Origin of the sequence: Yoonia sp., from assembly GCF_965660735.1 — a bacterium.
In the GTDB taxonomy this organism is placed as follows: domain Bacteria; phylum Pseudomonadota; class Alphaproteobacteria; order Rhodobacterales; family Rhodobacteraceae; genus Yoonia.
On record NZ_CBFIBD010000014.1, the window covers coordinates 12,685 to 58,183 of the forward strand.

Genomic DNA, 45,499 nt, shown 5'->3' on the forward strand with positions numbered 1-45,499 from the left:
CTTTACGACCATCCGTTCGAATGTGCGTTCCGTCACTTCGCCCCATGCCTTTAGCCAGTCCATCGCCGGGTTTGCCCCTATCGACATCATGGGATAAGAAGCAAAGGCGCGCGCGGTTGCGCCCAACCACTGATTGGTATTACGCATGCTTTCCATCAGGTCATAGGTCATCATATACTTCATCGAACAACTCCGGGCGCGTGGGCAAAAGGTCCATGCTGCACGCGCAGCATAGGCACAGGAAGGTTAAAATGACAACAAACGATTTGGCGAACGACGTCACTTCCAAACAAAACGTTGCAAAACTGGAGGCCAACCTGGCAAGGGTCGAGGCGCTGACCCAGCGGTTGATCACCGCCCTTGGCCAGGCGCGCCCGGTGCCACCTGCATTGCAAGGGCCAAGCCAGGATCTGTATCTGAAGGCGGCCACCGGCTATCTGGCCGAAATGATCAACAATCCGGCAAAGTTGCTGGAACATCAGCTGGAATTCTGGGGTAAATCGGTCAAACACTATGTTGCCGCCCAGCACCTGCTGACCCAAGGTAAACTGGAACCGCCCGAAGACGACAGCCCCAAGGATCGCCGGTTCACCCATGAATTGTGGGAAACCCACCCCTATTTCAATTTTATCAAGCAGCAATACCTGATCAACGTCGCGGCAGTGCAGCAAGCGGTCGAGGATATCGACACGCTGGATTCCGAAGAAAAGAAGCGGCTGCGCTATTTCAGCCAGCAACTGATCGATATGCTCAGCCCCACGAATTTCCTGCCCACCAACCCCGAGGCATTGGCACTGGCCGCCGAAACCGATGGCGAAAGCCTTGTGTCAGGGCTGGAAAATCTGGTCGCCGATCTAGAGGCGAACAACGGCGATCTGGTTGTCACGCTGGCCGACAAGACGGCATTCAAGCTGGGCGAGAATCTGGCGACTACGCCGGGGTCCGTGGTCTATCGCAATCATCTGTTCGAGCTGATCCAGTATGCGCCGACGACCGATCAGGTCCACGAAACGCCGCTGATCATCTTTCCGCCCTGGATCAACAAATTCTATATCCTGGATCTGAAGCCCCAGAACAGCCTGATCAAATGGGCGGTCGATCAGGGCTATACGGTGTTCATCGTGTCATGGGTCAACCCGGATCCGGGCTATCGTGATACATCCATGTCGCATTACATCGAAGACGGCTATCTGACTGCGATCGACGAAGTGAAAAAGATTTGCGGCGTGAAGAAAGTCAACGCCGTGGGCTATTGCATCGCGGGCACCACGCTGTCGCTGACGCTGGCGCTGATGAAACAGCGCAAGGACACCTCGGTCAATGCCGCGACCTTTTTCACCACGCTGACCGATTTTTCCGACCGGGGCGAGGTCGGCGTTTTCCTGGAAGACGATTTCGTCAACGGGATCGACGCGGAAGTGGCGGAAAACGGAATTCTTGATTCCTTTTTCATGTCACGCACGTTTTCCTATCTGCGTGCCAACGACCTGATCTATGGTCCCGCGATCAAAAGCTACATGATGGGCAAGGCACCACCGGCCTTTGATCTGCTATATTGGAACGGTGACGGCACAAACCTGCCCGCCACTATGACAATGGAATATCTGCGCGGGCTGTGCCAGCAGGACAAATTCGCCACCACGGGTTTCGATGTTTGCGGCACAACCGTGCATATCAAAGATGTCACCGTACCCCTGATCGCGATCGCCTGCGAAACCGATCATATCGCGGCCTGGAAAAGCAGCTATAGCGGTATTCAGAAGATGGGATCGAAAGACAAGACTTTCATCCTGTCCGAATCCGGCCATATCGCAGGTATCGTCAACCCGCCGTCCAAGAACAAATACGGCCACTACACCAACCCAGAACTGGGGTTGAGCGCGGATGACTGGCACGCTGCGGCTGATAAGCGTGAAGGGTCATGGTGGCCGCTGTGGGATGCGTGGTTATCCGGAAAATCAGGCAAAATGATACCTGCGCGTCAACCAGGAGGCGAGGACCACCCAATGCTGGCCCCTGCTCCGGGCACCTATGTTGTCGCTAAGTAGCCGATTTTCAGACTAAAAATACAGCCCGGGAAAAATTATGCTGCAATGCAGAAAAAAAACTTGAAATGCTGCACTGCAGCATGCATATTGGTGTCAGAGATAACAGCGGGTGTTCCCCGCACTGAAAACCGAAAGGGCTGACACTATGACTGCCAAGACTCAAGACTTTTCCGCTGTGTTCAAAGACATGATGGGCGCATTCCCTGTCGATACAAAGGCAATGGAAGAAACCTTCAAGACGCAAACAACTCTGGCCGAAAAAATGTCCGCCGTCGCAATCGACGCTGCCGGAAAATCGTCCGAACTGTCTGCGAAATGGACCCAAGACACGTTGTCCAAGATCGAAGCCATGTCCAAGGCGAAGGCAGAACCTGCCGATTACGCCAAGGCAATGACCGATTTCGCATCTGCGTCTGCTGAAGCTGCCGCAGAGCACATGTCCGCTTTCGCTGAAATCGCGAAAAAAGTGCAGACACAGACGATGGAACTGGTTCTGTCCGCTGGCAAGGATATGTCCGAGGACATGACCGCTGCTGCCAAGAAAGCAACCGGCGAGATGACTGCTGCTGCCAAGAAAGCAAGCGCAGCTGCCAAGTAATCTGTTTTGATCAACCCTTGCCTCCCTGAGGGTTTGATTTGAAAGGCGGTCCACTTTGGGCCGCCTTTTGTTTTGCGCGCTTGCCTCTTTCTTTTTGCGCAGCCGCGGCATAGGCTTCTCTGCAGTGCAAAATGTTTTGGAAGGGACGGCCGTGGCAGAGACCAACAAACCGCTACTGATCAAGCGCTACGCGAGCCGGCGTCTTTATAACACCGAGACCAGCGACTATGTCACCTTGGAAGATATCGCGTTTTTCATTCGCGAAGGGCGGGAAGTGCAGATCGTGGATCTGAAATCGGGTGATGATCTGACACGGCAATATCTATTGCAGATTATAGCAGAACACGAAAGTCGCGGTGAGAACGTCCTGCCCGTTGATGTGCTGACCGATCTGGTCCGCAGCTATACAACGCAGGCCGCCTCGGTGGTGCCGCAATTCCTGCAAGCCAGTTTCGAGATGCTGCGCGAAGGGCAATCGAAAGCCATGGAGAACATGGGCAAGGCCAATCCGATGGCCGCGATGCCGGGTTTCGAGGCGATGCGCGCCCAGCAGGAGGCGTTTTTCAAGGCCATGACTGGCGGCATCATCCCCGGCAGCAGCACCCCTGCCAAGGAAGAAGATGATCTGGGCGAAATCAAAAGCCAGCTGGCTGCATTGCAGGAAAAGCTGTCTAAGATGAACAAGTAAGCGGGCAGGTGGCATGACCCAGGGTCAGGCCACCTCTGCGAACACGCCATTGAGCGCCTTTTCCAGCTTGCCGAACATCTCATCCATATGCGCGGGTGTGAAAATGAACGGCGGGCATAACACGACTGCCTGACCCAGCGGGCGACAGATCAATCCCTGATCGGTGCAGGCATTGGCGATTCGTTCGCTGACCGACAGCGACCCGTCAAAGGGGCGCTTTGTCTCTTTGTCGGCGACAGCCTCGAGCGCGCCCATAAGGCCCTTGCCACGCCACTCGCCGATGTTGGGGTTTTCGGCCAGCCGCGCCATGCCTTCTTCGAACAGTGGCGTCAGGGTGCGCACGTTTTCAGCCAATCCTTCGTTCATCACCACATCAATTGCTTTCAACGCAATCGCGCAACCTACCGGGTGGCCGGACGCGGTGAAGCCATGCGGGAATTCCTCGATCTCTTCGGCGGCAGATTGGAGCCTGTCGGCCAGGTCAGGGCCCAGGATAACCGCCCCCATCGGGAAAAAACCCGCCGTCAGATTTTTTGAGGAAATGATCGCATCGGGCATGAAATCATAGGTTTCACAGCCCCATGTATTGCCAGTGCGGCCAAAGCCGGTGATGACCTCATCCGCGATCAGGGGGATGCCGTATTTGCGCAAGACCGGCTGGATTGCCTGAAAATACCCTGCAGAGGGTGGGATAACGCCACCGGCCCCCATGACCGGTTCTGCAAAGAAACCGGCGATGGTATCGGGGCCTTCACGATGAATGGTGTCTTCAAGCTCTTGCGCCATGCGGGCGGTGAATTGCGCCTCGCTTTCACCCTCTTTGCCGAAACGCCAGTAATGCGGGCAAGACAGATGGATAAACCCGTCCAGCGGCAGGCCGAACACGCTGTTATAGGGCTTGCCTGTCATCGAGGCGCTGACGACAGTCACGCCGTGATAGCCGTTTTCGCGGGTCAGGATCTTGCGGCGCTCTGGCTTGCCTTCGGCGCGGGACAGAAACCACAGCATCTTGACCATCGTGTCATTCGCCTCGGATCCCGAGTTGGTGTAAAACACCTTGGCCCTGTCAAACGGTGACACCTCGACCAGTTTTTCCGAAAGCATGACGGTTTGGTCGGACATGCGGCCGAAAAACGCGTGATATCCGGGGAACCTCGCGTATTGGTCCTGTGCCGCGCGGATCAGTCCGGGGTGATCAAATCCGGCAACCATATTCCACAGGCCGGAATTTGCATCAAGATATTCGCGCCCGGCGATGTCATAGACATATGGACCCTTGCCATGGGTCAGCACGATCGTGCCGCGGTCATGGACCGTAGGCAGATCGGTGAACCCATAAAAGGAACTGGCGTCGGCGCGCGCCTCCCAACTGTTGGGGGAATCGTCAGGCATGGGTGACCTCTTTACTATCGTTCAGTGCACGATAGGGGCGGAACGTGCTGCTTACAATGGGGGCAATGCTGCCCAAGCCGTAGCTATATCGCTTGTGGTGGCCCGCTCCGAAGGAGTTGATTAAAGAGCACATCTGCCAGCCCAACGGCGATCACAGCGACAGCAACGCCGCCGATCAGGTCGGCCACGTGGTGGCTGCCATGGATCAGGACGGCAGGGACCACAATCAGATTGATCACCACGATCGGCCAGAACAAGATGGTCGCTCTGCTGAACCAGACGGCAAGCACGCATATGACGATTTGATAGGAAGGGAACGAAACTTGCCCAAGCATCCGGTCCAATTGCCCCAAAGGAAGACTGTTTGCCGCCATATCAAGCAAAGATCGGGCATATATGTTGCCGGACAGCAGATGAGTTCCTTGCGCTATTTCTGCCGGGACGGTTTGATAGGTGGATTGGCTCAGGTTGGGAAAGACCTGCCACATGAGAAAGACCAGGAGCAGTCCGATTGCGTTGGCAAACACCATCCTGTCCACATCACGAAACCGCCCAAGATATGACAGCAGTCCCAGGACAGCGACCACCTGTAGAAATGCCGACCAATAGAAAACCTGCAGTAATTCGCCTAGATGGGGAACGCCCGCGACCCACGCCGACAACATCGACCAGTCGTATCCCAACCAGCGATCCATCGCTAAAAGGCTGTCGGACAGGGCGGGGGCAGGCCGGGGCATGTGCAGCGAAAAGAAGACAAGCATGGATAGCCCGAAAACCGTACTGAGGCCAATGACCACCGCGCTTTTTGCAGTGCGTTCGGTCCCTTTGAACACGCGCATGTAAACGCCCCCGAAGACGAGGCAGAGTGCGGCTGTCAGACTTGCCGCCATACGATGCCAGGCAACCACTTGATCGCCAGTCAGGGACATTAGGATAACGGTGCAAAACACAGCACCAATCAGCCCGATAAAAGCCAACTCTGCCCTGTCAAAAACATCCGCAAGGCCAATGTTACGATCGATTGAATAAGAGGTCATTACGATCCACCGCACGTCATTCCGCATCATTGTCGGTAAATAGACAATGTGGCTTTACTGCGTCAGATTAGCGCCCAGAATTGGTCAAACACCAAGCCGATCACGCAGGGCATACCATGTCATCGCAAGTGTCAGCAGCGGCGCACGCAACGCAGTGCCGCCGGGAAAGTTGGGCACTTTCAGTCCTGCCAGCGTATCAAAACGCCCTGCCTGACCGGCAATCGCTTCGGCCATGACCTTGCCTGCAAGCCCGGAGAGGGCCACGCCATGGCCGGAAAAACCAGCACCTGAAAGCACGTTCGGCGCAACGCGTTGGATCGCGGGCAGGCGGGTCATGGTGATGCCCAGCGTACCGCCCCAAACGTAATCGACCGACACACCCGCAAGCTGCGGGAACAGCATGGTCATCCGCGCGATCAGCGCGGTGCTGATGTCGCCGGGAAAGCCGATGGAATAACTTTCGCGTCCGCCGAACAGTAGCCTTTTGTCTTCGGACAGGCGGTAATAATTCACCACGAATTTGCTGTCGGCGACGGCGATATCGCGCGCCAGCACATCGGCGGCACGGTCGCCCAAGGGTGCGGTTGCGCAGATGAAACTGTTGATAGGCATGACTTTGGCGGCCACCTTGCGTTCGATATTCGGCAGATAGCCGTTACCTGCAAGGATCACATGCCGTGCCTTTACACAGCCCTTGTCCGTGCGCACCTCGGCTGGGTCACCATGGGCGATGTGATGCACCTCTGACCGGTCAAAAAGCCGTGCGCCTGCTTCTTCGGCCAGTCTTGCCAGCCCCAGTGCATAGCGCAGCGGGTGGAGATGGCCCGCCCCCATGTCCAATTCGCCGCCCTGATAGGCGGGCGATTTGACAAGTGCGCGCATGGCGTCGGCGTCAAACTGTGTGATCTGGTCATAGCCATAGGTATCGGCCAGATGTTGCGCCTCGGTCGCGGCGTCGCGGGCCTCTTTCGTGCTGTAAAATCCATGGGCGACGCCGGGGGTGTAGCGCGCCTCGGGGATGTCATGTGCACAGGTGTCGCGGATGTCCTGCTTGGCCTCTTCGGCCAGCGCCCATAGCGCGCGGGCGGCATCAAGCCCCAGCTTTTTCTCCAACGTACTTTGGCTGGCGTTATAGCCGCTGCCGACCTGCCCACCGTTGCGCCCCGATGCGCCGAAACCAGCACGGTGCGCATCCAGCACGACCACATCCAGCCCCTTGCGTGCCAGATGCAGCGCCGCCGACAGGCCGGTAAAACCTGCGCCGATCACGCAGACATCCGTCACCGTCTGCCCATAAAGCGGCGGGCGTTCGGGCGGCAGTTCGGCCGTCGCGGCGTACCAGCTCTTGGGAAATTGGCCGGGGCGGTCGTTGCGGTAGAGCGGATTCATCGGGTCAGACGTTCAGCAACAGATGTTCACGTTCCCACGGGCTGATGACTTGCAGGAATTCATTGTATTCTGCCCGTTTCACGATGGAATAGACCCGCGCAAAATCGGGTCCGATCACGTCGTGAATGGCTTTGGCGTCATCGAACAGTTCAAGTGCTGCATAAAGCCCCTGGGGGATTTCATCCTCGGCCTCATACGCGTCACCGCGCCAGCGTTTGTCGGGGCGGATCTCGTCGCGCAGGCCAAGATAACCGCAGGCCAGCGATGCGGCGATGGCCAGATAGGGGTTGCAATCCATCCCCGCCAGCCGGTTTTCCACGCGTCGTGCGGCGGGGTCTGAAATCGGAATACGGATGCCCGTTGTGCGGTTGTCGCGGCCCCATTCGAGGTTGATCGGGGCGGCGTGGTCGCGCACGTAGCGGCGGAAACTGTTCACATAGGGCGCGATCATGGCGATCACGCTGGGCATATGTTCCTGCAATCCGCCGATAAAATGGAAAAACGCATCCGTTTCGCCACCCTGCGGGCCGGTAAAGATGTTGCGGCCTTTTTCATCCAGCACCGAATGGTGGATATGCATGGCAGATCCCGGCTCGCCCTCGATCGGCTTGGCCATGAAGGTGGCGAAACAATCGTGTTTCAACGCGGCTTCGCGGATCAGGCGCTTGAAATAGAACACCTGATCCGCCAGCAGGATCGGATCGCCGTGGCGCAGGTTGATTTCCAACTGCCCCGCGCCGCCTTCCTGCGCGATGCCGTCGATCTCTATCCCCTGGATTTCGGCGTATTCATAAATATCGTCGATCACCGGGCCATAATCATCGACCGCCGACATCGAATAGGCCTGCCGCCCCGCCGCAGGGCGCCCGGTGCGGCCCATCATCGGCTCGATCGGCTTGGCGGGATCGATGTTGCGGCCCACAAGATAGAACTCCATTTCCGGCGCAATGACCGGCGTCCAGCCTTCTGCCTTGTAAAGATCAAGCACCCGGCGCAGCACATTGCGCGGCGAGAAGGGCACCGGCTTGCCCTTTTGGTCAAAGGCATCGTGGATCACCTGCAATGTGCCATCCTCGGCCCAGGGGGCGGCGGTGGCGGTGGTCAGATCGGGCTTCAGGATCATGTCGGGTTCAAGGAACCCGTCGGGGCCCGCGGCCTCGCCCCAGTCGCCGGTGATGGTCTGGAAAAAAATCGAATTGGGCAGGTGGAAATGGGTTTGCTTGTCCCATTTGACGGCCGGTACTGCCTTGCCGCGGGCGATGCCGGGCAGGTCGGCGATGACGCATTCAACCTCGTCCAGGCGGTTGTTTTCAAGGTAACGTTTCGCGGCTTCGGGGATATGGTTTGTCCATGTCATTGGATCGTTCTTTCTTTGAAGAAACCCGCAATCTGTGCGGCGATCTGTGCGTTATCGACAGCGATATCAGCCCGGGCGCGCAGATCGGCCAGTTGATCGTCCGGCACAACGCCGGGTCCGCGGTGGGTGGCGAGGCCGGAAATGAAATTGGCATCGTATTCAGGATGCGGTTGGACCGTAAAGGCGCGGCGGCCGTAAACCAGGGCTGCGTTTTCGCAAAAGTCACTGGAGGCGTAGACGGTCGCGTCCCGGGGGCGGACGACAACCTGATCCTGATGCCATGCGTTCAATGAAACGGCAGTGCCATTCCAATCATATGTCGTCGGGCCGACGGACCATCCGCCTGCGAATTTCTCAACCCGTCCGCCAAGCGCCTGCGCAATGATCTGGTGGCCAAAACAGATACCGACCAAAGGCACATCTGCATTGTAGATGTCCTGTATCAGGGCCATCAGCGGCGCAATGAATGGCAAATCCTCATAGGCCCCGTGTTTGGACCCGGTAATGATCCAGCCATCACAGTCTGTTGCTGACAGCGGAAAGGCCATATCGACGACGCTGTAGGTGACAAAGTCAAAACCCTGTCCCGACAGCATTTTTTCGAAATGATCAGAAATATCACCCGATGAACGCAATTCATCAGGTGCATGGCCAGTTTGCAGGATGCCGATTTTCATGGATGATCCGTGGGTTTATTTAGGCTCAGGCTACCTTGGCTGAATGGCCGCTGCAAGCGGGTCCATCGGACAGAAATTTCGCGAAATTTCTGTCCGGCCCCTCACACGGTGTCAAGATAGAGTTCCAGCTGCTCTTCGGGGCTGAGTTCCTGAAAATAATGCATTTCCTGCCGTTTTGTCCGGATCAGGTTCACCACAAGTTCATCGTTGAATATCCGCCGTGCCAGCACGCTGGCTTCGAATGCGTCAATCGCGGCGCCCCAGCTATGCGGCACCTGAGGTAGTTTTTGTGTATATGCGTTTCCGATGATGGGATCAGGTGGCGTCAGGTTATCCTCGATCCCGACGAGGGCCGACCCCAGCACTGCCGCGATGAACAGATAGGGGTTCACATCGCCGCCCGCGACGCGGTGTTCGATCCGCCGGGCCTTGAAACTGCCGCCCGGCACACGCACCGATGCGGTGCGGTTGTCATAAGCCCAGCATATGCCCGTGGGCGCGTGGCTGCCGGGGACCAGCCGTTCGAAACTGTTGCCATGCGGCGCAAAGATCAGCGCTAGGTCGGGAATGCCGGCAATGCACCCGGCAATCGCGTTGTGCAGCAGTGTGCTGCCGTCATGCGTGTCATTGGCAAAGACATTGTTGCCTTGGTTGTCGATCACGGAAAAATGCATATGCAGCCCGTTTCCGGCATAATCGGGATAGGGTTTGGCCATGAAACTGGCCGCCATACCGTGATTGCGCGCCGTGCCGCGCACCAGCATCTTGAACAGCCATGCATCATCTGCAGCCTTCAGCGCGTCGGGCACATGTTCAAGGTTGTCCTCGAACTGGCCGATCCCCCCTTCCGAAATAGCGGCCTCGGCGGGGATGTCCATGATGTCGCAGGCGTCGTAAAGCTCGTTGAAAAACTGATCGAATGAATCCAGTGCGCGCAGCGACAGCACCTCGGCCCCGGCGCGGCGTTTGCCGGACCGCGGGGATTTGGGTTGGCGGATGTCGCGGCCACTGTCATCGACCAGATAGAATTCCATTTCGGTGGCGACAACCGGGGTCAGCCCGCGTTCCGCATAGCGTGCGACGACACTGGCCAGCGCATGGCGCGGATCGCCGCCAAAGGGTGTGCCGTCTTCGTGAAACGACCACAGCGGCAGGATGGCAGAGGGCGATGACAGCCAAGGCATCGGCACATAGCCACGTTCGGTCGGCAGTAGCACGCCATCGGCATCGCCGCTTTCGAACACCAGCGGGCTGTCGTCGATGTCTTCGCCCCAGATATCAAGGTTCAGTACCGACAGGGGAAACCGCGTGCCTTCCTTTTCCAGCTTGTCGGCGAAACGGCGCGGCACGCGTTTGCCGCGCGCCTGTCCGTTCAGGTCAGCCGCACCGCAGCGCACGTTGCGCACCTCCGGGTGATCGTCGAGCCAGCTCATCTGATCACCTGTGGGCGGAACCGCAATTTGGGCCGGTATTCTTGCGGAAGATGCCGGTTCAACCGTTTGTTCACCAGACTGAAGACACCGATGATCGCCAGCGTCAGCAGAATGAAATACCCTGCAAGGATCGGGTAGGGCACAAAGGGGTTGAACGTCTTGTCCGCGAAATAACTGGCGTAATACAGCGCGTCACCCCGCTGCTGCACGGCGGGAAACCCCGAAAAATAGACCAGCGTAGTGGCGTGGAACAGAAAGATCGCCTCGTTGGTATACGCGGGCCAGGCCAGCCGCAGCATGGTGGGCCAGATCACCCGTCGGAACCGTGTCCAACCGGACAACCCGTAAGCGTCGGCGGCTTCGGTGTCGCCCTTGGGGATGGATTGTAGCGCGCCATAGAAAATTTCACCGGTGTAGGCGGCGGTATTCAGGAACAATACCAGCAACGCCCCGGCCCAGGCCGATGTCAGCGGGCTAAAGAATGGATACGAGCCCTTGAGGCTTAGAAACAGAAAATACGCAAAGAAGAACTGAATGAACAGGGGCGAGCCGCGGAAGACAAAGATGAACCATTCGGCGGGTTTGCGTAATAGAGGGTTTTGCGCGGCCTTGCCCATTGCGACAGCCGTGGCAAGGAAAAAGCCGGTGCAGAGGGCGAAGATGCCGAAATAGATATTCCAGATCAAGCCCGATCCGATCAGCGTGAACTGCTGGCACAGCGTGAAATCGCTGCGTGGCAATAGCCGTTCACCGTAGCCGATACTGCGCAGCCCGTAATCCAGAACCGTTTCCCAGCAACTCATACTGCGGCCTTTCGTTGCCGTTCACCTGCGGCGGTCGCCTGGCCTTTGGTCAGGCGGGCCATCACCCGCCCAAGCACGACCTCTGACACTTTGGTAAAGCATAGATAAAAGACCAGCAGCGCCAGAAAATACCACATCCGCCAGTCAGGGTGGGGGTAGTCGGTGAATTGCGGGGTTTTGGTGCCGCCCAGCTCGCGCGCCCAATAGACGATATCCTCGACCCCCAGCAGGAACAGCAGCGGCGTCGCCTTGATCAGGACCATCCAAAGGTTCGACAGGCCCGGTAATGCATAGACCCACATTTGCGGCACAAGGATGCGCCAAAAGGTCTGGCGGCGCGACATGCCATAGGCTTCGGCCGTTTCCAACTGGCCGCGGGGCACGGCGGTCATTGCACCATACAGGACATTGGCGGCAAAGGCCCCGAAAACCAGCGCAAAAGTAAAGACCGCAATGAAAAACCCATAGGTCTCGTGTACCCATTGCGGCGCATTGCCCAGCGGCATCTTGGCGGCCTCACATACCACGAAATCGTTGCCTTGCCGGATGGCATCGGGCCAGTCGGGGCATTTGACCTTGTGACGTAAATATTCGATCGCCTGGTCCAGCGCGATCACGAAGAACAGGAAAAACGCAATGTCGGGCACACCACGCACGATGGCGATATAGGTTTTGCCGAGCCAGCGCAGTGGCGGCACATGGCTGCGGGCCGCAGCCGCCCCGCCAAACCCGAATGACAACGCCAGGGGGGCCGTAATCGCCAGCAGGATCAACACTGTGCCCACGGCCCAATACAGTCCCATATGCTTGCCTGTGGTCAGGTAGCACGACAGCCACGTCAGGCCGTCAAGGGTCGCGGGATCGGTGCAGTAGCTGAAAATGGCGGGGCCTCTGGGTGGGCGCGGGAATGCTGCATGTTCTTGGAAAGAGGGTGGATGCAATTGCGCCCCGGCGGTACGGGCCGGGGCGCGAAATGCTTAGTATGTGGCCGTGTCTTCGCCGAACCACTTGATCAACATCGCATTCAGCGTGCCGTCTTCCTTCATCGTTGTGATGGCGGCATCCATTTTGGTGCGCAGTTCGGTATCACTTTCGCGGATACCCATGCCGATGCCCCCACCAAGGGGCACGTCATCGCCCACGAACATCAATTCGCCACCCGACGCATCCACGATCGGCACAAGGAAATCCTTGTCGGCAAATACGGCATCAGCCTCGCCCGCGCGGACGGCAGCAATGGTTTCTTCGGGGGTCGCGAATTCCAGCAGGGTGGCGCCGGTGTCAACCACGTGACCGGCCTGAATGGTCGTGGCCTGGGCGGCAACGACGCCGCCGGTCAGATCGACACCGTCAGAGGCCGCGACATAGGCCGAAGCAGTGGGTGGATAGTAGTCTTGTGTGAAATCAATGACTTCATCACGTTCATCGGTAATCGACATACCGGCGATGATGGTGTCATAGTTCCCGGACACAAGGTTGGGAATAATGCCGTCCCAATCCGTCGTGACCCACTCGCAGGTCAGTTCTGCGCGCGCGCACATTTCGTCGCCGACCTCACGCTCGAAGCCATCAACCTCGCCATCGTCATTGAGATAGTTGTACGGAGGGTAAGCGCCTTCGGTGCCCATACGCACGACAGAGTGCCCGGCGGCAAAGGCCATGCCGCCCACAAAGGCCAGCGCGGTGGTGGAAAGGATCAGTTTTTTCATCTTTTTCTCCCGTTAGATGTTCATGAAACCGTGGCGGACAGAAAGCCGCGCAGCCGGTCGGTTTTGGGGTGGCCAAACAGTGTCTCTGGCGGCCCTTCTTCCTCGATTTTGCCTTGGTGCAGGAACACGACGTGATCGCTGACATCGGCGGCAAGGCGCATGTCGTGGGTAACGATGATCATGGTGCGGCCTTCGGCGGCCAGATCCTTGATGACCTTGACCACCTCTTGCTCCAGTTCGGGGTCCAGCGCGCTTGTCGGTTCGTCAAACAGCAGCGCCTTTGGCTCCATGCACAACGCGCGGGCGATGGCGGCGCGCTGTTGCTGCCCGCCGGACAGTTGCGCCGGATAGACATCACATTTGTCGCCGATCCCCACCTTGTCCAGATATTTGCGCGCGGCGGCCTCGACCTCTGCCTTTTCGCGCTTCAGCACCGTGACCGGCGCCTCCATCACGTTTTGCAGGATCGTCATGTGGGCCCAAAGATTGAACTGCTGAAACACCATCGACAGGTTGGTGCGGATGCGGATCATCTGCGCATGATCGCCGGGCCGGCGGTTCATGCCGGTCCCTTTCCAGATCACCAGCTCGCCGCAAAAGATCACATCCCCTTGCTGGCTGTCCTCCAGCAGGTTGGCGCAGCGCAGCAGCGTGGATTTTCCGGACCCCGATGATCCGATCAATGACACGACGTGCCCTGCAGGTGCAGTGATATCGACACCCTTCAGCACCTCAAGTGCGCCATAGGATTTGTGCAGATTACGAATTTCGATGACGGGGGCAGGATTAGTCAATTTTGGCAGCTTTTATTACTCTACCGGTGATTAGGGCGCATTTTTTAAACATTTGCAACGGTATCATGCACTTTAACCCTGCGTCAGGTTGCGATTGCCCGTTTCGCAGGCGTAAAAGGCAGATCATGTGCGTGTGAGGGAAGGGTCGTGATCCCGCACAGGTTGTTCGCCTGATGATCTGTGGGCGCAAGGGTAGGTATCGCTGCCATGCAACGGCGCCTTGTCGCGCCCTTGAACAGGACCACAGAGACAGACAGGCTTTCAATCATCCCTTGTCGGGGCTGACGCGCAGGCGCGCCTTGTGGCTGTCCTGATCGGATACGCCCAGCAGCGATGCGGTCATGCGCATGATACTGTCCTCTTCTTCTTCGCGGCTGCCATCGGCCATGACGACGGACCATAGCGCCTCGATCACACCGACCCGGTTGTCGTAGTCAACCGCGTCCTTGATCGCACGGGTGAAACGAACCGTGTCGGGCGCCTCTGATTCCAGCGCTTCGCATTGCGCGCGCAGGGCCGTTGCCTCGAATGGGGATAACCCGTATCGGCTGGCCAGCGATTTATCGATCTGGGCGATCTCGATTGCGGCATAGTGACCGTCGGATCGCGCGATGCGCACCAAAAGCGCACCCAGCGCAAGTCGCGCATCGGGATCAGATAGTCTTTCGGGGGCGGGGGCGGTCAAACGCCGGAGAAGATCAGCAAACATGCGCCTTACATAGCCCCCTTCAGCTGTTCTTGAAAGAGGGCGGCAAGCCGTGCTCCCTCATGTGTGAAGCCATAGGGCGGGTTCACGACGAACAGGCCTGATCCGACCATGCGGTGACCGGGGCGCGCAGGGGGAAAACGCACCTCGTGCACCACGCCGTCGGGAATCGCGGCGCGCAGGGCCTTGACCATGGGCAGATGGGGCGCGTCCGTCAGAATCGGATACCACAGCATGATGACGCCAACCCCCCATTTGCGGTGGATCTTGGCAATGGTATCGGGGATGGTCTGGTAATCAGTTTTCACCTCATACGACGGATCGATCAGCAACAGCCCCCGGCGCGGGTCGGGCGGGCACAGCGACAGCGCCATGTCCCAGCCATCGCGCTGACGGAAAATCCCGCCATAAGGGGCCATGTTGGCCTGAAGGGCCGCAAATTCCTGCGGATGCAGTTCCGACAGATGGATGCTGTCCACCGCGCGCAGGATTTCGGCCGCGACCAGCGGTGATCCGGGGTAGGCATCAGGCCCGTGGGTGGCACGGATGCGCGCCAAAACCTGTGCATAAGGGTGATCGGGCGCGAACCAGTCTGCCGCAATGGCGATTCCCTTGGCGGCTTCGCCGGTCTTGGTCGCCGCTGCATCGGTCAGGTCATACAAACCGCGCCCGGCGTGCGTTTCCAGATAGGACAGGGGTTTGTCCTTTTGGATCATGTAATCCAGCGCCCATGCCAGCAGGCCGTGTTTATGCACATCCGCGAGATTGCCTGCGTGATAGCCGTGTTGATAGGAAAGCATGTGACCCCTTTGGTTTTCCTCGCATTAGCCGTAAACGGCACCGGGGCCAAGTGTTGCCGCAGCACGGGCGCGCGCTAACCTAGTAAAAGACAGGAAAAGGATTTCGTTTCGATGCTTATACGCATGTTCACGATCATTACTGCGATCAGCGCGGGGCAAACTCTGTCGGCGCAGGATGGCGGCAACGGGATTTCCGCCCATATCGGGGTCGGCGCGCAGGTAAAGCCGGGGTATTTCGGATCGGACGAAATGGTCGTTGGCCCGACTGGCAGTTTTCAGCTGGAACGGCTGCAACTGGGCGGGGTGACTATCGGTGGGGCCGAAACCAAGGGGTTTGGTTTTGGCGGGTCTGTCCGGTTCATCAGCGAACGCACTGCCGATGAATTTGATGAACTTGCCGGATTGGACACCATTGACGCCTCGGTCGAGTTGGGCGGCGGTGTCCGGTATTATGGTAGCGGCTATGATCTGTTTGCTGATCTGCGCTCCGGCGTGATCGGGCATGATTCCCTGGTTGGTGAAATCGGCGGCGACCTGATCTATCAGCCCAGCGCACAGGTGACGCTGCGCGCGGGGCCGCGGGTGTTCTGGGGCAGCGACGATTATGCACAGACCTATTTCGGGATCACTGCGGACGAGGCGGCAAACAGCAGCTTTGTCGCCTATGACGCACAAGGCGGCATCCTGAGCGCGGGGGTCAAGGCCGAGGCGCATTACCAGTTCAACGAAGACTGGGGCCTGACCGGCACGATCCGCTATGACCAGTTGCAAGGCGACGCCACCAACAGCCCGATCGTGCAGACCACCGATCAAGTTGGCGCCAGCGTTGTCCTGACGCGTAAGGTGACCTTTGGGTTTTAAGGGAAATATCTTGGTGTGCTGCGAAGTTTTGCTTGGAGCCCGGATTACCGTTTAGATTTGCTCAGATGCCCTGCATTGTAGAGGCCTGCTCCAAGAGCCAGCACAGCGAATAAGAACCATGCGGCCCCTGATTGCTCTAAATATACGATACCCGCGTCATCGTCGAAGCACCGGCCTAGTTCATTGAAACAATTGCGCCATTTGAAATACCTGGCGTAGTACAAATACCCAAAAGCGAAGGCGAGCCCGAGAGAAATCAAGGAAGAAATTTTTCTAATCATCCACTAGCCCCTTGTTTCACTGAGGGTTTTAGTGCTTCAGCATTCAACTTCAACGACCGATTTGTCCGGCAAAATGGACATTGAAGTACGCCTAGACTAACCGCGACGTCTCCACCGCTGCCCTGACAAAATCCGCGAACAGCGGGTGCGGGGCGAAGGGCTTTGATTTCAGTTCCGGGTGAAATTGCACGCCGATGAACCAGGTGTGGTCCTGCCATTCCACGATTTCGGGCAATTTGCCGTCGGGGGACATACCCGAGAATTTCAACCCGACCTTTTCCAGTGCCTCCCGATACTTGATATCCACCTCGTAGCGGTGGCGGTGGCGTTCGTCGATGGCGGTCGTGCCATAGATTTCCGCTACCTTTGATCCTTCGGCCAGTGTCGCGTGATAGGACCCGAGGCGCATTGTGCCGCCCTTGTCGTCATCTGCTTTGCGCGTCACGCTCTGGTTGCCCTGCACCCATTCCTTGAGGTGATAGACCACAGGCTCGAACCGCTTCTTGCCCGCCTCATGGTCAAATTCTTCGGACCCGGCGGTTTTCATGCCGGCAACGTTGCGCGCCGCCTCGATCACGGCCATCTGCATGCCCAAACAGATCCCCAGATAGGGGATTTTCTTTTCGCGGGCGAATTGCGCCGCCTTGATCTTGCCCTCAGTCCCGCGTTCGCCAAAGCCGCCGGGCACGATGATCGCGTGATACCCTTCCAGATAGGGGGCAGCATCGTCGCGGTCGAACAATTCTGCATCGACCCATTCAACCTTTACCTTGACCCGGTTGGCCATGCCGCCATGGGTGAGTGCCTCTGCGATGGACTTGTAGGCGTCTTCCAGCTGGGTGTATTTGCCGACGATGGCGACCTTGACGTGGCCTTCGGGGTTGTGAATTCGGTCATAGACATCGTGCCAGACGTCCAGCTTGGGTGCAGGAGCGGGCGAGATATCAAAGGCATCCAGAACCGCCTGATCCAGGCCCTGTTCGTGATAGGCCAGCGGGGCTTCGTAGATGGATTTCAGATCATAGGCGGCAACCACGCATTGTTTGCGCACATTGCAGAAAAGGGCGATTTTTTCGCGCTCTTTTTCCGGAATCGGATGTTCAGATCGGCAAACAAGGATATCGGGCGCGATGCCGATGGATTGGAGTTCTTTGACGCTGTGCTGGGTCGGTTTGGTTTTCAATTCACCGGATGCAGCCAGATAGGGCAGCAGGGTCAGGTGCATGAATATGCACTGGCCGCGCGGTTTGTCATGGGCGAACTGGCGGATCGCTTCAAAGAAGGGCAGGCCTTCGATATCGCCGACGGTGCCGCCGATTTCACACAGCATGAAATCGACCTCGTCTTCGCCGATCTTCAGGAAATCCTTGATTTCGTTGGTGACGTGAGGAACCACCTGAATGGTCTTGCCCAGGTAATCGCCGCGGCGTTCCTTTTCCAACACGTTGGAATAGATGCGGCCCGATGACACCGAATCCGTCATGCGCGCGGGCACGCCGGTAAAGCGTTCGTAGTGGCCAAGGTCCAAGTCTGTTTCTGCGCCGTCGTCCGTGACGAAAACCTCGCCATGTTCAAACGGTGACATGGTGCCGGGATCGACGTTCAGATAGGGATCAAGCTTGCGCAGCCGCACCGAAAAACCGCGTGCCTGAAGCAATGCGCCCAGGGCGGCGGATGCGAGCCCCTTGCCCAAAGAGGACACAACGCCACCGGTAATGAAAATGTAACGCGCCATAGCCTGAGGCCCCCGTGAGAAGTTCCAAATTTTGTGGGAAAGCGAACCGTCAAATTCGCATCATCACGGGATTTGACTATTACCGGATTCGCACCCGAAGCGCAACCGGCGGCGCAATATCATGTTGCCAATCGTGTTGGCCCTGCAACTGCTTGTGGTCAGTCACCCGACGGCAGCAAGGGCGCATCATCTGCGACCGGGGGCAACAGGCTGCCACCCAGGTCAGGCGCATCCGTGTCCTGCTCGGTCGCTGTATCGCCGCCCAGGCGGTCCACAACCGATGATCCAGCCGTGTTATTGGCCGCAATCAATGTCAGCGCAATGGATGTGCAGATGAACGCAACTGCGAGTGCCCAGGTGAATTTACTCATCGCGGTTGGGGCCGGCCGTCCGCCGGTGGCACCGCCGCCGCCGCCGCCCATTCCCAGGCCACCACCTTCGGACCGCTGCAACAGAACGGTTCCAATCAGGCTCAGCGCCAAGATCAGGTGGATGATAAGGACGACGTTTTCCATGAAATTGCCTTTCAGGGCGCGGGTGCGGACAGGCGGTATCTAAAAGCTGACGCGCAGGCCCGCAACCCCTGATCTTGCCTGCGGGCGCGTGCGAGCTTTATGTCTGGCTCTGTCCAGTGCAGGCCTGCGGCAAATTTCCTGTTTCGCATGGCAGGGTGCAACGATATAGGGGGCAGGTCAGCGTAAAAGGAACAGATATCTTATGGCAAATGTTGTGGTCGTTGGGGCCCAGTGGGGCGACGAAGGCAAAGGCAAGATTGTGGACTGGCTGTCCGAACGTGCCGATGTGATCGCCCGTTTTCAGGGTGGACATAACGCGGGGCATACGCTGGTCATTGATAGTCAGGTCTACAAACTGCACGCACTGCCATCCGGCGTGGTGCGCGGGGGCAAGTTGTCTGTCATCGGCAATGGTGTCGTGCTTGATCCCTGGCACCTGCTGGCCGAGATCGAGACATTGCGCGCACAAGGTGTGTCCATCACGCCGGACACATTGATGATCGCGGAAAACACGCCGTTGATCCTGCCGTTTCATGGCGAATTGGACCGCGCCCGCGAAAGCCAGAATTCCGTTGCCAAGATCGGCACGACCGGGCGCGGCATTGGCCCCTGCTACGAAGACAAGGTCGGTCGCCGCGTGATCCGTGTGGCCGATCTGGCCGACGATGCGACACTGGAACTGCGGCTTGACCGTGCGCTGATTCACCATGACGCGCTGCGCCGTGGTCTGGGGCTTGACCCGATTGATCGGGACGCGGTGCTGGCAAAGCTGCGCGAGGTCGCACCCGCCATCCTGCAATATGCTGCCCCCGTCTGGAAGGTGCTGAACGAAAAGCGCAAGGCGGGCAAGCGCATCCTTTTCGAGGGCGCGCAGGGCGCATTGCTGGATATTGATTTCGGAACCTACCCCTATGTGACTTCGTCCAACGTGATCGCGGGCCAGGCGGCAACGGGTGTCGGGATGGGACCGGGGGCGATTGATTTCGTACTGGGTATCGTCAAGGCCTATACGACCCGCGTAGGCGAGGGCCCGTTTCCAACCGAATTGCACGATGACGACGGCCAGCGGTTGGGCGAAAGGGGCCATGAATTCGGCACGACCACCGGGCGCAAGCGGCGCTGCGGCTGGTTTGATGCCTGCCTTTTGCGCCAGACCTGTGCGACATCGGGTATCAACGGTATCGCCCTGACCAAGCTGGATGTGCTGGACGGGTTCGAAACCCTGCGCATCTGCGTCGGTTACGAATTGGATGGCAAGCAACTTGATTATCTGCCCACGGCCGCAGATCAGCAGGCCCGTTGCACGCCGATCTACGAAGAAATCGAAGGCTGGTCGCAATCCACCGAAGGCGCACGGTCTTGGGCCGACCTGCCGGCGCAGGCCATCAAATACGTCCGCCGGATCGAGGAATTGATCGACTGCCCGGTCGCACTTGTGTCCACCTCGCCAGAACGCGAGGATACGATCCTTGTTACCGATCCCTTTGCCGACTGATGGCGCTGGGATACAAAGCTCGCAAGCGTCTGGCGCTTGCCGTTCTGGTGATCGGGCTGCCCGCCTATATCGTGGTCGCCGTCACCGTGATGAGCGAGGCATCGCGTTTTCCCAAGGCGATCGAGTTCTTTATCTATGTCGCGCTTGGGATCGGGTGGGCGTTTCCCTTGAAATGGGTGTTTCAGGGGATCGGGCAGCCGGACCCCGACGACAAGGCGGATTTCCACTGACGGAAATGCCGCGCACTGGTGTTCATTGGTCGTTATATTCAATAATCCATATATGACCTGCATTGAATATCAGAAAAGAAGTCCTCATGAAAAGCATAAGACTTGCCGGTGCCGTCGTCGCAGTTGCTTTGTGCACGCCTGCGATTGCGGCGCACAATAACCCTTGGGCGACGGAAACCGACGCCGTTTTGGCCAAGAACCATGATGAAAACCAGGCCCAGAGCATCGACACACCCGGCACAGATGAAATGCGCGGCAACGTCGTGCAGAACGTCAACGACAAGGCGGGCAGCGGCACTGGTGGTGGTGCGGGTTCAGGCGCACCAAGTCGGGGTCAGGGCGAAGGCTGACAGCCGGTGTAGTGGGCCTGCGCGACAAGCAGCCGCGATATTCGGCCGCTTGTCTTTGATCGTTTCGTGCTGATCAGCCTTGAGCGATCTTGTCGTCAGGCCGGAACCGGGTGTCTTTGGACACCTGAAAACGCCCGTTGTTCAGTTTGATGATCTTGCTCTGGCGTAACAAGCGTCCAAAGGACCGTAGCCCATCTTCGCGGCTGATTTCGTCGCTGGACGCCAATTGCACCTTTTTCATTACTTGTGGCCGTGAAAAATCATCATCGCCTTCGACAAATTCGATATAGGCGGCGGCAGCTTCGAGAAGTTCTGCCAGTTCGCTCGCCCCTTGCTTGGCTGCGAATTCAGCGAAACCGCCACTCTGAGCCTCTGGGGTGTCCTTTTGTGAAGCGATCTTGCGCAAGCGGTCGCTTGTCCGGTCGGATTGTTCCGTCGTTTCATCCACGCGCTGGGCGGGCACAAGGCGCAAGGGTGCGCGATCGGCCGGTGCGTCGGTTGCGGCTTCGGTATCTTCCGCTTCATGAGCGTCAAGATCTTCGCGGAACGCCTCTCCGGGGTCGCGGGCATCGGCACCGGGGTCACCCAACTGCCGCGCAGCCTCGGTTGCGGCGACGGCGGCCTTCAACTGGGCGAACGCATCACGCTGGCGGCGCCCCTCGGGTTCGTTCAGGCGTTGGTCGGCCTGCGACAGGATGCGGCTGATGGCCGCGTCAACATTGCCCGGCAGCCCCTGCCGTTTGGAATGGTTTTCGCGACGCATTGCAATCGTGCGTTCGATTTCGGCCACTTCCCCGGCAAGGTCAAAGTCGTCTTCACCCTTCTTGCCGCTTGGCTGATCATCGTCAGAAACGCTTTCCACGGGAACTTCCTGTGGTTCTGCGGCCTGCTCTGATTCGGCAAGCGCGGGCAGGATGTCATCTTCGGCCGGCGTTTCCGCGGGCTCCTTTGCCACGGGCTCCGCGTCCGAAAACGGCGCATCGCCAAGGTTTTCTTCGGCCTCGGTCGTGACTTCATCAACGGGCGCTGTAACCGTGTCAGTTTCTTCGGCGGCCGCTGCTGCATTCCGCTTGGCCAGTTCGGCAAGCCGCTGGGTCAGGGGATTGGCGCCTGCTGGCGCATCCTGCGGCGCGGTCTGCTCAGTCAGATCCTCGGCATAAGTATCGCTTGTTTCAGTGGCGGCGGAACGCCCCACAACAGCGCGGATCCGCTGAAGCTTTGCTGCAACGCTTTCGGTCGTGTCAACTGCCGCAGGAGTGACCGGCGCGGGGGCCGCCTCGACAATGGGGGCAGGGGTGTCGTCCTGCGCAACCTCGGCATAGTCGGTTTCGGCCTGTGGCTCTGCGTCATTCCGGAGTGCGGGGGCGTCTACTGCGATGTCTTCTTCTTCCCAGGCAAGGGTATCGCCGGCATTGGTCTCTGTGGCGGCCTCTTCTGGCGCGGTATCCCGTGCAACCCGCAGACTGGGGCGCTCTTCATCTTGCGCGACAACTTCGGTGTCGGGCTGCTGGGCCCGCAAATGCAGGGGGTGCGTTTCGGTTTCGGCTTTCACATCGACCGGGGTGCCGGTCTGTCGGGCTGTCAGTTCGGCCAGTGTTGCAAGGTCGGGGGCTTGCGGGGCCATATCCATGAAACGGTCATGACCTGCCAGTTCGTGAAAGAACGTGACCACTGTTTTCATCGTCTCGACAGAGTCGTCGAACCCTTCTAGCCGGCAGGAAAAGGTGCCATAGCTCACATCCAGAATTTTGTTGCTGTCGCTCATGATATCTGTGCTTTCCACTGTTGTCGGCTGCTACTGGGTAAGATTAGATTGGTATGAAATCGAACACAGCAAGACGTTCCATTCGGGATCATTTTGTGACCGTTTTAAGGAATGTTTGTGAAACGGGGGCAATTTCGTGTCAAATGATCACATTGTTTCCAGTGTTGGCGCCATTGGCCTGATTGGCGGTGCGAAAATTGAACCGGCTGAGATTACAGCGCTTTTGCCTCTCGTTACCGATATCGTGGCAGCCGATGGTGGTGCGGATCATCTTTTGGCTGCGGGGCTGACGCCTGCGGCGGTCATCGGTGATCTGGATAGCATTACTGATCGGGCGCGCGCGGCTTTTCATGATCGAACATATCATATTGCCGAACAGGAAACCACGGACTTTGAAAAGGCACTGACGCGCATTGGCGCATCATGCGTTCTCGCGCTGGGGTTTACCGGCGGGCGGATGGATCATGCGCTGGCCGTGCTGAATGTTCTGGCCCGGCACAGGACCCGCCCTGTCGTTCTGTTGGATGGCAGCGATGCCAGTTTCGTCGTCCCCCAGGTGCCGGTTTCGCTGATATTGCCCCATCGCACACGGATTTCGCTGATGCCATTGGCCGATACGGTCGTCACCGCGACCGGGTTGCGCTGGCCCTTGGACCGGGCACAGATGCATCCTGCGGGAATGACCAGTGCGTCAAACGCTGTGTCCGAAGAACAGGTGACGATTTCAGCCGATGGCCCTTTGTTGGTCACACTGCCGCGGGCACATTTGGCGCAGGCTTTGAAAGCCGTCGTTCCCGGATGATCACGTAAAGCCCCGCCGCGACGGTGATGCAGATACCGACAGCGGCCAGTCCGTTGGGCAGATCGGAAAAGATCAGCCAGCCGATCGCCGTGCCAAATGGGATTTCAAGGTATTGCATCGGTGCGACGGTGGATGCGGGCGCCAGACGCAGGCTCCATGTCATGCATAAATGCCCCAATGTGCCGACGATCCCCAGCGCAGCCAGCAGCCACAAGACGCTGACATCCGACAAAAACCCAAGGCTGCCGCGCGCCTCTGGCCAGATCAGCAAAAGCGGGCCAAGCAGCAATGTCGCCTGCACCCCGCTGACCGCCTGCAACTTGATCGGGTCCATCAGCCGCGCCACCCGCCGCGTGACCATCATGAAAAATGCAAACATGACCGCCACACCCAGCGGTAACAGCGCTGGCGCGCCGACTTGGGCAAAATTCGGCTGGATCACCAGCAGCGTGCCGATAAACCCGACGGCACAGGCAACGGTGCGATGCAGGCCAACCTCTTCGCCCATGAAAAAATGCCCAAGGATCAGCATGATGAAGGGCAGCACAAAGATGATCGCGAGCGCATCCGCAAGGGGCAGAAAACGCAGTGCACTGAACATCATGGCAATGCCGATCCCGTGCAGCGCGGTGCGCAACACTGTCCAGCCCAGCAGGCCGGGCGGCAGGCGCAGATCGCCGCCACCGAGGAAAACCATCGGCACAAGGATCAGCGCCTGCGCGCCGAAACGCACCAGCATCAGCACGCCGAGAGAAGCGGTGCCAATCAGGAATTTCGCCATGCCGTCGCCGAGTGGCGCCAGCACGCAAAAGGCCAGCATCAGCAGGATACCGACAAAGGGGCGATCAACTGTCATGGCGTCACTTTGGCCGCCGATTCCACAATTGGCAAAGGGTGTTTTCGCGCCTCTTTCAACCTGCCCGGAAATCGCCGGGCTAAGGCATGAAGGTTATTCGCACTCATCCGCGCACGCCGTTCAGCAATTCGGCACATTTACGGCCAACCCGCCAAGCGCGGTTTCCTTGTACTTTTCCGACATATCCGCGCCGGTCTGCCGCATGGTTTCCACTGCCACGTCAAGTGACACAAGATGCTTACCGTCTCCGCGCAATGCCAGCGATGCCGCTGACACCGCCTTGATCGCGCCCAGCCCGTTGCGTTCGATACACGGCACCTGCACCAGTCCCTTGACCGGATCGCAAGTCATGCCAAGGTGATGCTCCAGCGCGATTTCAGCGGCGTTTTCAACCTGCTCGGGCGTGCCGCCCAATACGGCGGCAAACCCTGCGGCGGCCATCGCCGCAGCACTGCCGACCTCGGCCTGACAACCGCATTCAGCGCCGGAAATCGATGCGTTGAACTTGATCAGGCCGCCAACCGCCGCTGCCGTCAGCAAGAATTCGGGCACCCGCGATGCAGTGGCCCCCGGCACATGGTCAAGCCAATAGCGGATTGTCGCGGGCACGACGCCCGCCGCCCCGTTTGTCGGCGCAGTGACGACCTGCCCACCTGCGGCGTTTTCCTCGTTTACGGCCATGGCATAGGTCGACATCCAGTCGTTGATCGTATGCGGCGCGGTCAGGTTCATGCCGCGTTCGGCCAACAGCGCGTCATATATCCCCTTGGCGCGCCTGCGCACCTGCAAGCCGCCGGGCAGGATCCCATCGGTGACCAGCCCACGGTCGATGCAGGCATTCATCACCTCCCAGATGCGGGACAGCCCGCGGTCCAGGTCGGCATGGGGCATGCGCGACAGTTCATTGGCGCGCTTCATGTCGGCAATGCTCTTGCCCGATGTCGCGGCCATTTCCATCATCTGGTCGGCGGATTTGAACGGAAAAGGCACCGGTGGGCCTGTATCGGTATCCTTTCCTGCGGCCAGCTCGGCCTCGGTCAGGACAAAACCGCCACCGATGGAATAATAGGTCACTTGCGTGATCACGTCGCCCTGGCTGTCAACGCCCCGCAGGATCAGGCCGTTGGCATGGCCGGGCAGGGCCGGGCCATAATCGAATTGCACGTCTTCGCTGGGGTGAAACCGCAGGGTGCCAAGGCCGTGGGGCGTGATCGTATGTTCGGCATTGATCCGGGCCAGTTCCGTCTCTGCTCGGGCCGCATCATAATCATCGGCGCGCATTCCGGCCAACCCCAGGATCACGGCCCGGTCGGTCGCGTGGCCGACGCCGGTAAAGGCAAGGCTGCCGTGCAGCGACGCGCGTACGCCTGCCACGCCAAAGGGTTGCGCGCGCAGATGGTCCAGAAACCGTGCGGCGGCGACCATCGGTCCGATTGTGTGCGACGATGACGGGCCGACCCCGATCTTGAACATATCGAAAACGGACAGGAACATCAGATGGCACTTCCTTCAGAAGGATTGCAGGGGGTGGGTGCGGAAAACGGCGTACGGCCGAGCCCTTCGGCAAGGGCGGCGCGCCGGGCTGCGGGGCGTGCCTCGAATCGGCGGGCAAAGTGGGACAAACGCGGCCAGCGTGCCAGATCGAACCAGTCTGTTGGCCCGCCGTAAAGTGCAGGCCAGCGTAGCAGCGGTGCCAGATAGCAGGCCTGTGCCGTCGGCGTAACCGCATCCAGCCAATTGGCGTAGCGTGCGTTTTCCAGCAAATCAAACTGCGTGATCAGGCGTTGGCGCGTGGTGGCGCGCAGCGCCCCGGTATCGCCGCTTGTATATTGGTCGGGATAAAACAGCATCCGCTGCGCCGGATGCAGCGTATTTGACAGCCAGATCAGCCATTGCAGCGCATGGGCGCGCGCAGGATCATGTGGTGCAGGCATCAGCGCGCCTTGGGTATCGGCCAGCCACAGCAAAATCGCACCGGTTTCAAACAGCGGTCCCTGCGGCGTTTCCAACACCGGGATCAGCCCGTTTGGGTTCAGCGCCAGATACGCGGGCAAGCGCTGCGCGCCTTTGGCCCGGTCCACCAGCACCGCGCGATACGGCAGGCGCATTTCCTCCAGTGCCAGCCGCACACAAAGCGAGGCATTGTCGGGGGCGTAATGCAGGATCAGGGGCGCAGTCATGCGCGCAAGTTAGCGTAACGGCAGCAGACAATACGCCCAAATACGACCATTGTTTTGAAAAACGCGCTTGTGTGGCTTGCGGGGCCGCATTTGAGGTCTCGCACCTGCGGCGGATATTGTTATAAGGTCGATATTCTATGTTGGAGTATGCCCATGACCAGTGAATTGTCCCCTATCGACAAGGCGAAATTCATCGCCGCAAAGCAAGCGACGGAATACGTCAAATCCGGTATGAAGGTCGGTCTTGGCACCGGGTCGACGGCGGCCTGGCTGGTGCAATGCCTAGGCGAGATGGTCCGCGAGGAAGGCTTGCAGATAAAGGGGGTGCCAACCTCCAGTCGGACGGCGAAACTGGCCCGCGATGTCGGCATTGAAGTGATCACTCTGGACGAGGCAAAATGGCTGGATGTGACGATTGACGGCACCGACGAATATGACGCCGATCTGTGCCTGATCAAAGGCGGCGGCGGTGCCCATTTGCAGGAAAAGATCGTCGCGACCGCCAGCGACAGGATGATCGTGATCGCGGACGCCAGTAAAAAGGTGGCCACACTGGGGGCGTTCCCGCTGCCGGTGGAGGTAATACCTTTTGGCGCGAAAACCACCGAAGGGTTGATCGCGGAAACGCTGATCGGCATGGATGTGCTGGGCCGTGATATCACGCAGCGGATGGCAGGCGACAAGCCGTTCATCAGCGACGAGGGAAACTTTATTTTCGATCTGCATCTGAAACGCATCGGCAATCCGCGCCAGCTTAGCCTGATCCTGAACCAGATCCCCGGTGTCGTTGAAAACGGATTGTTCATCGACATTTGCGACGTGGTGATCGTGGGTTATGGGGACGGTCGCGTGGAGGTGACGGACATCACCAACGACACCACGGACGAAGTGCGCTTTGACGTGCGCGACGACGACAATATTTTCTTTGATCTGGCAGATTGAACACTGATCGGATACCCGACTGAACGGAGCCGCGACATGGCATTTGATTACGACCTTTTCGTTATTGGCGGCGGCTCGGGCGGGGTGCGTGCGGCGCGTGTCGCTGCAGCCACAGGGGCCAAGGTGGCGCTGGCCGAAGAATACCGCATGGGCGGCACCTGTGTGATCCGGGGCTGCGTGCCAAAAAAGCTGATGGTTTTTGCGTCGGGTTATTCGGAAATGTTCGACGATGCCCGCGCTTATGGCTGGGATGTGACCGAGGGGTCGTTCGACTGGCCGAAATTCCGCGGTCACCTGCACAAGGAACTTGACCGGCTGGAAGGGATTTACCGCAAGTTGCTGGACGGGTCCGGTGTTGCGATTTTCGATGCCCGCGCCGCGTTGAAGGACCCACATACGGTAGTGCTGAACGATGGGCGCGAGGTGAGCGCGAAACACATTCTGGTCGCGACCGGTGGCCGGCCTGTCATGCCGGACATTTCGGGCGCAGAACTGGGGATCACCTCTAACGATATTTTCAACCTTGATGACATGCCCAGATCTATCCTGATTATCGGGGGCGGTTATATCGCGTCGGAATTTGCAGGCATCCTGAACGGGCTGGGCGTGAAGGTCACGCAATTCTATCGCGGTGCACAGATCCTGCGCGGCTTTGACGGCGAGGCCCGCGGCCTGATTGCCGAAGGGATGCGCGAAAAAGGGGTCGATTTGCACCTTGGCACGAATATCGTTGAAATGCGCGCCGCCACCGATGCGGATATGTCCGATGCGATGGGCACCCCGATGGAAGGTGGCAAGCCTGCGACGGTCGCCAGTGGCGGATCTGGCAGTGGAATATGGGTCAAGGCCAGCAATGGCATAGAACGGGTGTTCGATCAGGTGATGTTCGCCACCGGACGTGCGGCAAATACCGACGGGATGGGGCTGGAACAGGCCGGTGTAGAGGTCGGCCGCCGGGGTGAGATCGTGGTCGATGAATACAGCCAGACCAAGGTGCCGTCGGTCTATGCCATCGGTGATGTGACCAACCGCGTGCAGTTGACGCCCGTCGCAATCCGCGAAGGCATGGCCTTTGTTGAGACTGTGTTCAAGGGCAACCCGACGCCTGTGGATCACGACCTGATCCCGTCGGCAGTCTTTACGCAGCCTGAGTTCGGCACAATCGGGCTGAGCGAGGAAGACGCCCGCGAGGTCGAACCGGTCGAGATCTACTGCAGTTCCTTCAAGCCGATGAACCACGCCTTTGCCGGACGCAGCGACCGTGTCATGATGAAACTTGTCGTGTCCAAGGCGACCCGCAAGGTGCTGGGTTGTCATATCGTCGCAGATCACGCGGGCGAAATGATCCAGCTGGCTGGGATTGCCGTCAAGATGGGTGCAACAAAAGAGGATTTCGACCGCACCGTCGCAGTGCATCCGACCGTGGCCGAAGAACTCGTTACAATGAAGGAACCGGTGCGCACCGCTTGATATTGCGGGCAAAGGCCACACATGTCACCAAGGAACGACCCGATACGGAATGGGTCAGCGACAAGGGAAGTAAAACAGCACGATGGCAGGAAATACTGGAGGCCCCTGGGGGGGCGGCGGCAATAACGGATCTGGTGGCGACGACGACCGCAACCGCGGTGGGCGCAAGCCCGGCAACGAAGGCCCCGGCATCCCTGAAATCGACGAGCTTGTGAACAAGGGGCGCGAACAGCTCCGCGTCTTGATGGGCGGCGGTGGCCGTGGCGGGTCAAACGGCCCCGGTGGCGAAGGTGGCGGCGGAGGTCCGCAACTGACTCGGGGGACTGTCGGCGTTGGTATTCTTGGCCTGATTGCGCTCTGGCTTTTTGCGTCATTTTATACGGTCCGTCCCGAAGAACGCTCTGTCGAGCTTTTCCTGGGCAGCTATAGCCAAACGGGCGAACCGGGCCTTAACTTTGCCCCATGGCCGCTTGTCACCCGTGAAATTCTTGCAGTTTCGACGGAACGCACGATCGAGGTCGGCACCAACCGGTCGCGATCAGAGGGCGGTCTGATGCTGACGGGTGATGAAAACATCGTGGATATCGAATTTCAGGTTGTCTGGAATATCATTGATCCGCAACTTTACTTGTTCAGCCTGTCCGATCCACCACAGACAATCGGGGCCGTTTCCGAATCTGCCATGCGTGAAATTATCTCTCAGTCTGAACTTGCGCCAATTCTGAACCGTGACCGGGGTGCGATTGCGGACCGCTTGCGCGAGGATATTCAACTGTCTCTGGACAGCTACGATTCTGGTGTGAACATTATCCGTATCAACTTTGACAAAGCCGACCCGCCAGAGCCGGTCATCGCATCGTTCCGTCGGGTGCAGGATGCGCGTCAGGAACGTGACCGTGTCCAGAACGTGGCTGACGCCTATGCAAACCGCGTCGTTGCGGAAGCACGCGGTAGTTCTGCCCAAATCCTGGAAGAGGCCGAAGGTTACCGCGCCCGCGTGGTCAACGAAGCCCGCGGTGAGGCAAGCCGGTTCAGTGCTGTCTTGACCGAATATCAGAAAGCGCCGGATGTGACGCGCAAGCGTCTCTATCTGGAAACAATGGAAGGTGTGCTGGGCGGTATCGATATCATCCTGATGGATGAAAACGCTGCTGGCAGCCAAGGCGTGGTGCCCTATCTGCCGCTGAATGAAATGCGGCGCACGCCCACCGAAACCGGAGGCACAAACTAATGCGGAAAACTGCTTTTCTTATCCCCGCCGTCGTTGTGGCACTTGTGGTGGCCGCGTCGTCTGTCTTTATCGTGGACGAGCGCGAAAAAGTGCTGGTGCTGCAGTTCGGACAGATCGTAAAGGTCAAGGAAGAGCCTGGTTTGGGCTTCAAGATACCGCTGATCCAGGAGGTCGTTCGCTATGACGACCGTATCCTGAGCCGTGATCTGGACCCGATCGAGGTGACGCCAGCGGATGATCGGCGTCTTGTCGTCGATGCCTTTGCGCGTTACCGGATTGCCGATGTCGAACAGTTCCGCCGTGCCGTTGGTGCCGGCGGGCTGGCGGCCGCAGCGCAACGGTTGGACAGCATCCTGCGGGCCGGCACCCGCGAAGTTCTGGGTTCGGTCAGTTCCAATGATATCTTGTCAACGGACCGTGCTGCACTGATGCTGCGGATTCGTAATGGCGCGATCACGCAGGCGCAGGCGCTTGGGTTGCAAGTGCTTGATGTGCGCCTGAAGCGGACCGACCTGCCGGAATCCAACCTCAACGCCACCTACGAGCGGATGAAGGCGGAACGTGAACGCGAAGCTGCCGACGAAATCGCCCGCGGTCGCGAGGCTGCACAACGGATCGAGGCCGGCGCAGACCGGACGGTAATCGAACTAGTGTCTGACGCGGAACGTGAAGCCCAGATCATTCGCGGTGAGGCCGATGCGCTCCGCAACGAAATCTTTGCCAGCGCCTTTGGGGCAGACCCGGAATTCTTTGAGTTCTATCGTTCGATGGCGGCTTATGAGAGGTCGCTGCAATCGGGCAACACGATGATGGTGATGTCGCCGGAAAGCGAGTTCTTCAATTATCTCAAGTCCGATCAGGGCGCACGTGCGGCGCAATAGATTGACCTGAAAAACAGATCAAAGGGCCAGCCGTCGTGCTGGCCCTTTCTTGTTTCAGGGGGCGCCCCGTTCTTCACAGGCTGGTGACTGGGTTTGTGTTGTATTTTCTCTGCACTATATAAAAGATCAATAATACAATTTACCCATGTGCGTCATGGGCCAACCAACCCACAAGGAGACTGCTCGTGAAATCAACGGCAATCGCAATCAAAAAAGATCAGCGACAGGCCCGTCGTTTGCTGACGACGCTATTCGCCGCGCTTGCACTGGCGTTGGCCCTGGTGTTGGCGCAGGCCACCGCGTCGAGCGCGCAAAGCCGCCCGAATACATTCGCGGACCTGGCGGAGCTGGTCAGCCCCTCGGTCGTGAACATCACAACCAGCACCACAATCGCAGGTCGGACCGGCCCGCAGGGGTTGGTGCCCGAGGGATCCCCGGTTGAAGATTTTTTCAACGATCTTGATCGTGGCGGTCCCAATGGTGGGGCACGCAGGTCCTCTGCGCTGGGTTCGGGTTTCGTGATTTCGGCTGATGGGTTCATCGTCACCAATAATCACGTCATCGAAGGCGCCGACGAAATCCTGATCGAATTCTTTTCGGGAGAGGAACTGCCGGCCGAGTTGATTGGCACCGATCCCAATACCGATATTGCTGTGCTAAAGGTTGACGCCGAAAACCTGCCTTTCGTGGAATTCGGGGACAGCAATGCATCCGGCGCCCGCGTCGGCGATTGGGTCATGGCGATGGGCAATCCGCTGGGGCAGGGGTTTTCTGTGTCCGCCGGGATTGTTTCGGCCCGCAACCGTGCGCTTTCGGGGACATATGACGACTACATCCAGACAGATGCGGCGATCAACCGCGGCAACTCTGGTGGGCCATTGTTCAATATGGACGGGCAGGTCATTGGCGTGAACACGGCAATTCTGTCGCCCAATGGCGGTTCTATCGGCATCGGCTTTGCCATGTCGTCTGCTGTTGTGACCAATGTGGTCGATCAGTTGAAAGAGTTTGGCGAAACCCGCCGTGGCTGGCTGGGTGTGCGTATTCAGGATGTGACGCCCGACATGGTGGATGCCATCGAGGGGCTTGATATGGCGCGTGGCGCATTGGTTACCGATGTGCCCGAAGGTCCGGCAGAAGATGCAGGAATGGTGTCGGGCGACGTGATCGTGAACTTTGACGGTGTCGCGATCGAGGACACCCGCGAACTGGTCCGGATCGTCGGCAACTCGCCTGTTGGAAAATCTGTTCCGGTCGAGGTTTTGCGCGAAGGTCGTATTGCGGAACTGACCGTGGTGCTGGGCCGCCGCGAAACGTCCGAGGCGGTTGCTTTCCCAGCCTCCAGCGAACAGCCCGAAGATCCCGCAGAGGCCGAAGTGCTGGGTCTGACCCTGTCAGAGATCACGCCGGAACTGGCCGAGCAGTTTTCGCTGACAATCGAAGAGGGATTGGTCATCACGGCAATCAACCCCGACAGCGAAGCGGCCTCTAAGGGGTTGCTACAAGGAGATGTCATCACCGAGGCAGGCCAGCAGGCTGTCACGTCCGTCTCTGATCTGGAAAATCAGATCACCGCAGCAAGCGAGGCGGGCCGCAAATCCATCCTTCTGCTGGTGCGGCGCGGCGGTGATCCACGGTTTGTGGCACTTGTGCTGCAAGACTGAAGCACCCGGACAAGACAAAAAAGGCGGCCTGCGAGCCGCCTTTTTTTATGTGATCAAGTGACGTCGGCCTGCCTGACCGGGGATTGTTGTAGGTTCCACACCAACAACGCGACAACGACAACAGCGCCCCCAATATGCAACAGAAATGCGCCGGGCCAAAGGCAGGCCAACCCCGCTATCCCAAGAGCAATCCGCACGATCGGCCCCACCGGCCGTTCCATGCAGCCCTGCATGGCCGAGGCCAGCGCGTAAATACCCACGACCCCAAAACCGAAGATCAACAGCATGACCCCCCAATCCCCCGACAGAAACGGGGTATAGGCAATCATCAGCGGCACGATATACAGCCCCTTGGCCAGTTTCCAGCTGGCAAACCCTGTCGCCATGGCTGGCGCCTTGGCAATCGCGGCAGCGGTGAAGGCAGCAAGTGCAACGGGTGGTGTGACGTTGCTGTCCTGGGACAGCCAAAAGATGATCATATGCGCCGACAGGACCGCGCCCATCATCACCTCGGCCGGGACGACCATGTCCCGCAGGGGGGCCGCGACCTCGAGCGGCAGACCCTTGATGATGGACCCCGCCTCGGTCGTGGTCAGGGGGCCAGCCAATACCGATGGGTCAGGCAGGCCGAACATCAAGATCGCATTGGCCGCATCGGGCAGGGTGCCGCTGGCCAGCGCGTCGATCACGAAACGGTCTGCGATCATGCCGGCCAGCGCAGGGGCAGACAGCGTTGCCAGCACGATATAGGCCGCAGTGACCGGCAGGCCCATGCCAAGCACAAGACTGGCCAAAGCGACCAGAATGATAGCGACAAAAAGGTTTCCACCCGCCCATTGGGCAATCATCAGGCTGAACGTATTCCCGATCCCGGCCGTGGCGATGACGTTCACCACCAACCCGACCGCGCACAACAGCACGGCTGTCATGATCATGCCTTTGGTGCCCATCACCAGCGCCTCGACCACGGCCTTGGGCCCCATGGGATTTGTCGTCAGCCAGCTTGACCCGACAACAGCCAGAATACCGAACACGGCGGCATAGGCGGGGGTGAACCCCGCCACCAGCATTCCGATCAGCCCTGCGATGGGAAACACAAAACTTGCCCCCCCTTTGACAAAGGCCGACCGCAGGGTTTCGCCGTCACTTTCCATTGGTGGCAGGCCTAGACGGCGCGCCTCGATCCGGACGAAAAACGTGACCGACAGGAAATACAGCAGCGCCGGCAGTGCGGCGACCGCGACGATGGTTTCATAAGGGATCTGGGTAAAGCTGGCCATCACGAAGGCACCCGCGCCCATGATCGGGGGCATCAACTGGCCACCGGTGGATGAGGCGGCCTCGACCCCGCCGGCGAATTTCGCGGGGAAACCTGCTTTTTTCATCAGCGGAATGGTGATCACCCCTGTCGATGCGGTATTGGCCACGGCAGAGCCCGATATTGTGCCAGTCAGCCCCGACGCGATCACCGCGACAATCCCCGGCCCCCCCACCATGCGGCCCGCGACGGCGCGGGCGAGGTTGATCACGAAATCACCCGCACCAGAGCGCAGCAGGAATGCGCCGAAGATGATGAACAAGAACACATAGGTCGAAGAAATCCGCGCAATTGTGCCAAACATCGCGTCATCGCCATAGATCGACCGAAACGCGATGGTTTCCCAACTGAGCCCCGGAAAACTGAACACCCCGCCAATAAATTGCCCCCAAAAACCAATGTATGACAGCGCGATGATGATCAGCCCCGGTATGACCCAGCCGGTCAGGCGGCGGGTCAATTCAATCGCACCGATCACACAGGCGATGGTTGCGGCCCAATCAAGCGGGGCCAGTTTGACGCCGCGGTCGTAAATCGCGTTTTCGGCGGCAGGCATGTATATGGCGGCGGCAGCGACGATGACACCCAAGGTCAGATCAAAGGCCAGCATCGCGCGGCTGCGGGTGCGCCCCCGGATCAGCGGATGCAGCAGGGCAGCCAGAAAGGCAAAGCCCGCGAAATGGTAAGCATTCCGCTGGAATTCTGAAATGATCGGGTCGAACGCCACATAAATGTGACCCACGGCGATAAGCAGACACAGGATCGTCAGGGCGACATCGGGCAAACCGGTGAATGCGCGCTGGACAAGCCCCTCGGACGGGCGTTCTTCGGACATGGGGGAAATCCTCTGAAAGATGTGCGGCCCGCGCGGGATGGGCGGGCCGCAGAAGTGCTTAGTTGGCGATCAGGCGGGCAGGGATATCAACCCCGACTTCCTGATAATAGCGTGCTGCACCCGGGTGCAGTGGCACGGGCAGCCCGGCGATGGCCTGCTCGATTGCCATTACCTTGGTGGCAGGGTGAATAGCCTGCAAGAAGGGCAGGTTTTCATAAATCGCCTTGGTGATCAGATAGACGTTTTCCTCGGTCAAGTCTGCGTGGGTCGCCAGAAAGTTCGGCTGCGCCACGGTGTTCACATCCTCGGCCTGGTTGGGATAGGTGCCCGCCGGGATCAGGTAGGGTGTCCACAATTCGCGACCATTGTCAGCGGCGACACGCTCTTCCTCGGTAAAGGACAGCATGGTGACGCTGTCACCGGCAGAGGCCATCAACTGGCTGATCGCACCGGTTGGCACACCGGCAGGGGTGCTGATGCCCTTGACCTGGCCGTTTTGCAGCGCGTCGGCAGCCGGACCATAACCGCCAAAGACCAGTTCATAGTCTTCATAGATATCAACACCCAGACCGGCCAGCAGCGCCGCGTTGGACCCGATCGTGCCAGAGTTCTGCGCACCGAACGCCATCGCCTCGCCCTTTAGGGCAACCAGATCAGACATCGTGCCGGTGTTGACAGCGTCAGAGGCGATCACGAACTGTTCCACGTTCTGCCACAGCATGCTGACCGAGCGCAGATGTTCCTGCGGACCGGACTGTTCCAGCGGGCCGGTACCGGTGGCGGCGTAATAGCCGTAAAGGCCCTGCAAAATGGCGAATTGCGCCTCGCCTTCGCGGATCAGGCGGACGTTTTCACCCGACCCGGCAGAACTGATTGCCGACATTCCGATGCTCTCGGACGGTTCCAGCTTGACCTTGACCAGCGTCGACAGTGCGACACCGACCGGATAATAGGTCCCTCCTGTTGATGCGGTCGCCAGAATATAGCTTGCCTCTTCGGCTTGCGCAGCCGGGGCTGCCAGCACAAAACTCGCCGCGACGGCGGCCTTCAGGACATTCATGATGTCTCCTCCCTATGATGTTTCGATAGCGCCCGGTTTCCCGAACGCGCACACAAAGCAAACATGGCTGAGCCTGCAAGAACAAGGTGCATTGGCGATTGCGGCATAAGACGTTGACATAAAATATATAAAAAACGCGTCGGTGCCAGCTTCTTTGGCAGATGTGTGAAAAGTCGCACATTTGGTAGCGCCAACATATTCGGCCTTTGCCACGCGAAACATCATGAGTCGCCCCATGCGACGTGCAGGCATTTCGAAATTAGACTGGCAGAGCGCGCTACCCTGCACTAAATACCCAGAGAGCGAAAATACAGGCGTAAGGAAATACGAAATATGGCCAAAATCACCTACGTTGAACATGGCGGCAAGGAACACGTCGTTGACGTCCCAAATGGGCTGACCGTCATGGAAGGTGCGCGCGACAATGGTATTCCGGGGATCGAGGCGGATTGCGGCGGGGCCTGTGCCTGTTCGACGTGTCATGTCTATGTCGATGATACATGGGTGGAAAAACTGCCAGCCAAGGACGCCATGGAAGCGGACATGCTTGATTTTGCGTATGAACCAGATCCGGTAAAGTCGCGCTTGACCTGCCAGTTGAAGGTGACAGACGAACTGGACGGTCTGCGCGTCCAGATGCCAGCCAAGCAAATCTGATGCGGGGTTGCGCCCTGGCGCTGGTCCTTTGGCCCGCATTGGCCGGGGCGCAACCCATAACGGATGCCTGGTTTGATACGCCTACGTCCCGGTATGGCCACGGTGTTCTGGGTGACGCGGCAGAGTGGGGGGCGTTGCGGTTCGTCGCTGATGGCCGACAGTATGCCATCACCCTGCCTGAAACCCATGTCTTCGAAGACTGGGCACCACGTTTGGTTGATGTGACCGGCGACGGCGCACCCGAGATTATCGTTGTTGAAACCGACATGCGCGCGGGTGCGGCGCTGGCGGTTTATGGCCCCCGGGGCAAGATCGCAGAAACGCCGCATATTGGCCGCGTCAATCGCTGGCTCGCGCCGATTGGGGCGACCGATCTGGACGGTGACGGCGCGATTGAGTTGGCTTACATCGATCGTCCCCACTTAGCTAAAACGCTTACTGTTTGGCGTTTTGCAGATGGTGCGCTGTCGCCCGTGGCGCAGCTGCCGGGGCTGACCAACCATCGCATCGGTGAAACCGATACAGGCAGTGGCATACGCGATTGCGGGCAGGGGCCGGAGATTCTTACCGCCAGTGCGGATTGGACGCGAGTGATGGCGACGACACTGCGCGACGGTGTGCTGCGCAGTCGCGACATAGGTGCGCATGTGGACCGTGACAGTTTTACAACGGCCCTGCGCTGCGCGCCGCTGGCAGATTAACCCAGCGCGGCAACCACATATAACAGAACGCAAATTTCAGAAATCTGCTGTGTCGCACCAAGGATGTCGCCGGTCTGTCCGCCGATCTTGGCCCTTGCGATCAGCCCGCAAGCGATCACTGCCAGACCGGCCAGCAATATCGCGGAAAATCCCAAGCAAATCAGGCCGGTCAGACCCGCGAGGACCACAGCCAGCCAGACCGTTGGTGCGGCAGGCCGGCCGACATGATGGCTAAGCCCGCCATCGCGCGCATTCGGCATCATCCCCATCAGCACAACCATGCCCCCCCGGCTAAGTGCGGCGGCCCCGATCAGTGCCGCCCAATAGCTGCCAGTCGCGACAAGTGCCGTCAGCGCCAGCCAGCGGAGCAACAGCGTCAGCCCGAGCGCCAATACGCCGTAAGTGCCGATGTGGCTGTCCTTCATGATGGCCAGCCTGCGCGCGCGGTCCCATCCGCCCCACAGCCCGTCTGCGGTATCGGCCAGCCCGTCTTCGTGCATGGCCCCCGTCAGCACGATGCTGACCGTCAGCGCCAATGCGGCGACAATCCCGCCGGGCAGCCCCAGCGATAGAAGCAGTGAAATCGAAGCTGCCACGACCACCCCGATCACGATACCCGCTACCGGATAGGCCCAGGCTGCTGCCGCGCCGCGCGCCATGGCGCGGTCAGGTTGCAGCAGAACGGGCAGCCGGGTCAGCAGGCCCAGTGCCGCAGGCAGATCCTGCGCATCTATCAACATGGTGTCGCGTTTTTCCAAACGGATGCCCCTTGTGGCCCTTTTCATCCCCGGTCTGATCGTTAGACAGGTCGCAGACTTGATGCAACGAGGACCTGATGCAAGCGCCGTTTGACACCCTTTCCGCCTTTCGCGACATTCTGGGCCAAGCGCCTGCCACCGATGCCGACGCACAACGCGCCGCCCATGATCGCAACGGGCAGCTGACCAAGCCCCCCGGCGCGCTTGGCCGGTTAGAGGATCTGGCAATCTGGTATGCGGGCTGGCGCGGCACGGCGCAGCCACAGATCACGGCACCGCAGGTGGTCATCTTTGCAGGCAATCACGGGGTCTGCGCGCAAGGCGTATCTGCCTTCCCGCCAGAGGTGACGGTACAGATGGTCGCCAATTTTGAACAGGGCGGTGCGGCGATCAACCAGCTATGTAAGGCGTTTGGCGCGCGGATGGATGTCTTGGCGCTCGCGCTTGACACGCCGACGGCCGATTTTACCCAAAGCCCCGCGATGACGGAACAAGAGGTGATCACCGCCTTGCAAACCGGCTGGAACGCGGTTGATCCACAGGCGGATCTGCTGGTGACGGGTGAAATGGGTATCGGAAACACCACATCTGCCGCCGCAGTTGCCGCCGCCGTTCTGGGCGGGGATGCCGCAGCATGGACCGGCCGCGGCACAGGGGTGGATGATGCCGGGATGGCCCGCAAGATCGAGGCCGTCGCACGTGGGCTGGCGTTGCACGCCCCGACCGATCCCCTGGAGGCGTTGCGCTGCCTTGGCGGGCGCGAACTGGCTGCGATGGCGGGGGCGATTGCCGCGGCGCGCCACTATCGGATTCCGGTCATTCTTGATGGTTTCATCTGCTGTGCTGCAGCTGCCGTGCTGGAAATAGCCCACGCCGGTGCACTGGACCATGCCGTCGCGGGGCATCTAAGTGCGGAAGGCGCGCACCAGCGGATGCTTGATGCGTTGGGCAAGGTGCCGCTGCTGGATCTTGGCCTGCGCCTTGGCGAAGGGTCGGGGGCTGCGCTGGCGATCGGGGTGCTGAAGGGGGCGGTTGCCTGTCATTCCGGTATGGCGACATTTGCCGAGGCAGGGGTCAGCGACGGCTGATATGCTGGCCTACTAGCTTAGGTTTTCGCTTTTGCTGCTGGTCTTGTGGTCGTCCGTTGGCTGACGCGAGGCCAGCGCGGTTTCCAGATCGTTGTTCAACTGCTTGGCACGGGCCACATAAGCGGGATTGTTCTGGATCGGCACGCCGGGCTGCCACAGGTCAGCCAATTCGCGCAAAGCGGTCCGGTCGTGGTGATAGAATGTTGCCTGCGCTTCGGCGGCTTCAAATTCGCTCAGCCCAAGCCGTTCCAGCGCATAGCGGCCCGCGCGCAGCGAGCTGTCGAACATTTCGCGCACAATGTCATTTGCCCCGGCAGCATACAGTTCATAGACATGCACGCGGTCGTGTGCACGCGCGATAATATGCAGATCCGGGCGTTCCCGGCGGGCATAGGCTACCAGACGGATCGCGGCGGCCTTGTCGTCAATGGCGACAACCAGCACCCGCGCGTCCTCCAGCCCGGCCGCCTTGAGAAGGTCCGGCCGGGTCGGATCACCAAAGAAGCCGCGAAAACCGAATTTCCGCATCATCTGAACGGTAGACAGGTTGCTGTCGATCACCACGGTTGAAAACCCCGCACTTTCGACCAACCGGTTCACGATCTGCCCAAAGCGGCCAATGCCGGCGATGATGACCGTGCCGGTTTCGTCGACATCGTCATGTACCTCCTCGTCGGTATCGGTCATGCGTTGGCTAAGAAAATCATAAAGGATGAAAAGCAGCGGCGTGATCAGCATCGACAATGCGATCACCAGCAAAAGCTCGTTTCCCAAGGTGCTTGTCATCACGCCCTGCTGGGTGGAAAAAGATGTGAGGACAAACCCGAATTCGCCCGCTTGCGCCAGTCCAAGTGTGAACAACCAACGGTCCTTGCCCCGCAGCTTGAACAGCAGTGCCAGACCGTAAAGGATCAGCCCCTTGGTGACAATCACGCCTGCCGCAAGGCCCAGAATGTAGAATGGTTCAGCGAACAACAGTTCAAAATTGATCCCCGCCCCGACAGTGATGAAAAACAACCCCAGCAGCAGCCCCTTGAACGGTTCAAGGTCGCTTTCAAGCTCATGGCGGAATTCAGAGTTGGCCAATACGACACCGGCAAGGAATGTCCCCAGCGCGGGCGACAGGCCTACCATGCCCATAAGAACTGCTATGGATACCACCATCAGCAAGGCCAGCGCGGTATACATTTCGCGCAGGTGGGCGTGATGGATATAGCGAAATACCGGACGGGTCAGAAAGATGCCCGCAAGAATGACCGCAGCAACCGCGCCAAGCGTGACAAGCGTCACACCCCAGCCCGGCAACCCCTCGACAAGGCTGATGCCGGCGTGATCATCTTTGGCGGCGGCCTCGGCCAGTTGCACCGATCCGTCGGGTAACAGGGATGCGGCGGCAGGAACCGCCAGCAACGGCAACAGCGCCAGGATCGGGATCACGGCGATGTCCTGAGTGAGCAGTACAGAAAAGGTGGATCGCCCGCCGCCCGTCTGCATCAGCCCCTTTTCCGTCAGTGTCTGCAATACGATGGCAGTGGAGGACAGCGCGATGGTCAACCCGATGGCCAGCGCCGTGGTCCAGCCATAGCCCAGCATCATCGCACCGCCCATGATCGCGACGGTGGTCAGCGTGATCTGCAATCCGCCAAGCCCGATTAGCCGTTCGCGCATATCCCACAGCGCGCGCGGCTCCAGCTCCAGCCCGATCAGGAACAGCATCATGACCACACCGAATTCGGCGAAATGCTGGATGTCCTGTGCCTCGGTGCCGACAAGCCCCGTCAGCGGGCCAATGACGATGCCCGCCAGCAGATACCCCAGCACGGACCCAAGGCCCAGTCGCGCCGCAAGGGGCACCGCGATCACTGCGGCACCCAGATAGATTGTGGCCTGAAACAGAAAGGATTCCATTTGTGAACTATCGCAACCCCTGCACAGACAAGCAACGCGGGAAATCATGACCTTGCCTATTCAGAGGGGCAAGGGCGCGTCGGGTTTGACCCGTTCCATAACGATCTGGCTTTGCACCCTGCTGACAGCGGGATGCGGCAGCAGCACCTGTTGCACCAGCAGGTTCAGTGCCGACAGATCGGCACAAAAGACGCGCAGCAGATAATCTGCCTCGCCCGTCAGGGTCCATGCGCCGGTGATTTCGGGGCGGGTCCGGGTCATGCGCACAAAGTCCTGCGCGTTCTGGGCCGTATGGGTCGCCATGACGACGCGGATAAAGGCCTGCACATGCAAACCCACCTTTTCCGGGTTCAGGTGGGCGTGATAGCCTGCGATGTATCCTTCGGCCTCCAGCCGCTGCCGCCGCCGTCCGGCCTGCGATGGTGACATGTTCAAGGCAGCCCCCAGGTCATGGGCCGTTTGCGTCGAATCGCGCTGAAGCGCGGCCAACAATCGCAGATCAGTCGGGTCAAGTGACATGCGGTATTCTCGCGGAAAATCCTAGTAATACGCCCATGATACGCAAAAAATGCCAAGATGCCATCATGAAACAAAAAGAATACGCAGGTTATACGCAGTATCATTGCATAAAATGACATTCAGGAGATATTACTATGGGTCCGTTCCCCCATGATGCCCCCAAGGCAACGATCACACCCGAAAATCCCGCTGGCACTGATGGTTTTGCCTTTGTCGAGTTCGCCCATCCAAAGCCGGACACGCTGCGCGATTTGTTCGCAAAAATGGGTTACGCCCACACTGCAACCCACAAGACCAAGGCAATTGAACTCTGGCAGCAGGGCGATATCACCTACATTATCAACGATGAACCCGGCAGCCATGCGCGGCAATTCGTGGAGGAACATGGGCCCTGCGCGCCGTCGATGGGCTGGCGCGTCGTCGATGCGCAGCACGCCTTTGATCACGCGGTCAGCAGGGGCGCTACACCCTACACAGACTCCGGCAAGACGCTGGATGTGCCCGCCATCGTCGGGATCGGCGGCAGCCTTCTCTATTTTATCGACAGGTATTACGACACCAACCCGTTCAACGCGGAATTCAATTGGGTCGGCGATGCGCATCCTGCAGGTGTCGGGTTCTACTATCTCGATCATCTGACGCATAACGTCCACAAGGGGAACATGGACACCTGGTTCCGGTTTTACGGCGATCTGTTCAACTTTCATGAAATCCGTTTTTTCGATATCGAGGGGAAATTCACGGGCCTGCTGTCGCGCGCGCTGACCTCGCCCTGTGGGCGTATCCGTATCCCGATCAACGAAGACCGGGGTGAAACAGGGCAGATCGTCGAATACCTCAAGCGTTATAACGGTGAGGGGATTCAGCATATTGCCGTCGGTGCCCGCGATATCTATGCCGCGACCGATGAAATCGCGCGCAGGGGGATCAAGTTCATGCCCAAGCCCCCAAAGACCTATTACGCGCAAAGCTATAAACGCGTCGCGGGCCACGAAGAGCCGAAGGAAAAGATGATGAAGCACGGCATACTGATCGATGGCGAGGGCGTGGTGGATGGCGGTGAAACCCGCATCCTGCTGCAAATATTCTCCAAGACGGTGATCGGTCCGATCTTTTTCGAATTCATCCAGCGCAAGGGCGATGACGGCTTTGGCGAGGGCAACTTCAAGGCGCTGTTCGAAAGCATCGAGGCCGATCAGATCGCACGCGGTGCGTTGAAAGCTGGCTAGCCGGACGGCAATTCAAGCGCATAGGTGCGGCCACGCTTGACGTAGTTCAGCGCGCTTTCGCCAATGGCGGTGACTTGTCCGCCATCCAGCGTGCTTCCGACCTCGACCCGCACATAACGCCCGTTGCTAAGCCGGACAAGCGCGCGACGGTCCTTGGACCGGCCATAGACGCCGATAAGGTTCATTTCGCGCAGGGCGATCACGCCATCTTCGGTTGCGGCACGGGCCACGCCGCCGGGAACGGGGGCGGTGGTTTGCGGCAAGGTCAGTTCGATCGGTGCCTCGTCACTGGGTGTTGCCGTGTCGGGCGGCGCGGCAGCTTGCTGACGCGCCTGTTGGCGTGATCGGGCACTGGCCACCACGCGGTCGAAATTACGCGGCCGCAATTCGGGGCGTGTCGAAACGCCGACGGCGCGCGGTGTCATGTCGATAAAGGGTGCAGCCGTTGCATCCGTCTCCAGCCCTGCGATGACTGCCGTGATATCGGGGTTGCCCGGCGCCTGCGCCCCGGGTGCTACCGGCATGATGCCACCGGGGCGCAGGCGCGGCCGCACCGTGGCCGTCAAAGGTGGACCGTCATTCGCGGTGGCGGCATCGGGTTCAAGGCTGGACAGGGCGACACCACCGGGGCTGACCGGTGCCGCTGCCAGATCATCGGGTCGCAGAGGTGGCGCGACACTTGGCGGGCCGGGCACCACCACCACACCATCGGGCGCGGGCCGCAGGGCGGTCAGGCGTGCAAGCGCATCTTCGGATAACCTGGGCCGTTCGCGCAGTTGGATGTCAGGCAAACCGGCAAAGACGATCGCGCCCTCGGGTGTGACCGTGCCGTCGGCCGTCGCGCGGATAAAGCCGTTTTCGTCGATCGGAAAAACGACCCCTGCAGGCGGCGGATCCGCAGGTGCAAGAAAGCTGAGGTCGGTTTCATCCACTGGCAATGCAGCGGTTTCGGGCTTGATGATCCGGTCTGGGGCCGGAAGGACGCCAGGGCGCTTTACATCACCCGATGACACCGCGCGCGGTGCCTGCGCAAAGCGAGGCGCCCGTTGCCATACGCCGGTTGCTGCGTAAATTCTGGCGGCCGCGTCAGGGCTGAGCACCCGGCCACGCAAGACTGGCAAGGTTTGTGTAACAGGGGGCTGCTGCACGTCGGGCAGGGTGCTGTCAGCGGCGGGGATCGACCCAATCTGCGGGGGCGACGAAATGGCCGGCGGCGCAAAAGAGCCGGGGGTTGCCAAGGCAAGCGCCGAGGGCGGGGGTGGGGTCTGTGCCGTGACGATTTGCATTGGCGCGACGGTGGCATTGTCGGTGGGAACGATCGGGGTGGTGGCCGCAGCCTGCACAGACGTTGCGTTAGATGGCAGCGGATCATCCTGCGACCAGACCAGCCCGATAGCCAGCAACACGCCCGCCGCAAGCGCGATGGCCGCAACTGGTGCCCTGCGACGGGGCGGCACCGCAACCGTCCGTCTGTCCGCCGTTGGCGCGGCAGGAGGCGTATTTACTATTAGAGGGCTGATTGAAGGCCTGACATGATATTCGGCAATCACCCTGTCGATCTGCGGCATAGAAATTTCTTCTGGCGGCGTATGGGCCGTGGGAATTGCCCGTGTCGGGTAATATTCCGCCACGATGGGATCGACCCGGACCGCTGCGGTTGTTTCAGGGGGCGGCTCTGGCTGGTCTGCGGCTGCGAACAGGTCGGCAATTGCCGCCTCTTTGGCCTGTGACAGGGGCGCGTCCGTCACACCTTGTTTTGGTGCGGTCCCTGCGCCACGCGACAGTAACCCTGTCAAATCAAGGTCATGGTCGGTGGAATCGTCATTCTTGTCAGGGTCCAGCACCAATAGCCGTGATTTGATCCGCGTGCCCACCACCAGCACCGGCAGTGGATCACGATCGACTGTGCCATTGGGGCCAAGCAGATCCGGCATCATGCGCGTGGGCCCGAAAAACACTTCGGTCTGGAAGGTAAAAGGTTCGGGGACCGCCACAAAACAAACCGGATTGAATCCGTGATCGCGCGCAAAGGTTTCCGCCTCGATCAAGGTTTCGCGGGCAACGGCGGCGATCTGGGTCCGTCCGCCTGCACGCGCATGGTCAATGACAAGGTCGTTCAGCCCATAGGGCGTCGCCCCGTCCAGCGCGGCGTGGATGTCGGCCGCATCAGTTTGCGTGCTATCGATCGCAAGATATTTGATCTGTTCTTGGGGGATGATGATTTTGCAGCGCATTGCGCCCGGGGCCAAGGCGTTCGCCTTGTCGCGCAGCCGTGCAAGCGTCGCGCCGAGATCCGGATCATCCAGATCGGCGCTGCCAACCAATTGCCAGCCCCCCTGCACGCGATGCAGCAGGTCAATCCCTTCAAACGAGAGCGAAAGCGCGAAGTCGATTGTCATGGCCCGCATCTAGCATGTTGGTTTCATCGGCAAAACGCGTTTTGCCCGTTTGCCTTTATCGTATAGCGGAAACCCGCCCACGCCAAGGGCGGGCGGGTTTCCATCGGGTCACGCGACGGCCTTGTCCAGCGCCTGATCCAGATCGGCGATCAGGTCGTCTGCATCCTCGATCCCGATGGACAGGCGCACGATGTTCGGTCCGGCGCCTGCGGCCTCTTGCTGTTCGGGGCTCAGCTGGCGGTGGGTCGTGCTGGCGGAATGGATGATCAGGCTGCGGGTGTCGCCAAGGTTGGCCACATGGCTGAAGATTTCCAGACTATCAACCAGTTTGACACAAG

Annotated in this window: 42 protein-coding genes and 1 pseudogene; 17 read left to right on the forward strand and 26 right to left on the reverse strand. The window is 59.4% G+C overall.

Annotated elements, in window-relative coordinates; genetic code table 11:
- Positions 1 to 183, reverse strand: a pseudogene (locus ACTG4B_RS07360) (polyhydroxyalkanoate depolymerase); the annotation flags it as partial.
- A 68-nt stretch (positions 184 to 251) separates the two neighbouring features.
- Between ACTG4B_RS07360 and ACTG4B_RS07365 the strand changes: the two are divergent.
- From ACTG4B_RS07365 to phaR, 3 genes are all read left to right on the forward strand, one after another.
- Positions 252 to 2,048, forward strand: a complete 1,797-nt coding sequence (locus tag ACTG4B_RS07365) for a PHA/PHB synthase family protein (RefSeq protein ID WP_439155046.1) — start codon at positions 252 to 254, stop codon at positions 2,046 to 2,048.
- A gap of 145 nt (positions 2,049 to 2,193) precedes the next feature.
- Positions 2,194 to 2,646, forward strand: a complete 453-nt coding sequence (locus ACTG4B_RS07370) for a phasin family protein (protein ID WP_439155047.1) — start codon at positions 2,194 to 2,196, stop codon at positions 2,644 to 2,646.
- Positions 2,647 to 2,797: 151 nt separating this feature from the next.
- On the forward strand, positions 2,798 to 3,334 hold the full coding sequence (gene phaR / locus ACTG4B_RS07375; protein ID WP_439155048.1) for a polyhydroxyalkanoate synthesis repressor PhaR: 537 nt from the start codon (positions 2,798 to 2,800) through the stop codon (positions 3,332 to 3,334).
- A 24-nt stretch (positions 3,335 to 3,358) separates the two neighbouring features.
- On the opposite strand, the gene ACTG4B_RS07380 is transcribed toward phaR, so the two are convergent.
- From ACTG4B_RS07380 to ACTG4B_RS07435, 12 genes are all read right to left on the reverse strand, one after another.
- Positions 3,359 to 4,726, reverse strand: coding sequence for an aminotransferase (locus ACTG4B_RS07380; protein ID WP_439155049.1), 1,368 nt, complete (start codon positions 4,724 to 4,726; stop codon positions 3,359 to 3,361).
- 83 nt (positions 4,727 to 4,809) lie between these two features.
- Positions 4,810 to 5,778, reverse strand: coding sequence for a phosphatase PAP2 family protein (locus tag ACTG4B_RS07385; RefSeq protein WP_439155050.1), 969 nt, complete (start codon positions 5,776 to 5,778; stop codon positions 4,810 to 4,812).
- Between the two features lie 69 nt (positions 5,779 to 5,847).
- Complete coding sequence (locus ACTG4B_RS07390; protein WP_439155051.1) at positions 5,848 to 7,152, reverse strand: NAD(P)/FAD-dependent oxidoreductase; 1,305 nt, start codon at positions 7,150 to 7,152, stop codon at positions 5,848 to 5,850.
- A gap of 4 nt (positions 7,153 to 7,156) precedes the next feature.
- Positions 7,157 to 8,509: a glutamine synthetase family protein gene (locus ACTG4B_RS07395; RefSeq protein ID WP_439155052.1), complete on the reverse strand. Its 1,353-nt coding sequence runs from the start codon at positions 8,507 to 8,509 to the stop codon at positions 7,157 to 7,159.
- Positions 8,506 to 9,186 (reverse strand): type 1 glutamine amidotransferase, encoded by a 681-nt coding sequence (locus ACTG4B_RS07400; RefSeq protein WP_439155053.1) that lies wholly within the window; start codon positions 9,184 to 9,186, stop codon positions 8,506 to 8,508. Before ACTG4B_RS07400 ends, ACTG4B_RS07395 begins: the two co-directional genes overlap by 4 nt.
- A gap of 101 nt (positions 9,187 to 9,287) precedes the next feature.
- On the reverse strand, positions 9,288 to 10,619 hold the full coding sequence (locus ACTG4B_RS07405) for a glutamine synthetase family protein (protein ID WP_439155054.1): 1,332 nt from the start codon (positions 10,617 to 10,619) through the stop codon (positions 9,288 to 9,290).
- Positions 10,616 to 11,422: an ABC transporter permease gene (locus tag ACTG4B_RS07410; RefSeq protein WP_439155055.1), complete on the reverse strand. Its 807-nt coding sequence runs from the start codon at positions 11,420 to 11,422 to the stop codon at positions 10,616 to 10,618. The genes ACTG4B_RS07405 and ACTG4B_RS07410 overlap by 4 nt, the downstream gene beginning before the upstream one ends.
- Positions 11,419 to 12,303, reverse strand: coding sequence for an ABC transporter permease (locus ACTG4B_RS07415; protein ID WP_439155088.1), 885 nt, complete (start codon positions 12,301 to 12,303; stop codon positions 11,419 to 11,421). Before ACTG4B_RS07415 ends, ACTG4B_RS07410 begins: the two co-directional genes overlap by 4 nt.
- A gap of 96 nt (positions 12,304 to 12,399) precedes the next feature.
- Positions 12,400 to 13,131 carry a transporter substrate-binding domain-containing protein gene (locus tag ACTG4B_RS07420; RefSeq protein WP_439155056.1) on the reverse strand — a complete coding sequence of 244 codons (732 nt, stop codon included), beginning with the start codon at positions 13,129 to 13,131 and terminating at the stop codon, positions 12,400 to 12,402.
- A 20-nt stretch (positions 13,132 to 13,151) separates the two neighbouring features.
- On the reverse strand, positions 13,152 to 13,925 hold the full coding sequence (locus ACTG4B_RS07425; protein ID WP_439155057.1) for an ABC transporter ATP-binding protein: 774 nt from the start codon (positions 13,923 to 13,925) through the stop codon (positions 13,152 to 13,154).
- Between the two features lie 265 nt (positions 13,926 to 14,190).
- Positions 14,191 to 14,634, reverse strand: coding sequence for a TerB family tellurite resistance protein (locus ACTG4B_RS07430; protein WP_439155058.1), 444 nt, complete (start codon positions 14,632 to 14,634; stop codon positions 14,191 to 14,193).
- A 5-nt stretch (positions 14,635 to 14,639) separates the two neighbouring features.
- On the reverse strand, positions 14,640 to 15,431 hold the full coding sequence (locus ACTG4B_RS07435; protein WP_439155059.1) for a 23S rRNA (adenine(2030)-N(6))-methyltransferase RlmJ: 792 nt from the start codon (positions 15,429 to 15,431) through the stop codon (positions 14,640 to 14,642).
- A gap of 111 nt (positions 15,432 to 15,542) precedes the next feature.
- On the opposite strand from ACTG4B_RS07435, the gene ACTG4B_RS07440 reads away from it, so the two are divergent.
- A complete protein-coding gene (locus ACTG4B_RS07440; RefSeq protein ID WP_439155060.1) occupies positions 15,543 to 16,292 on the forward strand; it encodes a MipA/OmpV family protein in 750 nt (249 codons plus the stop codon).
- Positions 16,293 to 16,664: 372 nt separating this feature from the next.
- Here the strand turns inward: ACTG4B_RS07440 and ACTG4B_RS07445 are convergent, their stop codons facing one another.
- Together ACTG4B_RS07445 and secG are read right to left on the reverse strand one after the other, a co-directional pair.
- A complete protein-coding gene (locus ACTG4B_RS07445; RefSeq protein WP_439155061.1) occupies positions 16,665 to 18,308 on the reverse strand; it encodes a CTP synthase in 1,644 nt (547 codons plus the stop codon).
- A 158-nt stretch (positions 18,309 to 18,466) separates the two neighbouring features.
- Positions 18,467 to 18,823 carry a preprotein translocase subunit SecG gene (gene secG / locus ACTG4B_RS07450; protein WP_439155062.1) on the reverse strand — a complete coding sequence of 119 codons (357 nt, stop codon included), beginning with the start codon at positions 18,821 to 18,823 and terminating at the stop codon, positions 18,467 to 18,469.
- A gap of 202 nt (positions 18,824 to 19,025) precedes the next feature.
- Between secG and ACTG4B_RS07455 the strand changes: the two genes are divergently transcribed.
- The 3 genes from ACTG4B_RS07455 (at position 19,026) to ACTG4B_RS07465 (ending at position 20,898) form a co-directional block, all read left to right on the forward strand.
- Positions 19,026 to 20,318 (forward strand): adenylosuccinate synthase, encoded by a 1,293-nt coding sequence (locus ACTG4B_RS07455; RefSeq protein ID WP_439155063.1) that lies wholly within the window; start codon positions 19,026 to 19,028, stop codon positions 20,316 to 20,318.
- Positions 20,318 to 20,548, forward strand: coding sequence for a DUF2842 domain-containing protein (locus tag ACTG4B_RS07460; RefSeq protein WP_439155064.1), 231 nt, complete (start codon positions 20,318 to 20,320; stop codon positions 20,546 to 20,548). Before ACTG4B_RS07455 ends, ACTG4B_RS07460 begins: the two co-directional genes overlap by 1 nt.
- 86 nt (positions 20,549 to 20,634) lie before the next feature.
- A complete protein-coding gene (locus ACTG4B_RS07465; RefSeq protein ID WP_439155065.1) occupies positions 20,635 to 20,898 on the forward strand; it encodes a hypothetical protein in 264 nt (87 codons plus the stop codon).
- Between the two features lie 73 nt (positions 20,899 to 20,971).
- On the opposite strand, the gene ACTG4B_RS07470 is transcribed toward ACTG4B_RS07465, so the two are convergent.
- Positions 20,972 to 22,663: a hypothetical protein gene (locus ACTG4B_RS07470; protein ID WP_439155066.1), complete on the reverse strand. Its 1,692-nt coding sequence runs from the start codon at positions 22,661 to 22,663 to the stop codon at positions 20,972 to 20,974.
- 136 nt (positions 22,664 to 22,799) lie between these two features.
- On the opposite strand from ACTG4B_RS07470, the gene ACTG4B_RS07475 reads away from it, so the two are divergent.
- Positions 22,800 to 23,465 carry a thiamine diphosphokinase gene (locus tag ACTG4B_RS07475; protein ID WP_439155067.1) on the forward strand — a complete coding sequence of 222 codons (666 nt, stop codon included), beginning with the start codon at positions 22,800 to 22,802 and terminating at the stop codon, positions 23,463 to 23,465.
- Here the strand turns inward: ACTG4B_RS07475 and ACTG4B_RS07480 are convergent.
- The 3 genes from ACTG4B_RS07480 to ACTG4B_RS07490 form a co-directional block, all read right to left on the reverse strand.
- Entirely contained in the window at positions 23,410 to 24,321 is a 912-nt protein-coding gene (locus ACTG4B_RS07480; protein ID WP_439155068.1) for a DMT family transporter, read from the reverse strand. The two genes, ACTG4B_RS07475 and ACTG4B_RS07480, sit on opposite strands and share 56 nt — an antisense overlap.
- A 120-nt stretch (positions 24,322 to 24,441) precedes the next feature.
- On the reverse strand, positions 24,442 to 25,815 hold the full coding sequence (locus ACTG4B_RS07485; RefSeq protein ID WP_439155069.1) for an L-serine ammonia-lyase: 1,374 nt from the start codon (positions 25,813 to 25,815) through the stop codon (positions 24,442 to 24,444).
- Positions 25,815 to 26,501, reverse strand: coding sequence for a glutathione S-transferase family protein (locus tag ACTG4B_RS07490; RefSeq protein ID WP_439155070.1), 687 nt, complete (start codon positions 26,499 to 26,501; stop codon positions 25,815 to 25,817). Before ACTG4B_RS07490 ends, ACTG4B_RS07485 begins: the two co-directional genes overlap by 1 nt.
- A 153-nt stretch (positions 26,502 to 26,654) precedes the next feature.
- Between ACTG4B_RS07490 and rpiA the strand changes: the two genes are divergently transcribed.
- The 5 genes from rpiA (at position 26,655) to ACTG4B_RS07515 (ending at position 32,689) form a co-directional block, all read left to right on the forward strand.
- Positions 26,655 to 27,443, forward strand: coding sequence for a ribose-5-phosphate isomerase RpiA (gene rpiA / locus ACTG4B_RS07495; protein ID WP_439155071.1), 789 nt, complete (start codon positions 26,655 to 26,657; stop codon positions 27,441 to 27,443).
- A gap of 36 nt (positions 27,444 to 27,479) precedes the next feature.
- A complete protein-coding gene (gorA, locus tag ACTG4B_RS07500) occupies positions 27,480 to 28,913 on the forward strand; it encodes a glutathione-disulfide reductase (RefSeq protein ID WP_439155072.1) in 1,434 nt (477 codons plus the stop codon).
- Between the two features lie 82 nt (positions 28,914 to 28,995).
- Positions 28,996 to 30,144, forward strand: coding sequence for an FtsH protease activity modulator HflK (gene hflK, locus ACTG4B_RS07505; protein ID WP_439155073.1), 1,149 nt, complete (start codon positions 28,996 to 28,998; stop codon positions 30,142 to 30,144).
- Positions 30,144 to 31,025 carry a protease modulator HflC gene (gene hflC, locus ACTG4B_RS07510; RefSeq protein WP_439155074.1) on the forward strand — a complete coding sequence of 294 codons (882 nt, stop codon included), beginning with the start codon at positions 30,144 to 30,146 and terminating at the stop codon, positions 31,023 to 31,025. The genes hflK and hflC overlap by 1 nt, the downstream gene beginning before the upstream one ends.
- A 185-nt stretch (positions 31,026 to 31,210) precedes the next feature.
- Positions 31,211 to 32,689, forward strand: a complete 1,479-nt coding sequence (locus ACTG4B_RS07515) for a Do family serine endopeptidase (RefSeq protein ID WP_439155075.1) — start codon at positions 31,211 to 31,213, stop codon at positions 32,687 to 32,689.
- A 53-nt stretch (positions 32,690 to 32,742) separates the two neighbouring features.
- Here ACTG4B_RS07515 and ACTG4B_RS07520 read toward each other — a convergent pair whose 3' ends face one another.
- Together ACTG4B_RS07520 and ACTG4B_RS07525 are read right to left on the reverse strand one after the other, a co-directional pair.
- A complete protein-coding gene (locus tag ACTG4B_RS07520; RefSeq protein WP_439155076.1) occupies positions 32,743 to 34,842 on the reverse strand; it encodes a TRAP transporter permease in 2,100 nt (699 codons plus the stop codon).
- Positions 34,843 to 34,900: 58 nt separating this feature from the next.
- Positions 34,901 to 35,902, reverse strand: coding sequence for a TAXI family TRAP transporter solute-binding subunit (locus ACTG4B_RS07525; protein WP_439155077.1), 1,002 nt, complete (start codon positions 35,900 to 35,902; stop codon positions 34,901 to 34,903).
- 333 nt (positions 35,903 to 36,235) lie between these two features.
- Between ACTG4B_RS07525 and ACTG4B_RS07530 the strand changes: the two genes are divergently transcribed.
- Positions 36,236 to 36,559, forward strand: a complete 324-nt coding sequence (locus ACTG4B_RS07530) for a 2Fe-2S iron-sulfur cluster-binding protein (protein ID WP_439155078.1) — start codon at positions 36,236 to 36,238, stop codon at positions 36,557 to 36,559.
- Complete coding sequence (locus ACTG4B_RS07535; protein ID WP_439155079.1) at positions 36,559 to 37,260, forward strand: FG-GAP repeat domain-containing protein; 702 nt, start codon at positions 36,559 to 36,561, stop codon at positions 37,258 to 37,260. The genes ACTG4B_RS07530 and ACTG4B_RS07535 overlap by 1 nt, the downstream gene beginning before the upstream one ends.
- Here the strand turns inward: ACTG4B_RS07535 and cobS are convergent.
- The gene (gene cobS / locus ACTG4B_RS07540; RefSeq protein ID WP_439155080.1) at positions 37,257 to 38,018 is read right to left on the reverse strand and encodes an adenosylcobinamide-GDP ribazoletransferase; all 762 of its coding nucleotides are present in this window, start codon (positions 38,016 to 38,018) and stop codon (positions 37,257 to 37,259) included. The two genes, ACTG4B_RS07535 and cobS, sit on opposite strands and share 4 nt — an antisense overlap.
- Positions 38,019 to 38,095: 77 nt before the next feature.
- On the opposite strand from cobS, the gene cobT reads away from it, so the two are divergent.
- Entirely contained in the window at positions 38,096 to 39,106 is a 1,011-nt protein-coding gene (gene cobT, locus ACTG4B_RS07545; RefSeq protein WP_439155081.1) for a nicotinate-nucleotide--dimethylbenzimidazole phosphoribosyltransferase, read from the forward strand.
- A 12-nt stretch (positions 39,107 to 39,118) separates the two neighbouring features.
- Here the strand turns inward: cobT and ACTG4B_RS07550 are convergent, their stop codons facing one another.
- A complete protein-coding gene (locus tag ACTG4B_RS07550; protein ID WP_439155082.1) occupies positions 39,119 to 41,014 on the reverse strand; it encodes a cation:proton antiporter domain-containing protein in 1,896 nt (631 codons plus the stop codon).
- A 60-nt stretch (positions 41,015 to 41,074) separates the two neighbouring features.
- Entirely contained in the window at positions 41,075 to 41,533 is a 459-nt protein-coding gene (locus tag ACTG4B_RS07555) for an Lrp/AsnC family transcriptional regulator (RefSeq protein ID WP_439155083.1), read from the reverse strand.
- A gap of 134 nt (positions 41,534 to 41,667) precedes the next feature.
- On the opposite strand from ACTG4B_RS07555, the gene hppD reads away from it, so the two are divergent.
- Positions 41,668 to 42,762 (forward strand): 4-hydroxyphenylpyruvate dioxygenase, encoded by a 1,095-nt coding sequence (hppD, locus tag ACTG4B_RS07560; protein ID WP_439155084.1) that lies wholly within the window; start codon positions 41,668 to 41,670, stop codon positions 42,760 to 42,762.
- Here hppD and ACTG4B_RS07565 read toward each other — a convergent pair.
- Entirely contained in the window at positions 42,759 to 45,161 is a 2,403-nt protein-coding gene (locus tag ACTG4B_RS07565; protein WP_439155085.1) for a hypothetical protein, read from the reverse strand. The genes hppD and ACTG4B_RS07565 overlap by 4 nt on opposite strands.
- A gap of 108 nt (positions 45,162 to 45,269) precedes the next feature.
- A partial coding sequence (locus ACTG4B_RS07570; protein ID WP_439155086.1) for a PLP-dependent transferase occupies positions 45,270 to 45,499 on the reverse strand: 230 nt, incomplete at its 5' end.

Bases quoted from the DNA above. Each gene is read 5' to 3' on its own strand.
- cobT (WP_439155081.1), top strand. From the start codon at position 38,096: ATGCAAGCGCCGTTTGACACCCTTTCCGCCTTTCGCGACATTCTGGGC.
- ACTG4B_RS07445 (WP_439155061.1), bottom strand. From the start codon at position 18,308: ATGGCGCGTTACATTTTCATTACCGGTGGCGTTGTGTCCTCTTTGGGC.
- ACTG4B_RS07490 (WP_439155070.1), bottom strand. From the start codon at position 26,501: ATGACTGCGCCCCTGATCCTGCATTACGCCCCCGACAATGCCTCGCTT.
- ACTG4B_RS07435 (WP_439155059.1), bottom strand. From the start codon at position 15,431: ATGCTTTCCTATCAACACGGCTATCACGCAGGCAATCTCGCGGATGTG.
- ACTG4B_RS07405 (WP_439155054.1), bottom strand. From the start codon at position 10,619: ATGAGCTGGCTCGACGATCACCCGGAGGTGCGCAACGTGCGCTGCGGT.
- rpiA (WP_439155071.1), top strand. From the start codon at position 26,655: ATGACCAGTGAATTGTCCCCTATCGACAAGGCGAAATTCATCGCCGCA.
- ACTG4B_RS07465 (WP_439155065.1), top strand. From the start codon at position 20,635: ATGAAAAGCATAAGACTTGCCGGTGCCGTCGTCGCAGTTGCTTTGTGC.
- ACTG4B_RS07470 (WP_439155066.1), bottom strand. From the start codon at position 22,663: ATGAGCGACAGCAACAAAATTCTGGATGTGAGCTATGGCACCTTTTCC.
- ACTG4B_RS07440 (WP_439155060.1), top strand. From the start codon at position 15,543: ATGCTTATACGCATGTTCACGATCATTACTGCGATCAGCGCGGGGCAA.
- ACTG4B_RS07455 (WP_439155063.1), top strand. From the start codon at position 19,026: ATGGCAAATGTTGTGGTCGTTGGGGCCCAGTGGGGCGACGAAGGCAAA.
- ACTG4B_RS07485 (WP_439155069.1), bottom strand. From the start codon at position 25,815: ATGTTCCTGTCCGTTTTCGATATGTTCAAGATCGGGGTCGGCCCGTCA.
- ACTG4B_RS07370 (WP_439155047.1), top strand. From the start codon at position 2,194: ATGACTGCCAAGACTCAAGACTTTTCCGCTGTGTTCAAAGACATGATG.
- ACTG4B_RS07530 (WP_439155078.1), top strand. From the start codon at position 36,236: ATGGCCAAAATCACCTACGTTGAACATGGCGGCAAGGAACACGTCGTT.
- ACTG4B_RS07565 (WP_439155085.1), bottom strand. From the start codon at position 45,161: ATGACAATCGACTTCGCGCTTTCGCTCTCGTTTGAAGGGATTGACCTG.
- ACTG4B_RS07410 (WP_439155055.1), bottom strand. From the start codon at position 11,422: ATGAGTTGCTGGGAAACGGTTCTGGATTACGGGCTGCGCAGTATCGGC.
- hppD (WP_439155084.1), top strand. From the start codon at position 41,668: ATGGGTCCGTTCCCCCATGATGCCCCCAAGGCAACGATCACACCCGAA.
- ACTG4B_RS07400 (WP_439155053.1), bottom strand. From the start codon at position 9,186: ATGAAAATCGGCATCCTGCAAACTGGCCATGCACCTGATGAATTGCGT.
- gorA (WP_439155072.1), top strand. From the start codon at position 27,480: ATGGCATTTGATTACGACCTTTTCGTTATTGGCGGCGGCTCGGGCGGG.
- secG (WP_439155062.1), bottom strand. From the start codon at position 18,823: ATGGAAAACGTCGTCCTTATCATCCACCTGATCTTGGCGCTGAGCCTG.
- ACTG4B_RS07390 (WP_439155051.1), bottom strand. From the start codon at position 7,152: ATGAATCCGCTCTACCGCAACGACCGCCCCGGCCAATTTCCCAAGAGC.
- ACTG4B_RS07520 (WP_439155076.1), bottom strand. From the start codon at position 34,842: ATGTCCGAAGAACGCCCGTCCGAGGGGCTTGTCCAGCGCGCATTCACC.
- ACTG4B_RS07525 (WP_439155077.1), bottom strand. From the start codon at position 35,902: ATGAATGTCCTGAAGGCCGCCGTCGCGGCGAGTTTTGTGCTGGCAGCC.
- ACTG4B_RS07550 (WP_439155082.1), bottom strand. From the start codon at position 41,014: ATGGAATCCTTTCTGTTTCAGGCCACAATCTATCTGGGTGCCGCAGTG.
- ACTG4B_RS07430 (WP_439155058.1), bottom strand. From the start codon at position 14,634: ATGTTTGCTGATCTTCTCCGGCGTTTGACCGCCCCCGCCCCCGAAAGA.
- ACTG4B_RS07460 (WP_439155064.1), top strand. From the start codon at position 20,318: ATGGCGCTGGGATACAAAGCTCGCAAGCGTCTGGCGCTTGCCGTTCTG.
- hflC (WP_439155074.1), top strand. From the start codon at position 30,144: ATGCGGAAAACTGCTTTTCTTATCCCCGCCGTCGTTGTGGCACTTGTG.
- ACTG4B_RS07420 (WP_439155056.1), bottom strand. From the start codon at position 13,131: ATGAAAAAACTGATCCTTTCCACCACCGCGCTGGCCTTTGTGGGCGGC.
- ACTG4B_RS07395 (WP_439155052.1), bottom strand. From the start codon at position 8,509: ATGACATGGACAAACCATATCCCCGAAGCCGCGAAACGTTACCTTGAA.
- ACTG4B_RS07365 (WP_439155046.1), top strand. From the start codon at position 252: ATGACAACAAACGATTTGGCGAACGACGTCACTTCCAAACAAAACGTT.
- ACTG4B_RS07480 (WP_439155068.1), bottom strand. From the start codon at position 24,321: ATGACAGTTGATCGCCCCTTTGTCGGTATCCTGCTGATGCTGGCCTTT.
- ACTG4B_RS07555 (WP_439155083.1), bottom strand. From the start codon at position 41,533: ATGTCACTTGACCCGACTGATCTGCGATTGTTGGCCGCGCTTCAGCGC.
- ACTG4B_RS07380 (WP_439155049.1), bottom strand. From the start codon at position 4,726: ATGCCTGACGATTCCCCCAACAGTTGGGAGGCGCGCGCCGACGCCAGT.
- hflK (WP_439155073.1), top strand. From the start codon at position 28,996: ATGGCAGGAAATACTGGAGGCCCCTGGGGGGGCGGCGGCAATAACGGA.
- ACTG4B_RS07535 (WP_439155079.1), top strand. From the start codon at position 36,559: ATGCGGGGTTGCGCCCTGGCGCTGGTCCTTTGGCCCGCATTGGCCGGG.